At 46.6% G+C, this 57671-nt stretch carries 48 protein-coding genes and 1 pseudogene (1 of these 49 running past the window's edge); 27 read left to right on the top strand and 22 right to left on the bottom strand.

The features are described from left to right. On the bottom strand, positions 1-34 hold the 5' end (the start) of the coding sequence (locus QUB11_RS02805) for a DUF4258 domain-containing protein (protein ID WP_333141779.1). The gene continues 341 nt to the left of window position 1, outside the view; the window shows 34 of its 375 coding nt (coding positions 1-34); the start codon lies at positions 32-34; its stop codon lies off the left edge, out of view. 745 nt (positions 35-779) lie between these two features. On the opposite strand from QUB11_RS02805, the gene QUB11_RS02800 reads away from it, so the two are divergent. The 3 genes from QUB11_RS02800 to QUB11_RS02790 all read left to right on the top strand — a co-directional run bounded on the left by QUB11_RS02800 (position 780) and on the right by QUB11_RS02790 (position 4454). After that, entirely contained in the window at positions 780-2336 is a 1557-nt protein-coding gene (locus QUB11_RS02800; RefSeq protein WP_333389668.1) for a metallophosphoesterase, read from the top strand. A gap of 180 nt (positions 2337-2516) precedes the next feature. Then, a complete protein-coding gene (locus QUB11_RS02795) occupies positions 2517-3245 on the top strand; it encodes a DUF3891 family protein (RefSeq protein WP_333201993.1) in 729 nt (242 codons plus the stop codon). Between the two features lie 246 nt (positions 3246-3491). Then, positions 3492-4454: a YegS/Rv2252/BmrU family lipid kinase gene (locus QUB11_RS02790; RefSeq protein ID WP_333201995.1), complete on the top strand. Its 963-nt coding sequence runs from the start codon at positions 3492-3494 to the stop codon at positions 4452-4454. A 58-nt stretch (positions 4455-4512) separates the two neighbouring features. On the opposite strand, the gene QUB11_RS02785 is transcribed toward QUB11_RS02790, so the two are convergent. After that, positions 4513-4869: a hypothetical protein gene (locus QUB11_RS02785; RefSeq protein WP_190740317.1), complete on the bottom strand. Its 357-nt coding sequence runs from the start codon at positions 4867-4869 to the stop codon at positions 4513-4515. An 830-nt stretch (positions 4870-5699) separates the two neighbouring features. Here QUB11_RS02785 and QUB11_RS02780 point away from each other — a divergent pair. Both QUB11_RS02780 and QUB11_RS02775 read left to right on the top strand, forming a co-directional pair. Further along, a complete protein-coding gene (locus tag QUB11_RS02780; RefSeq protein ID WP_333389666.1) occupies positions 5700-10193 on the top strand; it encodes a WD40 domain-containing protein in 4494 nt (1497 codons plus the stop codon). A 19-nt stretch (positions 10194-10212) separates the two neighbouring features. Next, positions 10213-10452, top strand: coding sequence for a hypothetical protein (locus QUB11_RS02775; RefSeq protein ID WP_333389665.1), 240 nt, complete (start codon positions 10213-10215; stop codon positions 10450-10452). Positions 10453-10713: 261 nt separating this feature from the next. Here the strand turns inward: QUB11_RS02775 and QUB11_RS02770 are convergent, their stop codons facing one another. Further along, positions 10714-12441: an ABC transporter ATP-binding protein gene (locus tag QUB11_RS02770; RefSeq protein ID WP_333389664.1), complete on the bottom strand. Its 1728-nt coding sequence runs from the start codon at positions 12439-12441 to the stop codon at positions 10714-10716. A gap of 221 nt (positions 12442-12662) precedes the next feature. Further along, positions 12663-13145 (bottom strand): FxLYD domain-containing protein, encoded by a 483-nt coding sequence (locus QUB11_RS02765; protein ID WP_333202005.1) that lies wholly within the window; start codon positions 13143-13145, stop codon positions 12663-12665. 284 nt (positions 13146-13429) lie between these two features. On the opposite strand from QUB11_RS02765, the gene QUB11_RS02760 reads away from it, so the two are divergent. Then, positions 13430-14206, top strand: coding sequence for a Uma2 family endonuclease (locus QUB11_RS02760; protein ID WP_333389662.1), 777 nt, complete (start codon positions 13430-13432; stop codon positions 14204-14206). A gap of 139 nt (positions 14207-14345) precedes the next feature. Here QUB11_RS02760 and QUB11_RS02755 read toward each other — a convergent pair whose 3' ends face one another. After that, positions 14346-16073 (bottom strand): NAD(P)/FAD-dependent oxidoreductase, encoded by a 1728-nt coding sequence (locus tag QUB11_RS02755; RefSeq protein WP_333389660.1) that lies wholly within the window; start codon positions 16071-16073, stop codon positions 14346-14348. 93 nt (positions 16074-16166) lie between these two features. Between QUB11_RS02755 and QUB11_RS02750 the strand changes: the two genes are divergently transcribed. After that, positions 16167-17081: a PPC domain-containing protein gene (locus tag QUB11_RS02750; RefSeq protein WP_333389659.1), complete on the top strand. Its 915-nt coding sequence runs from the start codon at positions 16167-16169 to the stop codon at positions 17079-17081. A 79-nt stretch (positions 17082-17160) separates the two neighbouring features. On the opposite strand, the gene QUB11_RS02745 is transcribed toward QUB11_RS02750, so the two are convergent. From QUB11_RS02745 to ribD, 4 genes are all read right to left on the bottom strand, one after another. Next, a complete protein-coding gene (locus QUB11_RS02745) occupies positions 17161-18642 on the bottom strand; it encodes a DNA-processing protein DprA (protein ID WP_333389657.1) in 1482 nt (493 codons plus the stop codon). 4 nt (positions 18643-18646) lie between these two features. Next, positions 18647-20743, bottom strand: a complete 2097-nt coding sequence (locus tag QUB11_RS02740; protein ID WP_333389654.1) for a RecQ family ATP-dependent DNA helicase — start codon at positions 20741-20743, stop codon at positions 18647-18649. Positions 20744-20838: 95 nt separating this feature from the next. Continuing rightward, a complete protein-coding gene (locus QUB11_RS02735) occupies positions 20839-21450 on the bottom strand; it encodes a hypothetical protein (protein ID WP_333389652.1) in 612 nt (203 codons plus the stop codon). A 52-nt stretch (positions 21451-21502) separates the two neighbouring features. Next, the gene (ribD, locus tag QUB11_RS02730) at positions 21503-22678 is read right to left on the bottom strand and encodes a bifunctional diaminohydroxyphosphoribosylaminopyrimidine deaminase/5-amino-6-(5-phosphoribosylamino)uracil reductase RibD (protein WP_333202015.1); all 1176 of its coding nucleotides are present in this window, start codon (positions 22676-22678) and stop codon (positions 21503-21505) included. 11 nt (positions 22679-22689) lie between these two features. On the opposite strand from ribD, the gene QUB11_RS02725 reads away from it, so the two are divergent. The 3 genes from QUB11_RS02725 to QUB11_RS02715 all read left to right on the top strand — a co-directional run bounded on the left by QUB11_RS02725 (position 22690) and on the right by QUB11_RS02715 (position 24417). Next, on the top strand, positions 22690-22848 hold the full coding sequence (locus QUB11_RS02725) for a hypothetical protein (protein WP_333202017.1): 159 nt from the start codon (positions 22690-22692) through the stop codon (positions 22846-22848). Positions 22849-22999: 151 nt separating this feature from the next. Next, a complete protein-coding gene (locus tag QUB11_RS02720; RefSeq protein ID WP_333202018.1) occupies positions 23000-23860 on the top strand; it encodes an FAD-binding domain-containing protein in 861 nt (286 codons plus the stop codon). A gap of 143 nt (positions 23861-24003) precedes the next feature. Further along, positions 24004-24417 carry a hypothetical protein gene (locus QUB11_RS02715; protein WP_333389651.1) on the top strand — a complete coding sequence of 138 codons (414 nt, stop codon included), beginning with the start codon at positions 24004-24006 and terminating at the stop codon, positions 24415-24417. A 119-nt stretch (positions 24418-24536) separates the two neighbouring features. Here the strand turns inward: QUB11_RS02715 and QUB11_RS02710 are convergent, their stop codons facing one another. Then, positions 24537-25076, bottom strand: a complete 540-nt coding sequence (locus QUB11_RS02710) for a cyclic nucleotide-binding domain-containing protein (RefSeq protein ID WP_333141825.1) — start codon at positions 25074-25076, stop codon at positions 24537-24539. Between the two features lie 658 nt (positions 25077-25734). Here QUB11_RS02710 and QUB11_RS02705 point away from each other — a divergent pair. The 9 genes from QUB11_RS02705 (at position 25735) to QUB11_RS02665 (ending at position 38445) form a co-directional block, all read left to right on the top strand. Beyond that, entirely contained in the window at positions 25735-26844 is a 1110-nt protein-coding gene (locus QUB11_RS02705; RefSeq protein ID WP_333202024.1) for a hypothetical protein, read from the top strand. Between the two features lie 326 nt (positions 26845-27170). Beyond that, a complete protein-coding gene (locus QUB11_RS02700) occupies positions 27171-27434 on the top strand; it encodes a hypothetical protein (protein WP_333025420.1) in 264 nt (87 codons plus the stop codon). Continuing rightward, on the top strand, positions 27435-27899 hold the full coding sequence (locus QUB11_RS02695; protein WP_333202026.1) for a type II toxin-antitoxin system VapC family toxin: 465 nt from the start codon (positions 27435-27437) through the stop codon (positions 27897-27899). Between the two features lie 104 nt (positions 27900-28003). Beyond that, positions 28004-28279, top strand: a complete 276-nt coding sequence (locus QUB11_RS02690) for a hypothetical protein (RefSeq protein WP_333202028.1) — start codon at positions 28004-28006, stop codon at positions 28277-28279. Next, entirely contained in the window at positions 28272-28613 is a 342-nt protein-coding gene (locus QUB11_RS02685; protein ID WP_190657517.1) for a type II toxin-antitoxin system PemK/MazF family toxin, read from the top strand. Before QUB11_RS02690 ends, QUB11_RS02685 begins: the two co-directional genes overlap by 8 nt. Before the next feature lie 64 nt (positions 28614-28677). Further along, positions 28678-32001, top strand: a complete 3324-nt coding sequence (locus QUB11_RS02680) for an AAA family ATPase (RefSeq protein ID WP_333202030.1) — start codon at positions 28678-28680, stop codon at positions 31999-32001. Positions 32002-32378: 377 nt separating this feature from the next. Next, the gene (locus QUB11_RS02675) at positions 32379-35687 is read left to right on the top strand and encodes a PAS domain S-box protein (RefSeq protein ID WP_333389649.1); all 3309 of its coding nucleotides are present in this window, start codon (positions 32379-32381) and stop codon (positions 35685-35687) included. Between the two features lie 159 nt (positions 35688-35846). Beyond that, positions 35847-37721 carry an adenylate/guanylate cyclase domain-containing protein gene (locus tag QUB11_RS02670; protein WP_333389647.1) on the top strand — a complete coding sequence of 625 codons (1875 nt, stop codon included), beginning with the start codon at positions 35847-35849 and terminating at the stop codon, positions 37719-37721. Positions 37722-37842: 121 nt separating this feature from the next. After that, positions 37843-38445 (top strand): Uma2 family endonuclease, encoded by a 603-nt coding sequence (locus QUB11_RS02665; protein WP_333202036.1) that lies wholly within the window; start codon positions 37843-37845, stop codon positions 38443-38445. Between the two features lie 9 nt (positions 38446-38454). Here the strand turns inward: QUB11_RS02665 and QUB11_RS02660 are convergent. From QUB11_RS02660 to QUB11_RS02645, 4 genes and pseudogenes are all read right to left on the bottom strand, one after another. Further along, a pseudogene (locus tag QUB11_RS02660) lies at positions 38455-38649 on the bottom strand (YebC/PmpR family DNA-binding transcriptional regulator); the annotation flags it as partial. A gap of 50 nt (positions 38650-38699) precedes the next feature. Beyond that, positions 38700-41054, bottom strand: a complete 2355-nt coding sequence (locus QUB11_RS02655; RefSeq protein ID WP_333389645.1) for a restriction endonuclease — start codon at positions 41052-41054, stop codon at positions 38700-38702. A 47-nt stretch (positions 41055-41101) separates the two neighbouring features. Continuing rightward, positions 41102-41869, bottom strand: a complete 768-nt coding sequence (locus QUB11_RS02650) for a YebC/PmpR family DNA-binding transcriptional regulator (protein WP_333389643.1) — start codon at positions 41867-41869, stop codon at positions 41102-41104. A 148-nt stretch (positions 41870-42017) separates the two neighbouring features. Then, complete coding sequence (locus tag QUB11_RS02645; RefSeq protein WP_333389641.1) at positions 42018-42656, bottom strand: histidine phosphatase family protein; 639 nt, start codon at positions 42654-42656, stop codon at positions 42018-42020. Between the two features lie 339 nt (positions 42657-42995). Here QUB11_RS02645 and QUB11_RS02640 point away from each other — a divergent pair, with 339 nt between their 5' ends. From QUB11_RS02640 to QUB11_RS02630, 3 genes are all read left to right on the top strand, one after another. Further along, the gene (locus QUB11_RS02640) at positions 42996-43214 is read left to right on the top strand and encodes a hypothetical protein (protein ID WP_333389639.1); all 219 of its coding nucleotides are present in this window, start codon (positions 42996-42998) and stop codon (positions 43212-43214) included. 543 nt (positions 43215-43757) lie between these two features. Further along, complete coding sequence (locus QUB11_RS02635) at positions 43758-44012, top strand: hypothetical protein (protein WP_242716968.1); 255 nt, start codon at positions 43758-43760, stop codon at positions 44010-44012. Next, entirely contained in the window at positions 44012-44434 is a 423-nt protein-coding gene (locus QUB11_RS02630; protein WP_333389638.1) for a type II toxin-antitoxin system RelE/ParE family toxin, read from the top strand. The genes QUB11_RS02635 and QUB11_RS02630 overlap by 1 nt, the downstream gene beginning before the upstream one ends. Here the strand turns inward: QUB11_RS02630 and QUB11_RS02625 are convergent. Further along, the gene (locus QUB11_RS02625) at positions 44418-45107 is read right to left on the bottom strand and encodes a class I SAM-dependent methyltransferase (protein ID WP_333389636.1); all 690 of its coding nucleotides are present in this window, start codon (positions 45105-45107) and stop codon (positions 44418-44420) included. The genes QUB11_RS02630 and QUB11_RS02625 overlap by 17 nt on opposite strands. A 333-nt stretch (positions 45108-45440) precedes the next feature. On the opposite strand from QUB11_RS02625, the gene QUB11_RS02620 reads away from it, so the two are divergent. Further along, positions 45441-47306: a polysaccharide biosynthesis/export family protein gene (locus QUB11_RS02620; protein WP_333389634.1), complete on the top strand. Its 1866-nt coding sequence runs from the start codon at positions 45441-45443 to the stop codon at positions 47304-47306. A 201-nt stretch (positions 47307-47507) separates the two neighbouring features. Here the strand turns inward: QUB11_RS02620 and larE are convergent, their stop codons facing one another. The 5 genes from larE to fraC form a co-directional block, all read right to left on the bottom strand. Continuing rightward, positions 47508-48335 (bottom strand): ATP-dependent sacrificial sulfur transferase LarE, encoded by an 828-nt coding sequence (gene larE / locus QUB11_RS02615; protein ID WP_333202050.1) that lies wholly within the window; start codon positions 48333-48335, stop codon positions 47508-47510. 20 nt (positions 48336-48355) lie between these two features. Continuing rightward, on the bottom strand, positions 48356-49135 hold the full coding sequence (locus QUB11_RS02610) for a Uma2 family endonuclease (protein ID WP_333202052.1): 780 nt from the start codon (positions 49133-49135) through the stop codon (positions 48356-48358). A 123-nt stretch (positions 49136-49258) separates the two neighbouring features. After that, positions 49259-50032 (bottom strand): ABC transporter permease, encoded by a 774-nt coding sequence (locus tag QUB11_RS02605; RefSeq protein ID WP_333202054.1) that lies wholly within the window; start codon positions 50030-50032, stop codon positions 49259-49261. Between the two features lie 202 nt (positions 50033-50234). After that, a complete protein-coding gene (locus QUB11_RS02600; RefSeq protein ID WP_333202055.1) occupies positions 50235-51233 on the bottom strand; it encodes a DUF5357 family protein in 999 nt (332 codons plus the stop codon). Between the two features lie 5 nt (positions 51234-51238). Further along, positions 51239-51757, bottom strand: a complete 519-nt coding sequence (fraC, locus tag QUB11_RS02595; RefSeq protein ID WP_333202057.1) for a filament integrity protein FraC — start codon at positions 51755-51757, stop codon at positions 51239-51241. A 225-nt stretch (positions 51758-51982) separates the two neighbouring features. On the opposite strand from fraC, the gene QUB11_RS02590 reads away from it, so the two are divergent. From QUB11_RS02590 to QUB11_RS02575, 4 genes are all read left to right on the top strand, one after another. Further along, complete coding sequence (locus tag QUB11_RS02590; protein WP_333153872.1) at positions 51983-53116, top strand: cob(I)yrinic acid a,c-diamide adenosyltransferase; 1134 nt, start codon at positions 51983-51985, stop codon at positions 53114-53116. Positions 53117-53579: 463 nt separating this feature from the next. Next, positions 53580-55556: a calcium-binding protein gene (locus QUB11_RS02585; protein ID WP_333202060.1), complete on the top strand. Its 1977-nt coding sequence runs from the start codon at positions 53580-53582 to the stop codon at positions 55554-55556. A gap of 407 nt (positions 55557-55963) precedes the next feature. Further along, positions 55964-56095, top strand: a complete 132-nt coding sequence (locus QUB11_RS02580; RefSeq protein ID WP_333202062.1) for a hypothetical protein — start codon at positions 55964-55966, stop codon at positions 56093-56095. Positions 56096-56501: 406 nt separating this feature from the next. Next, a complete protein-coding gene (locus QUB11_RS02575) occupies positions 56502-56675 on the top strand; it encodes a DUF4926 domain-containing protein (protein ID WP_333202064.1) in 174 nt (57 codons plus the stop codon). A 135-nt stretch (positions 56676-56810) separates the two neighbouring features. Here QUB11_RS02575 and QUB11_RS02570 read toward each other — a convergent pair whose 3' ends face one another. Together QUB11_RS02570 and QUB11_RS02565 are read right to left on the bottom strand one after the other, a co-directional pair. Continuing rightward, entirely contained in the window at positions 56811-56999 is a 189-nt protein-coding gene (locus QUB11_RS02570) for a CsbD family protein (protein ID WP_333054441.1), read from the bottom strand. A 346-nt stretch (positions 57000-57345) separates the two neighbouring features. Beyond that, entirely contained in the window at positions 57346-57594 is a 249-nt protein-coding gene (locus tag QUB11_RS02565) for a DUF167 domain-containing protein (RefSeq protein WP_333202066.1), read from the bottom strand. Positions 57595-57671: the final 77 nt, after the last annotated feature.

Here is a 57671-nt window from a genome sequence, read left to right as displayed (position 1 = left end):
TTGACACAACTATCCCGCTGAAAGTAAAATTCACGCTGGATATTTTATGCAAATGGGTGCTAGGCAGGCTACGTCATAAGTATCTGTGAGTCGTTTTTAAGTTGTCTCTTTAAGAATAACGCTCTTTACTGTGATGTGCAAGCTTTATCGCCAAACAATTATGGCTTGTGAAAAAAACGAATAACTAGAAATCGGTACATTACTCGCGATGATGGGATTTGTGGTTTTGACGAATCTCCAAGCTGTCTGCCTAAATACCAACCCGAAATTCTATCTGATGTTGCCCATTTCGGGCAGGGTGTAGGGATCGATCGCACTCTGCGACTCCAAGCGCGATCGTCTCACATATTGCACCATTCTCGCTTAAAAGGCTGGACGACCCGTTCCACAAAGAGTGAGTTTTTTTGTGGGCTGGGCCCCAGAGTCCGCCCATAACAGGCTTATTGAGAATGCGACAAGATGTGAGTTGTAACTGAGATGTTGCACCATTCTCAAGAACAGGCAAGATGCCTGTTCCACAAGAGATGAATTTTATTGTGGAACAGGCATCTTGCCTGTTCCTAAAAAGCTTATTGAGAATGCGACAAAATGTCAGTTGTCAGGCAGTATTCTCCTAAAAACCTGGTTTCTGAGTACCCGCGCCTCGATTTTCAGCTTTTAGAGAGATGTGAAAACTCGCCCGATCGCTACACTATGATTAACTAGGAACTCAGCAATTTGGGAGACTAGGTGAATTGAAATTCGTGTCCGACCCGCGAATAACAGTCAAAATCCGCAAAATGAACGAGCGGGTGCGGTGGCAAGAACAGTCGATCGTCCATCGGGGAATCGACCAAACTCGGATGGTTTTAGAATCTCAAACCACCGACTCTCCAGAGTTTTCGTTTTTAGTCGTAGGCGACAGCGGCACGGGCAATCACCGCGGTTACAATCCCCAGCGGCAGATTGCCGAACAGATGGTCTCCGAGCGCGAAACTTGCCGTTTCGTCCTCCACACGGGCGATGTAGTTTATCTCGTAGGTTCCAGCGAATATTACTTGCAAAACTTTATTCGCCCTTACCGAGAATTTATAGTCGGCGGCGAGCATCCCTCTCGGATTGCCTACGATCGCATGGTGTTTAACTTTCCGTTTTTGCCCGTACCAGGAAACCACGACTATTACGACTTGCCGATAGTCTACGGCCTTCTGTCGGCGACAGCTTTGCCGCTGCGGCGGCTGTTGGGTGCCAAGTTGGATCTCGATGTCGGCTGGCACGGTTCCGATCGCGGAAATACCTACGCCAAAGCCTTTCTCGACTACCTCAAAGCTCACAAAATGCCGGGAGAACTCGATCGCCACCTAGACGCCCACTACACCGCCAGCACCAGCACAGGCCGCTGCATCCGCTACCAACCCGGACACTTTACCCGCTTACCCAACCGCTACTACACCTTCCGCAGCGGCGGCATCGACTTCTTCGCCCTCGACTCCAACACCTTCAACGAACCCTTACCGATCCCGAAAACCAAACAGGGCGACATTCGCCGCCAGAATTTGGAACTCGATCGCCAGAAGTTGGAACAAGAAAAATTGGCAATGCTCGAAATGTGCGATCGGCTCAAGCCGGAGATTCCCGAGGAAGACGAACAGCTAGACGACTTGACCGCCAAATTAGAGCAAGTTGACGAAATGCTGATGGATATTGACAAACAACTGTCCCCCGACAAAACAGCCGCCACCGACGTTGAACAGCTCGAATGGCTGAAAAAAAGGCTGATTAACTCTTGGGGCGATTCCGAGGTGCGGGGGCGGGTAATTTACCTGCACCATCCCCCCTACGTGACCGAGGCGACAAAGTGGAATCAAGCTCAAACTTTGGCGGTTCGGTGGCGATTGCGCGAGGTACTCGACGGGGTGGCCGATGCAGTTGGGGATGTGGCGCGGGGGCGTCCGCTAGTAGATTTGGTGCTGACGGGCCACGCTCACTGTTTGGAATACCTGCGGACTGGGAATACCGGACACGGCGACTCTGGGATTAATTGGATTGTCTGCGGGGGAAGCGGCCACAGTCTCCGCCGCCAGCGCCCGGAAGGGCCGGTGTTGGAGGAAGCATTGAGTCCTGAAGCTTATCGCTTGGCGCGGGAGTCTGGTTCGGAAACAGCCAGCCGGCGGGTAGCGGAGTCTTTGCTATTTGTCGGCCGCAGCGGTCAAGGTTCCCACAAACGCCGTCCTTATTCGTGTTTGCGGATTGATGTTCTCGACGGATGCCCCCCGAAGTTCCGCATCCGACCTATGGTTGTCGAACGATTTGAGGGGAAATGGCAGGAGATCTCGATCGAACCTTTTGTGATTTAACATCAGTCATTCAATTTGATTGTGGGGAGTAGGGGTTGGGCTTCTAGCCGGCCCAAACAGGCTTTCCGGCCTGTTCCACAAAAATTCAATTTGATTGTGGGTTGGGCACGCGAGCCCGCCCAAACAGGCAAGATACCTGTTCCACAAAACCAACTTCACTTAATTCAGGAGAAAAATTCAATGATTGCTAACTTAACCGCCACCGGCTGGGAAATTATTTACCACCGCGCCCACGCTTTGCTCGCCGCCCAACTTGGCGGACAGTGGAAGCGATCGAAATCTCCGCTTCGCTTGTACGAAACCATAGCCGCGATTTCGCATCACGATGATTTGGAGAAAGAGTGGGAAGAAAATATTTTGACTGAAGCGGGCGCGCCCTTTGATTTTACCTTGCAGACGGAAACTTCTCTGCCGAAAATTAAAGCCATGACGGAGAATTCCCTATATCGTGGTAGGTGGGTAGCCATGCTGATTTCTATGCACATGAGTTATCTCAACGAAGGAAAGCGGGGAGAGTCGAAGGAACTCGACGAGTTTTTGGACGAACAACTGGAAAATCAAAAAAAATGGCAAAAAGAGTTGAATATTTCCGAGGAAGATGCTAAGGCAGCTTATGCTTTTTTCCAGTGGTGCGATCGGCTATCATTAATTCTTTGCTGCCGCGAGTTACCCGCCGGAGAACGAGCTTTAGAAATTGCTGTCGGCCCGGACGGCAAGCGCTACGATATTGTACAGCACAGCAACGAACTCGTGACTGTAACTCCTTGGCCTTTTGAAGAAGATAAGTTTACTGTGAACGTCGAAGCGTGCAATTTGAATCAAGTCAAGTTTGACAGCAACGAGGAAATTAAGGAAGCGTTGCACAAAGCTCCCCGCGAAGTCTTAGAGTGGACTTTTGTGAAGTCTTAACTAAACCTTTGAAAAATAGGTGAGGGTTGTTGTCGAAGTTTAGCGGGCATGGCATTTGTGTTAACTTAATGTTAAAACCATGTCTAAATAAGGGTTATAGTTGAGTATTGATCCCCCCTAACCCCCCTTAATAAGGGGGGGACAAGAACACTCAAAGTCAACCCCTACTCCCCTTATCAAGGGGGATTTAGGGGGAGCGAAACTTCGATATAAACGTTACGTATTACCTATTACCTATTACAAACTATGAAACGTTCAGCTTGCCTAATTTTCAATCCCGTCGCCGGCAACAGCGACCCCGACCAAGACTTAGCTAAAATTCAGGAACTTTTAGAGCCTTTTATTGACTTAGACATTCGGCTGACAACCCCAGAATTAGACGCAGATCAAATCGCCCGCGAAGCAGTTGATAGAGGAGTTGAGGAAATTATTGCTTGCGGGGGCGACGGCACATTATCAGCAGTTGCTGGGGCGATTGTCGGCACAAATATTCCTTTAGGAATTATTTCGCGGGGAACGGCTAATGCTTTTGCTAATGCTTTAGATATTCCGAATACAATTGAAACCGCTTGCGCCACTATTTTTGGAGGGTTGACGCGGGTGGTGGATGCGGCGATTTGCAACGGTGAAATGCCGATGGTTTTGTTAGCGGGAGTGGGTTTTGAGGCGGAAACCGTCGAACTAGCCGATCGCGAAATGAAGAATCGCTGGGGAATGCTGGCTTACATTCTGTCAGGAATTAAACAGTTAAACAATTTAGAAAGATTTGAAGCGGAAATCGAAACCGAAGATAAAATTATCAGCCTTACTGCTGTGGCCGTGACAGTGGCGAATGCAGCGCCGGCTACTTCGATTTTAGCTCAAGGCCCGGCGGGGATTGTTTTTGATGACGGCTTGCTGGACGTGACGCTGGTTGCGCCTCAGAATAAAGCAGGGGCGATCGCAGCTTCTTATCACCTTTTGCAAACAGCTTTGAGTGGCAATCCTACCGATCGCGACGACATCGGTTATTTGCGGGCAAAAAAAATAAAAATTACTACCGATCCGCCTCAAAAAGTGGTTTTAGACGGGGAAATCATCGGCATGACTCCGGTTTCTATTGAGTGCGTTCCGGGAGGTTTAACTATTTTTGTACCGCGAATTGAAGAAGAGCCAGTGGTAGAAAAACTTACTGGTTTAGCGGACATCGAAATTACATTGAAACCATGAAGTTAAATTTTTGAGCGACAGAAACAAAAAGAAAGACCGCCCGGGCGGTCTTTCTTTTTTAGGCTTCTAAAATTTGGCGAATGCGGCGCTCCAAACGTTCGAGATCGAGTCCGCCTTCATCGCGGCTGATGCGGCGCACGGTGACGTTAACATTGCTCAAATCTGCCAGCAAATCTTGCAGGATTTCTTGTTGCTGCCGAGCTTGAGTTATTTCGCGCGGTTCCTGCACCAAATCGCGAACAATTGTATCTTCCGCGCGCGAAGCAACGATCGGGTCTGCTTCGCCGTCTACGTGCACGAAAGTGCGCCGACCAGGCCCCCGTTCTTCTTCAATTGGTATTACTGCTGTTACTCGATCGGAGCGTACATATTTGCCAAATCCCAGGTGGACTAAGACAGAAGATTGTATTTTCATAGATAGCAAGTTTTATTTGTTAGTTATCTATATTTTAACTTTGTCAACTCTGAGATGACCACTAAGCTGAGAGCTATTATTACTACAATATATGTCGGTTTTTTCTCGATATTATCGTTGTCAGGTTGCGGAAAAAATGGTAATATTTTTGGTTGATTTTCCGCCGTCTGATTTCGCACTATCTGACAGTCCGGCAGGGGTTTCAACCCCTGCCTCAAAGCTAAAGTCCTCTTAATAGGACTGAAGAATTTATTCAAAATTCTCGGAGTTGTGAATTGAATTTCATCAAGCAATCTTATTATATATCATATCAATTTCGGTTGGATATGATATGTTGCACCATTCGTGTGAAGTAGGGGCGGGTTCGCCCAGAGCCTTTTGGGGTGCAAATAGGTTAAATAAACCCGCCCGACCCCATCGAAAATCCCTTTATTGACTCTTTGTGCAACATCGAGCGTTCGATCGGAATGATTTAACCACAGAGAACGCAGAGAACACAGAGAAAGAGAAGAGAGAGATTAATAATTCTGATGTTAATAGATTTGATATCATTCAATATCTGGGTTGAATCAAATTACTAAATAAAAATACGATTCCACAGTCCTATGCAAGAGGAGTTTCGCTCTCTCGACAGGGGTTTCAACCCCTGGCGGGATGTCGGACTGTGCGAATATCTGTGAAAATCTCGGAATGTCAGTGGGCGACAGTTCGCTGATGGGTTAACATAAAAATAGAGCAGTTTGCGATCGCCCGCAGCGCATTTCAGGGACACAGCCTACCGATTCGAGATTTGAGCATTACTTCCACGGAAAAACAGGAAAGCCTAAATCATGTTAATTAGTCTCGACTTAGTTATCAGTATCCTGACGACAATTCCCTTCGGCACCATCAAAGACAAGTTTCAGCGCAACGAAACTGTCATCAAACTCTTAAAAAAATTTAACCTCGACCCCGATGCTCCGCCGGCAGATTTTAGCGGAGTTTATGTTTATACTTTAGTAGAATACGGCGCTGGCAAACCCAAGCAGATTTTAGAACTGTTTCGCCAAAAAGAGATTGAATCAGCATTTCGCAAAGCCTTCGAGTCCGACAGCCCAGCCATTTTAATTAAAGCAGGCGATGAATATCTGAATGAAAGTGCTTTAGGCAAAGAAATTCGAGATTTAGGCATTGACCCCAGACGGGAATTCATGGCATTTGCCGCCGTGTTTATGGAAGTAGCAAAGCGGACGCGGACGCTGGGAGATGTGATGGTGGGAAATGCGATATCCTCTTTGCAAAAACGCCTATCTATGGTAATGGATCGCATCGAACGCCTTCCCACTATCGAAGGAATTCGCACCGAATTTGCGCGGTTGGAAGCCGAAGATTATCCCGCACTTCCGGCAGCAGCATCAACTAATATTCAAAAGTCTCAAGCTTTTATTTTATCACAACAAGTTCGTGGGTGGTTTGAAACATTAAGTTATAAGTTTGAAACCTATCAAATCTCGGAGGATAACTATTTTGAGTGGATTATCAATGTTCCTGTCAGACGCAATCGGTACGATCGCATTTTAGTGCGCGGAATTGCCGGAGAAGCCGGACTCAGAGACATCTCAGCCCTGCGCGAGTCGGTGGAAAAACAGCGCACCGATGAAGGATGGTTAGTCACAGCCCGCCGCATCAGTAGCGCTGCGCGGGATGAAGTAGAAAAAGATGAAAATAGCGATATAGCTTGCTTTACCTTCGATGAATTGCTCGACCAAGATGCCGATTTTACCGCTTATCTCGATTGGCTAGAAACTGAAATCAAAAACAGGGAAATTGATACCAAATATGTGCCGCTAGCTTGTACAAAAGAAGAAATTGACCCCGATACTCACCGCAAGATAGGCGTGAGTCATTATGGCGAGCGAGATGGCTGGATTGAAGGTTATATTGACCTGTGGTTGGATGACCCAGTAAAAGAACATATTTCAGTTTTAGGAGAATTTGGAACCGGGAAAACTTGGTTTGCGATGCACTATGCTTGGATGGCGCTGCAACGCTACCGAAATGCTCAAAAGCGCGGCTTAGAACGTCCGCGTTTACCGTTAGTAATTCCGCTGCGAGATTACGCCAAAGCAGTTAGTGTCGAGTCGCTATTTTCCGAGTTTTTCTTTCGGAAACACGAGATACCTTTGGCGGGTTATTCGGCTTTTGAACAGCTAAATCGGATGGGCAAGTTTCTGTTGATTTTCGATGGTTTTGATGAAATGGCCGCTAAGTGCGATCGGCAAGAAACCATCAACAACTTCTGGGAACTAGCAAAAGCCGTCGTTCCCGGCGCAAAAGTCATCCTCACTTGCCGTACCGAACACTTTCCTGAAGGCAAGGAAGGACGGGCATTGTTCAATGCAGAACTGCAAGCATCAACAACCATTTTAACCGGCGAAACTCCCCAATTTGAAGTCTTAGAATTAGAGAAATTTAACGACCAACAAATTAGCCAAGCGCTGTCATTTCAAACAGAAGCGGCGACAGTAGAAAAAGTGATGGGAAACCCGCAACTATTGGATTTAGCGCGTCGCCCTGTGATGACAGAGTTAATTTTGGAAGCATTGCCCGATATTGAAGCTGGAAAACCAGTCGATATGTCGCGGATTTATCTGTATGCGGTGCGGCGGAAGATAGAGAGAGATATCAAAGCAGAACGCACCTTTACTTCGTTAGCAGATAAGCTTTACTTTTTGTGCGAACTGTCTTGGGAAATGCTGTCTACCAACCAAATGAGCCTGAATTATCGCGGTTTTCCCGATCGCATTCGCAGCTTGTTTGGTTCCGTCGTCCAAGAGGAAAAAGACTTAGACCACTGGCACTATGACATGATGGGTCAAACGATGCTAATCCGCAATGCAGATGGCGATTATACTCCGGCGCATCGTTCGTTGTTAGAGTTTTTTGTCGCTTATAAATTTGCAGCAGAATTGGGAGTTTTGGCCGCAGATTTTACCGAATTAGTTGCGCCGGAACAGTCTTGTGTCAATCCTGATGCAGAACCTCGATCGTACACTTGGTCTAATTATTGTCGGCTTCAGGCCCAGAAGAGAAATAACAACGAACTTATCGCACCTTTGAAGGGATTTGTTGCTGAAGATTTAGGGCAACTTCGCCAGAGTTTCGGACACGCGCCGCTAACAAAAGCAGTGATGGATTTGTTGTTACCAATGGTAGGGGCGGTGTCCTCGTGCCGGCCCTGCCTCGATGTAGGGGCAGCTACGGAGGAATTATTGGAAATTCTGGAAGCAACGCGGGGAAACACTGAAAGTGAGGTAGGTTATGTGGGAGGGAATGCGGCGACGCTGTTGGTGAAAATCGATCGGACTGCGTTAGAAGCAAAAAACCTTTCTCATGCGGTTATTTTAGGTGCTGATTTTACAAATGCGACGCTGCGCCACGTCAATTTTGCAGAAGCGAATTTGGCTAATTCTGCTTTTACTAAAATCTTCGGCAGTGTTCGATCGGTCATATTTAGTCCTGATGGCAAACTGTTAGCTACAGGTGATACTGATGGCGTAGTTCGCTTGTGGGAACCTAGCAGTGGCAGAGAAATATTGACCTGTAAAGGACATACTAACGTGGTGGAGTCAGTCGCCTTTAGTCCTGACGGTAAGATACTTGCTAGCGGGAGTTATGAAAATACAATCAAGTTATGGGATGTCAAGAATGGTGAATGTTTAAAAGTTTTGGAGGGACATACCGAATCAGTAATGTCAGTCACCTTCAATCCAGATGGAAATATACTCGCTAGCGGGAGTTTTGATGGCAGGGTAAGGTTATGGGATATTCGCACTGGCGAATGCTGCAAAATTTTGCAAGACCATACTAAAGTTGTATTTTCAGTTGCTTTCCATCCTGCTGGTGAGATGCTTGCTAGTGGCAGCGGCGACCAAACAGTGAGGCTATGGAATATCGGTACTGGTGAATGTCTCAAAACTTTGCAAGGTCATACTAAAAACGTATTTTCAGTTGCTTTCGATTCTGCTGGTGAAATACTTGCTAGTGGAAGCGCCGACAAAACAGTGAGGCTGTGGAATGTCGGTACTGGTGAATTTCTCAAAACTTTGGAGGGACATTTGGATCAAGTACGGTCGATCGCCTTTAGTCCTTCCGGGGAAATACTCGCAAGTGGAAGTTTCGATCGCACAGCAAAACTGTGGGATATCAACAGCGGTGAATGCTTGAATACTTTGCAAGGGCATAACGATCGAGTAGGGTCAGTCGCCTTCAGTCCAAACGGTGAAATACTTGTTAGTGGTAGTTACGAGAAAACGCTGAGGCTGTGGGCTATTAACAGCGGTGAATGCTTGAATACGCTGCAAGGGCATAGCAATCAAGTAAGGTCGATCGCCTTCAGTCCAAACGGTGAAATGTTTGCCAGCGGCGATGACGAAAAAACAGTCAAGCTGTGGGATGTCAGCAGCGGTAAGTGCCTCCAAATCTTGCACGGACATCTCGATCGGGTAGACTTGGTTGCTTTCAGTCCAAATGGTAAGCTACTTGCTAGCAGCAGTTATGACGAAACATTGAGGGTATGGGATATTCGCAGTGGTGAATGCCTCCATACTTTGCCAGAATTTGGCAATGAAACACGATCGATCGCCTTCACTCCAAATGGTGAAATACTTGCGAGTGCAGGTTATAAACAAACGGTGAGGTTGTGGGATATCGGTACTGGCGAATGCCTCAAAACGTTGCAGGGGCATAACAATTCTGTACACTCGGCTGCTTTCAGTCCTTTGGGCGAGATATTTGCCACTACAGGTTTTGACGGAACGGTAAGGCTGTGGGATATCCATACTGGTGAATGTCTCCAAATTTTGCAGGCGCATACGGGTGCGGCGCGCGCGATCGCCTTTAGCCAGAACGGTGAAATACTTGCCAGTGGAAGTGTCGATCGAACAATAAGACTATGGGATATCCATACTGGTGAATGTCTCCAAGTCTTGCAGGGGCATACTGATTGGGTACGTTCAGTTGCCTTTAGTTATTCTGGTGAAATAGTTGTTAGTGGAAGTGTCGATCTAACGGTAAGATTATGGGATATCCGTACAGGTGAATGTCTAAAAATCTTACAAGGTCATACGAGTAGAATTAACTCAGTTGCCTTCTGTTCAAATGATAAAATTATTGCTGCTTGCAGTCGGGATGGCACAATTATGATTTGGGAGATTGAGACCGGTGAGTGCCTCAAAATACTCAAAAGTGACAGACCTTATGAAAACATGAATATTGCTGGAGTTACGGGTTTAACGAAAGTTGAAAAATGCACGCTCAAAGCTTTAGGTGCTGTTGACAATTAATCATCGCCAAGGAGAAACTATGCAGTCAGCAATACGGATTACAACCAAAGTTCTTGCAGGAAATAAACTGGAAATTCAAGTGCCGCCTGGATCTGTGGGCGAAGAGGTTGAAGTTTTTGTAATTATACCAGAAAAGCCTCAAGGCGGGCGGCGTAAAGTGTTGGAATTCCTTACAGAAATCCGCAGCCGTCATGTTTCCAGAACTGTTGAAGAAATTGACCGGGAACTAGAAAAAGAAAGAAACTCATGGAACAACTAAACCTACCATGCTGCATCGGAATTGATATTACCCATAATTAGGACACGGCAGTGCCGTGGCCCTACAATTAATCGGGCGAGGGTTACATTTCTCATCGAGGAAAATCGATGATTTTGGGGTAGGGAAACGGCATTGCCGTGTCCTCCGTTACTAGAGTTATCCCAAGCATCGCTTACGCACGGGTGGTCAGAAACCGGGTTTTTTACGAGAATACTTCGTTGAGGCCAGCAGAAACGGCTAAAAACCCGGTTTCTAACGTATCTACTGACTAAATTGCTGAGCGTAGTAGCCAGCATATCGATCGCCCTTTTCGAGCAACTCCTCGTGCGTCCCCGATTCCACAATTCTGCCTTTTTCCAAAACTAAAATGCGATCGGCTCTCCGCACAGTAGCCAAGCGGTGAGCGATAATAAACACCGTGCGATCGCGCATCAATCTTTCCAGCGCTTCCTGCACTAAACCTTCGGATTCCGAATCCAGCGCCGATGTCGCTTCATCCAAAATCAATATTCTCGGATTAAGCAAAACTGCACGGGCGATCGCAATTCTTTGTTTTTGTCCCCCAGATAAATTTACACCTCTTTCTCCCACCCAAGTTTGATAGCCGTCAGGAAACTGACTAATGAATTGATGAGCGTTAGCAATTTCCGCAGCTTTTTGAACATCTTTCAGTTCATAATAAGATTGACCGAAAGCGATATTTTGAGCAATCGTACCCGAAAATAAAATCGTTTCTTGCGGTACAATTCCGATTTGCCTCCGCAGAGTATTTAAGGTGACATCTTGAATATCAATACCGTCAATTAAAATCTGTCCCGCTTGCGGATCGTAAAATCTGGGTAACAAGTTTACTAAAGTAGTTTTACCCGCACCGGATGCACCCACGAGAGCAATCATTTCTCCCGGAAGCACCAACAAACTCATGTTTTGCAGAATGGGTGTCTCTGAGTTATAGGCAAAATTAATGTTGCGATATTCGACTTTGCCTGTAACATGGGGAAGTTCGATCGCCCCAGGCTTTTCGACTACTGTTGGTTGAATTGCTAATAATTCAAAAATGCGATCGCTAGAAGCTTCTCCCTGCTTAAAATCCCCGTAATTAGCAGTGGTAATGGCGATCGGGTCAATTAAAAGTGCCACCCCTGCGATATAACTGATAAATTGAGTACCTGTGAGATTTCCTTGAGAAATTTGCCAACCTCCCAGGAAAAAGAGCAAAATTACGCTCATCGCTTCCAGAAAGCCAACTACAACGAATTGAAGTGCTTTTATTCGTTCTGACAAATACTTAGCGCGCCGGTTTTGTTCTGCTTCTTCTGCAAAGCGGGCAATTTCGTAGTCTTCAGCCACAAATGCTTTGATTAAGCGAATGCCGCTGAATACTTCAGTCAGCAACGCGGATAAATCAGAGATGCGATTTTGACTTTGGCGCGAGTAACTTAGCAGTTTCTCACCAAACCAACCAATTAAAATAGCCATCAGCGGTGCAATAATTAATGCACCCAAGGTTAATTGCCAGTTGAGATAAATCATATATCCCAGGACGGCAATTAGCTGCAAAACACAAGGGATAAACTGATGAAAAAATTTATTTACTACTTCGCCAATGCGGTCAATATCTTCGGTGAGGCGGTAGGATAAGTCTCCGGTTTTGGCGGTTTCAAAGTAGCCGATATTGAGATTTTGAAGATGGGAGTAGACTTTTTTGCGGATTTCCAAAGCAATAGTCAAAGCTGCTTTTGCCATCAGCGTATCTTGACCGTACTGGGCTGTACCGCGAATTAGAAATATAATGGCGCTGAGTGCAGCAATTTGAGCGAACCCTTGTAAATCTCCTTTACCTATAAATTTGGCTGTTTCGCCAACTAGCCACGCTATAATCGGCCAAAATATGGTAAATACTACGGTACAAGCTAATGCTTTACCGATGGTTTGTTTTTGGGGACGGAGGTAGGGTAAGATTTGCCAGTATGTCGATCGAGTTTTCAAGATATTTTGCCCTCGCAAATTCTGTTTTTGGGGATCTCTGCAAGAATATTCAAACTTCGATCCCCCCTAACCCCCCTTAATAAGGGGGGGACAAGATTATTTATTATTCAAAGTCCCCCTTCTTAAGGGGGATTTAGGGGGATCTCTGGGTCACTCATTGCGTAAGTCATAGAGATATCTGAGCCAGAATATGATAACAGCGATCGGACAAATCTCAACAATCATTCTTGAGCGTCTGCATGAGTAGCTACTACCTTAGCCCCCGCGACAACTGCACCCCGAAAGGTGGCTGACTGTCCGGGTGCAAGAGTAACTGGTTGAGCGAAGATAAATCCGTTGTCAATTAAATTGCCTGACTCGTCCAAAACTTCATAATTGACTTTGACATTTTTGATTGTTTTGCAGCCTTGATTAAGCACTTGACCGCTAAAAAAGTTGCCGTCATAATTTGCCGCCGCAATTGACACTTTTGCAGCGATGTTGGAACCGGGAATGCAAGTTTTGGCAGTTCCCGATGCTGGCTGTTTATCGCACAATTTGCCCAAGTCTACTGTTTTGCCGTCGGGGGTTTTCATGTAGCAAAACGGCTCATCAACTGGTAAATTTTGAGCCAGTGTATTTGTAGCGTCTGCAAGCCAAGGACGAGCAGATATCGGCGATATTAGCAAACTCGATAAAGCTACGGTTAAATGTAAAATTTTCATATTTATTCAGGATTTTTTCAAGTTAATTTTACTAAATAGTTTACCTAAAATTTCCGCTTACATATCTATATATAAATAGGTTTCAGTTAATGTTATAAAAATGAGATTGCGTAGCTTGGGCACGAGTGAACTAACCCTCCGTTTCACTGCACCCAACTTTTTCGCGGCAAGGATGTGTTGGGTTTCGTTCCTCAACCCAACCTACAAATCTAAAAAGCTCACTGTCAACTGTCAACTATTTAAATTATGCTATCATAAGACATCACAATTTAGAAAATAAAGTCATGGTCGTTACTCAAAATAACCCAGGACAAAAAACGTTAGAACTGATCGTAACTTGGGAGAAGTTGCCCGACGACTTCCAATTAGAAGAAAAACCAGTGGAGAATACAGGTCAACCGCTAATTGCTGGAGCACTGCGAGAAATCTTAGAACTGAGAGGATCGATCGGGCCACGAATGCTGATAGCCAGCAACTTTGGCATTTGCGCTACAGTCAACGGCGAGTTAGTCATCAAAGCACCAGATTGGGTTTATGTACCGTCGGTACTGCCTGCCGAATCGAGAAGAGACCGCAAAAGTTATACCCCAAACTTGGAAGGAGAAATTCCCACCATTGTCATGGAATTCTTGTCAGAAACAGACGGCGGCGAATATTCTGTCAAACGTACTTTTCCTCCTGGAAAGTGGTTTTTTTACGAACAAATTCTGCAAGTACCAACTTACGTCATTTTTGACCCAGAAACAGGCTTGCTGGAAGTATATCGCTTGGAAAATGGCAAATACGAATTAGAATTTCCCGACGCGGAAGGTCGTCACTGGATGGCAGATATTGGTTTGTATTTAGGAACGTGGCGGGGGGAGAAAGAACAGCGTTCAGGCTATTGGTTGCGCTGGTGGGATGAAGCAGGAAATCTGCTTTTATGGGGTGTAGAACAGTTAGCAGGAGAACGTGAACGGGCCGAACGCGAACGTGAACGGGCCGATCGCGAACGTGAACGGGCCGAACGACTGGCTGAATATTTGCGCGATCGGGGAATTAACCCGGACGAGATTATTTGATAAGTTGTACGCCATAAGCTGTTGGGCATCTAAATTGTATTTTTGGGCGGGCTAGAAGCCCAACCCCTACTCCCCACAAGAATTAGATGCACGGGCTAGGAGCAACGGCAAACAAGCATTAAATACGCACCTTACGAGATTATCTAATACTCGGCTTTCTATTCCCAAGATTCCGCGCTCCCGGAATTTTCCGGCTGGGACTGCGATTGTTCAAACTACTCGCAGTTCGAGCATTCAAAGCATTAGCAGAAGGTATCAAACCCAAGTCTTGCAAAATTTCAAAAGCCGCCCTTTGTCCAGTTTCACAACCGCCTTCCATGTAACCTTGATTTTCCAGCGAAGTGTGTTCCCCGGCAAAATATAAATTGCCAACTCGTTCGCCTTCAACGCCGTACATTTGCGTCCACTGTCCGACTAAATAGCAGGAATAAGAACCTTTAGAAAAGCGTTCTCCCGGCCAATATGCTCGCACAGCTTTGCCCGATCGCAAATTTCTCACTCCGGGAAAAACTCTTTCAAATTGGTTTAAAAATCTTTGTGCTTGGTCTTCTGGAGTTCCCGCACCGATCGCCAAACCCTGCTTTCCTCCTGTAAAATTAGTAACTAAACCGTTAGGAGTAGGGGCGAAAGGCGTAGCTTCCCAGGTACTCTGGAATCCTAAATCGCTATAAACAGAAGCAGTCGAGCGATAAAGTTCCCGCCAAATTCGGCTGCGGTAGCCAGTAATTAACTTAGAATTAGTACCGTAACCCAATTGCTCGATCGCCCTACGCTTCGGTTGGGGCAAAGGTACGTTAATTTTAACGTCTCGCAGAGTGCTAAATGGCAAAGTTAACAAAACTCGCTCGTAAGTGCGATCGAAGGCGCTTTGTCCCGATCGCAAATTTACGCGATAGCGGCCATCCGGCAAAAGAGTAATCGCTTCCAAAACCGTCCCCGCCTCGATCGAACCAGATAATTGACCGGCTAAACTGTTGATAATTTGACTGTTGCCGCCGTCAATTTGATAACGCTCATCGCTGTTGCCGTACAATTCAAAACTGCCAGATTCAGCACCGATTAAAAAAAGCAGATTTAACGCCGACTGTTCTTCAGGATCTCGACCGTATTCTCCCGTATAAGCAATGCGGAGTAACTGCCGGACAATAGTGCTAGTATCAGCTTGGTCTACATATTCAGCGATCGAAAGATTGTCCAATCTTTCCGCTGCTTCCGTAAAATCAAGATAGCTAATTTCATCGCCAACCGCCTGCAAATCTGCACTAATTTTACTAGCTAGGGGCGCAAAATCGGCGATTAATTGCTCAAGAGAAAAGCGCCGTCCTTCAAAGAAAAAAGTATCCTTCACCAGTCCACTCTGCACTTGGGCTAAGTCGATCGCCCGCAAACCCAATTCCGTCGCCAGCGAGATTAAATTAGTATGACCGGTGTCAATAAATTCTCCCCCCAAATCCGCCGGAATTAGCGTTCCAGCCACCTTGGGAATAGTGCGTATCCGCCCCCCCACGCGGTTAGTTGCCTCGATTATATCGGCGCGCACACCCGCTTGGCGCAAGCGATAAGCCGCCGTCAAACCCGCAATTCCCGCACCCACAACCAAAATCGGCGATCGTCCGCCCTGTTGAGCAAAAGCTCCCCCTCCATCCCTGGTAAAAGTCGCAGCAGCGGCAGCCCCCGCAGCAGCTAAACCCCCGTGCAGCAACTGGCGACGAGATATGGCAGAATTAGGAATGCGATTCCCTACGGGATAGCTTCGCTTCACGGTCAGCATCCCCAGCAGTTCATCAGCCGGAATGCCCGTTTCCCTTGATTTCTGGGCAATACTCGCAGCGCGGCGCAGCATAGCCATCAGTGCAGATTTAGCCATAATTAAGACATCCTCACAAAACAAAACTTTGATGTAAACTGGATTCTCGATCGTGCACTTTCCAGACTAAAGTCCAGAGAGATTTTTTTAATAATGCTAACCCTCAGAACACTGTTCGACAGCAAATTTTATCTCGAAAACAACCCAGATGTCGCCGTAGCAGTTGCCAGAGGCACGGTATCGAGTCCCTTCGATCACTACCGAAAAATTGGCAAATTTGAAAATCGCGACCCAAATGCCCTGTTCGACGCCAGCTATTATTTAGACACCAATACAGATGTAGCGGTATCAGCCAAACTCAACGGCTTTTCAGGGGCCGATCACTTTATCAGATTCGGTCAATTTGAACTACGCAACCCCAACCCATTCTTCGATGTTAATTTTTATCTAACAAGCAACCCAGACGTGCTGACTGCAGTCCAAACAAATCAATTTACCCCATTTGAACACTACTTCAAAGCCGGTCAATTAGAAAACCGCAAAGCCAGCATTTTCTTCGATCCCAGCTTTTATCTAGAAAAATATCCGCTGGTAGCAGCAGCAGTCAATAGCGGCGCAGTTAAAAGTGCGATCGACCATTACATTCAATTCGGTCAACAAGAAGGACTGTTGAGCACTCTCCCCGCTCCCGCCGACAATTTGAACGCAGCAAAAAGCCTGGGCATTCTGACTGAAATTCAAACTGCGAGCGATTTTGTGGGATCTGCTGAACCCGCCGACATTTACAGTTTTATCCTCAATAGTCCCAGCCTTTTCAGTGTAACTGTTGACGGCTTGAGTGCAGATGTTGATGTAGAATTAATTCAGGATCTCAACGGCAACGGCGCAGTTGGATTAGACGATATTATTGCTTCGTCTAACAATTTAGGCACGGCTTCAGAAACAATTGTCAGCAATGGGGCTTTACCTGCGGGGACTTATTTTGTCCGCGTTTCTCAATTTCAAGGCGATACAAATTATGACTTGAGATTGCTTTCCGCTCCCTCAGTAATACCGCCCCAAATTTAAGAAGTCAATCGATTTTAAACTTTAAATTTTAGATGGGAAAATTGCAGAATTCACCCACGGAAGTCTGAGACACCGTGGGTTATGCACCTTCCTCCAGCAAAGATAATAAAGCTGCTTTTTGATTGGCTACATAAGCCACGGGATTCTTAGTTTTTATCGCCTTACCTTCTGCCACTGCTCTTTTTAACCATAGCCGCATTTGCCCTATTTGAACATCCAGAAGTTCCGCAAGAGATTTATCATCTAACGGTTGCTCTAAATTACTGAGAATCAAGGGTAAAACTGCTTCGTAAATATCTTTTGGAGGAAATTGGACTGTTGGTGTTTTCTCCTGTACGCGCGGCGAAGCTATCCCGTAGGGAATCGCATCTTCCGAAGTTCCATTAGATGCAACATCTATTTCTTCCGAGGCTGGCACTGCCACTTCTGTTTTTGTAGATACAATGGTCGATTCCGAGTTTAACGGCACTGGATCTGCTGCAATTTCTGATGTTAATGAGCCTGTTATTTCCACTTCTGTAACTGGGGCTGCAATTTCTAACAGCGCACTTTGCTCTTGTGGATTTCTCCCCGTTTCTCTTGCAGTTTCGATTGCTCCAAATTCTGATGCTTTAGCCTCCAAAATTTCCCTTAATTTTCCCCTTATTGAACTCCCAGGTATAAATGGAAATGGCAAAGGTTGTGCTCCCCGTTTCAGCAGTTGGCGATTGCCTTCTGGTACGGCATCATCTAGCACAAAAACCGGGACATCTTTGATCTTTTCTAACGCTTCTATTGCACCCGCCCAAGTACCGCCAGTACCGACGGAACAACTGATGACAAGGGCGCGATCGGCTAAGGCATAAATATATTTGTTTCGCCCCATCGCATTCCCAACATTAAAACGAGCATTGGGATCGCAAGCAGATACTAAAGTTAGTCTGCCTTCTTTAATGCCAGCGCGATATTTTCCAGCAACAGCAGAAGCGGCCAAACTGTCAGCCAGTACGCCAACAGCCGTTCCTCCCGCCTCTAGCGCGCTTAACATTGCCGCCGTATCTACCCCGCGCGCGCCGCCTGAAATTACCTGCATTTCTTGTTCGGCGCAAATCTGTGCAACTCTCTGAGTGCGATCGAGTCCTTCTGCATCAATATCCCGAGAACCAACAATAGCCAATCCTCCCTGACCTAGCAATTTTATGTTGCCAATTCCATAGAGAATTGCTGGTGCTAAATGTTTCAAGATTTGCTTGAGACGCTTAGGATATTCAGAGTCGCTTCTTCCCAATATCCACAGCCCTTGATTCGTCCATTTTTCTACAGCTAAACTCAGCATTACCCCTCGTTCTAATAACGCCGAAACTCTGCCAAAATCAATCCTACTTGCCGGAATGGATTGTAACACGTTTAAACAAGTTGGACTTAGCAAATCCGCAGGGCGCATCTGATTTTCGCGCAGCAAGCTAGCCAAAGAATTATATTCGCTAAGCGTTAAGGGCTGCGGTTCTGTTTGCCGATTTTGCCCGAAGCTAGCGCACAAGAGTAAAATTGCTTGAGTATCTGGTGGTAGTACATGATTCATATATCTAATCGGCGAGAGAGTTGAGGGATAATGCTAGCGGAAAAACTGACCCGCTACCACGTTGACGTAAAAGTGCCGCAATGACTGTAAAAGTCCACCGGGAATCTACCATATCGTCAACTAAGAAAACTGTTCCTTTTATTCCTTCCCAAGTGTCTATCGCAAATGCACCATCCAAATTATGAGCTTGCTGATAACTATTATTCATCTCTTTTTGAGGTCGTGTTGGGTTAATTTTCCGAATGACTGGCTTAAAAGGCAAATTTAATCGATCAGCCAGCTTTTGAGCAAAATTTGGTACTAACTCGGGACGATTTAAAGAAGGTACGCAAGTCACCCAAGTGGGAAATGGTTGAGGTTGCCAGCGCTGAATCATTTCAAAAGCCCCCTCAACCAGTACATCATTAAAATTATTATCCCGATACTTACCCAGTTTAACTAATTCTCCCCAACCTGCGTCGCCCCACAAAGACAGCGCCCTTCCGCCTTCCGCTCTTAAATTAGGTTGAATATTTCCCGAATAACGGTAAATTAGAAATGCTTTTGAAGGCCATTGTTTGCGGGGTTCGATAATTATATCGCACCGCCGTAGGTACTGAATTGCTTGATTTACAATTTCCATAGAAGGGGTTTCTGGCAGTAAAGATTCACCTAAACATACAGCACATTTGCCACACTTAGTTGGATTGGGATCATCTAATTCTTTTGCAATAAAAGCCATGAGGCATTGTTTTTTTTCGCCCATGTATTCTCGCATTTTGTCTTGTTCTTGGCGACGAATTTGCGTCAGACGTTCAATTTTATCACTGTCTGGCTGATAGTTAACAGGGGTAGCATACCACTTGGAATTTTGCTTGCTCACCGGGGCTGGTGATTCCAGGGATAGCAGTTTTAAAACTTTCTCAATTTTACCTTGAGAAAAATTTAGTTCTTGCTCTAACTGGGGAACAGATAAGCCATTATCGGCTTGGTTAAGCGCCATTAAAACTTCCTGCGTATGGGCTTGTGGAGGAAAAGCTGTTCTGATAAAATAGTTTGTAATTTCGTCATCTTCATCGCCGCTTAAAAGGATACCATATGCTTGTTCTACGGCTCTACCCGCTCGCCCTACTTGTTGATAATAATGAACTGCGGAACCGGGACGCTGGTAATGAATGACAAATCCTAAATCGGGTTTGTCAAAACCCATTCCTAAAGCTACAGTTGCAACTAACGCTTTAATTTCGTTGTTGAGAAGTTGGTTTTCTAAGGCTTCTTTTTCTACATTTTCTAGCTTTGCGTGGTAGGCTTTAGCATCAATTCCTTGAATGGTTAACCAGTCCGTGACCTGTTCGGAATCTCTGACAGTTAGGGTGTAAATAATGCCGCTTCCGGGTAAGTTGGGCAACTGTTCTGCTAACCATGCCATTCTTGCTGCTGAACTGCCCAGAGCGATATTTTGAAGTTGCAAGCTTTCTCTAATTAAGTTTCCTCTGATGACGCGGAGATTTGAACTTAATTGCTCGACGATATCGTTAACAACTCGGTTGTTAGCTGTAGCGGTTGTGGCTAAAACAGGTATGTTTTGAGGAAGAGCTTGCAAAATTCGGACAATCCGGCGATAATCTGGTCGAAAATCATGTCCCCAGTCGGAAATGCAGTGGGCTTCATCGACGACAAATAACCCAATTCTCTGAGATATTGGTAGCAGAATGGTGTTTGTAAAGTCTTGATTGGCGAGTCTTTCGGGGGAAATTAGGAGAATATCTATTTCTCCTGCTAGCAACTGAGTTTTTACGAGTTGCCATTCCTCTGTATTGGAGGAGTTAATTGTTGCTGCTTTAATACCAATTCGCTCGGCTGCCGCAATTTGGTTTCGCATAAGAGCGAGTAGAGGTGAAATCAGGAGTGTGGGGCCGGCTCCTCTATCTCGCAGCAGCCGAGTTGCTAAAAAATAGACTAAGCTTTTACCCCAACCAGTGCGCTGTACCACGAGCAGTTTCGAGCGCTCTTCGATTAAAGAGGCGATCGCTTCCCACTGGCCGTCTCGAAAGTCAGCTTGTGTGTTGTTGAGAGCTATCTGGAGAAGCGCTCGCGCCCTATTTCTTAATTCTACTGTCATATTGTTAACCTGTTAGTGAAAGTTCCTCATCTTGTAATTTAGTTTTAAAAATAACAGGACTAATTACTAAGATGATATCACCAACTACCCAAGTCTTAATTCGTACTTGCTGGCTCGCTGGGAGAAGGCAAAGATTGAACAGGTGCCGGAGGCCAATTAGAGCGACTTCTGCTTAGAGTAGTAGACACCAAAGCATAGCCCAAAACAGCAGGAAGGACGATCGCACTCAGAAACACGATCGCCACAGCCCAATTCATCGCAGTCGAGATTGGGCCGTAATGAGTGCGGTAAGGGTCAAACAGTGGTAAATTAGGCATCGGCGCGTCCCGCAGCGCGATCGGACGTTTGAACCGCACCCGCCTGTCGTCTAGCTTTTCGAGCAAAATCCAGCCAACTTCCGCCTCTTCCCGGCATAGCTTCTGAAAAATCGCAGGATTGCGGAACAAATCGTTGCTAGCCCGCACAATCTTGTACTCCCAAACCGTCAAATCAACAGAATTGGGAGCGGGTTTGGGATTGCCATTGGCTCGCGCATTTTCAGGCGTATTAAAATTATCCTCTTGAGATTCGTACCGAGTCAAAACTTCCTCCTCCTCATCGCATTTTTGCCCCGCATCCAATTGCTCGTAGCTCACCAAAAGACCCACAACCGCAGCCTCCAAGCCGAGACTGCCAAGCATCAAACTCCAAATCAGAATTTCAACCATAAAAGGAGTTAAAAGTTAAAAATCAAAAACTCAAAAGACTCGCTTTTAACTTTCAATCTTTAATTTTTAAATAGCCCTCTACCACACAATCTGCACCCACCGCGCGCCAAGAAACCCGCTCTAAAGTCAAAGCCTGAGTCATTGCCGAAAAGCCCAAATCTCCCACAGGAGTTGGAGCTCCTTGGCCACCGACAATTTTAGGAGCAATAAAAGCCATAATTTTTTGAACTGCACCCTCAGCAATTGCCTGAGCGGCCAAAGTGCCGCCGCACTCCCAGAGTACAGAAAGAAAAGATCGATCGTACAAATAAGCCATAACATTAGTCGGTGTCAGAGGCGAGAGTTCCACAACTTCCACCCCTTTGGCGATCAAAAATTCCTGAAATTCCGGGTTAACCCCAGGCTCAGTCAGCACCAAAGTAGCCGCCACAGAGGTTTCCCACAACCAAGCCGACTTCGGCAAATCCAGAGTGCGACTCATCACCACCCGCAGGGGATTATTCCTATCAGGCTTGTGACTCGTCAGTAGGGGATTGTCCAGACGCACCGTATTTCCCCCAACAATCACAGCATCGCATCCGACGCGCACCCGGTGAACCTCGCTGCGAGCCTCCTCGCCTGTCACCCAAGCGCTGTGGCCGCTACTGGTAGCAATTTTACCGTCCAAAGTCATTGCATATTTCAAAATTCCAAAAGGCCGGCGGTGCAAAATCCGGTGCACAAAAGCCTCGTTGAGTTTTTGGCAAGCCTCCCCTTCCACTCCCGCCACCACTTCAATGCCAGCCTCTCGCAACCGGGCCAGCCCAGTTCCAGCTACCAAAGGATTCGGATCGACCATGCCAGCCACTACTTTTGCCACCTTGGCCTTAACTAAAGCTTCAGAACAGGGGGGAGTCCTGCCGTAGTGGTTGCAGGGTTCCAGGTTCACGTAGACGGTCGCTCCTTCGGCAAGTTCCCCCGCTTCCCGGAGCGCAAAAACTTCGGCGTGAGGTTGACCGGCACCGGGATGAAACCCTTCGCCGACAATCTTGCCGTCTCGGACAATTACAGAACCGACAAGGGGGTTGGGTGCGGTTTTGCCCAAAGCACGGCGAGCCAATTCTATGCAGCGGCGCATCATGGCTCGATCGAACTCTTGAACTTCGCTGTTTTCCAGTTGTTTTGTACCTTGCTGCTGTCGGTTAGCTAAGCTGGCGATCGCTTTAGCGTGCGCCGGAAAAGTTTCCATGAGATTTTGCTATGATATCTATCCCTGAGTGTACTGACTTTGATGCTAATTTTGGCTACGAACCGACGATCGATTGCTGCTGGGGCAAACTGTACGTTACCACTGAGATATTGCACCATTCTCAATTAGCCTTTATGAACAGGCTTTTCGGCCTGTTCCACAAAAGATAAATTTTCTTGTGGAACAGGCCGAAAAGCCTGTTGCTAACAATGGTGCAAGATGTGAGTTACCAGGAGTGAAGGGCTATTTAGGCCGATCGACCCGCAGGCTCGATCGAATAGCTTTAACATGAGGAAAGAATAGCAGGCGCTTGAAAAAACAATGAGTCAGGACATGAAGCGGGAATTTGCCAACCGCGACGAATTAATTGCCTACGTGCGTGAACAGTTCCCCGAAGCCGCCGCCCGCGACAGCAGCGTACCCCCAACCCCAGGCGGGCGGAAAGCAGCCGAGACAGCCCTGCAACAAGTCGATCCCGGCCAGTACGCCTCAACCCGCAATTTCCTCAACGGTGCGGTAACGCGCTTGTCGCCCTATTTGCGCTACGGCGTTTTGAGTCTTGCCGAAGTCCGGGATGCCGTACTGGAGAAGGTGCGTCATCCAGAAGAAGCCGTAAAACTCGTCAACGAGTTGGGTTGGCGGGATTATTGGCAGCGACTGTATGCCGAATTGGGCAACGGGATTTGGCAAGACCGGGAACCCTACAAAACTGGTTACACTGCCTCATATTACAGCGAAACTCTGCCGCAGGATGTCGTCGAGGGCTCGACTGGTTTGGTTTGCATCGACAGTTTCAGCCGCGAGTTACGAGAAACTGGTTATTTGCACAATCACCAGCGGATGTGGACTGCCGCTTATCTGGTACACTGGCGCCGTGTGCGGTGGCAAGCCGGAGCTCGCTGGTTTTTGCAACATTTGCTAGATGGAGATCCGGCGAGCAATAATCTTTCTTGGCAGTGGGTAGCAAGCACTTTTAGTCACAAACCTTATTTTTTTAATCGGGAAAATTTGGAGCGTTACACTAAAGCGGTTTATTGTCGCGATTGTCCTCTGTATGGGCAATGCGATTTTGAGGGAACTTACGAATATTTGGAAGGGCAGTTGTTTCCTCATGGAGAAAAGGTCGATCGTAGTGGCGGTTCTAAAAGTTGGGATCGCCCTAAAAAAGGTCGCAGAAATTAAAATGTCATTAGTCATTAGTCATTAGTCATTAGTCAGTAGTCATTAGTCATTAGTCATTAGTTATCAACAGTTAACAGTTAACAGTCAACAGTTAACAGTCAACAGTCAACAGTCAACAGTCAACAGTTAACAATTACTAATTTATGAACAATCCGATTATTTGGCTGCACGGTGACTGCTTGAGTCCTGAAGGCCCGGCTTTTCAAGCGCACCCAGAGGCACCGGCAATCTGGGTTTGGGATGATGCGCTGATTGATGAATGGCAGTTGAGTCTCAAACGAATGGTGTTTATTTACGAATGTTTGCTGGAGTTGCCGGTAGTTATTCGGCGGGGCGATGTGGCTGCAGAAGTTATCGCTTTTGCGATCGAATCCGGCGCGAATCAAGTGGTAACTACCGAAAGTCCCAGTCCTCGGTTTCAGGATATTTGCGGGAAAATTAAGCGATCGCACCCAGTAGAAGTTTTGCCACCGGAAGCCTTTGTCCGCTACGATGGTTACATTGATTTGAAGCGTTTTTCTCGCTATTGGCGCGTCGCTGAAAAATATGTTTTCTAATTGGGAATTGGGAATTGGTAATTGGAAATAGGTGTTCTTTTCTCTTCTTCCTTTTTCCTGAAATCCGTTACATCCGTTACATCCGTCGAGCGAATCCGTTGCCGAACTTCCTTCTTCCTTCAACTCCCCTTCAAACGCTCCAACAGCCATTGAAATCTCGATGCCGCCAAATCTGGATTTTCGACATTTTGCGGGATGCCGTCCTCGCCGTCGGGATCTTCATATATTAAACCATCACTATCATCGCCGAAGCGTTTGACTGTACCCCGCAGTCTCGACGACAGAAATTTGGTAATCGCCCGATAAAACCGCAGGGAAAAAAGCACGTCTTGCTCGAGTTTTTCAGTTAACAGCCGCCTCGGAATTGACAGGATGAGGCACTCTTCAATTGCCGTGACGCTAGCAGAAGGAAGCCTCCCGTCTACAAAAGACATTTCGCCTAACACTTCCCCGGAAATAATTTTTCCAATTTCTTTGTCGCCTAAAGATGATACAGCAACGCTCAAAGTTCCCTCCAGAACTATATAGAGGGCGTCTAAGGGCTTACCTTCGGTGATCAGGGTTGTGCCGGGGAGGACTTGGGTGCGGGTGCCGTTGGCGAGCATCCAATCGATGTCGCGATCGCTCAATTCGCCTAATATGACTAGAACTTTGCTCATAAAGTCAGGTTGAGATGAGAGAATTTGTATTTTTTTACTTGTTTAGTTGCGTGCTGTTGTGAGATGGTCAGACCCTGAGCGAAAGCGAAGGCTAAACTTTACAAATAGAACAGTAAATTTTACACAATTTTCATAATATTCAGTAATTTTGACACGATCGAGCCACAAATCTTTCTCGGATCGGTGGTATTATTCTACATTACTTGTCAGGGACTGTGTAGCAGCCGATCGCGTTGTATTAACTGCACTTGCTGTGGACGGCGGGGCTGCCAAAACAGTTTTGAAAGCTTGTTGTCTCTTGGTTTCGAGCTGGTGCGCGCTCAAAAACAGGATTTTTTCGGCGTGGCTGCGAGTGCAGCGCCCCCAAGTACAGTATTCTAGAATGCAAGCGAGACGCGCGCCCGACCCCTCAATTAAACAGGATTAAGGATGAAATCATCCCTAGGATTGATTTTTTGCCGATCGATCGGTAAATTTAAATTAGCCTCTAAACCTGCCGTCAGTTCTTAAATCTAATCAGCTTGAGAGTTGACTCTTCAACGGTTGAGTGCCAATGTAGGAACAACACAACTCATATTTGTGTCTTTTTTTCCCAAAGCTCTCGACGTTCTCCCTCAAACACTTACACTTTTAACACACCCTTCATTGAGGAGTTGCTATGAATAGTCTATTTTCCAAGTCTACTTTTGCGTTAATAAATCTTGCAGCTTTAGCTGTTTGTTTCAGTACCATGTCAGCGAAAGCTGAAACTGGCAACTTGCCCGATGTCGCTACAACTGCAACAATCGCAGCTCAAAATATTGACCAAATTTCTGAGCCAGCGGCAACTTCAGCAGTTAAACCCGACGCAGAAACAACGGCTAGTAATAAAAAAATTGATTCAATCAGTTGGAGCGAACTAACAGAAGCGGCAGAGCCAGTCGCCTCTGAACCGGCCGCCAACTTGCAAGTATCTATGGCTGCACCCGAAAAATCGGCAGCAGCAACATCTGAAATTGCTGAGACAGAAACAGCGCAAAATACATCCATTGCTGCTGAGACTGAAAATTCGGAAGAAACCGCTAAAATTGCTGATAATGGTGTGAAAGTGCAGTCAACAGTCGAGACTGTCAAAAAGAGCGATCGACCTACCTCAATTGTTGCCGAGAGCAATAATTCTGAACCGACTGCAACCAAAGAAGAAAAAGAAGTCAAAACCGCACAAGAATTGTTGAGCAATCCTGTCAGCACTTCCGCCTCAGCTTTGACAAACCAACCGAAAGTTGCTGAAAAACCGGCAACTGTCTCGGAACCAACTGAAAAAGTAGCTCAAGGAACTCAAATCCGACCAGGCCGAGCTACCCGTTCTGGGCCCAGCTACATCGGCATTGGCGGCAATCTAGGTTTTGGCGGAGATTCAGCTTTAGGCGACGGTTCTTTTGCGATTATTAGCAAAATCGGTTTGACGAACAATTTGTCGGTGAGACCGACTGTTTTGTTCCGCGACAACTTAGCTTTTCTAGTTCCCGTTACCTTCGATTTTGTATCTCAAAATACCGTCGAAGTCACCGAGGATTTTGTGATTACTGCTGCTCCTTATGCAGGTGCTGGCGTGATAATTTCTACCGGGGATGACGGTACTTTGGGCTTCCTGATTTCGGGGGGTGTAGATGTGCCGCTGACGAGAAATTTTACAGCAACAGCGGGACTGAATGTTGGTTTTGTAGACGGAGCTGAAGTGGGATTGTTGGTCGGTGTCGGCTATACGTTCCCGAATATTGCCCGGTAGTGTTGCTGTTTGAGCAAACGCACGACAAATAAATATGTGGGGGGTTGGCTGTAGGAATACAGTCAACCCTTTTTGATGATGGAAAATCTGCCTATCTATGCGATGATGTAGGGTGCGCCATAAGCACAGACCGGTAATGTAGGGTTGGAAATCTTCGTAGAAACCTGGTTTCTTTACTCGTCCTGGACGCACAAGCCCGATCAATGAATGATAATAGGTCGTTTCAGCCATCAATCTAAGTCCAGAAAGCCGGAATATTCGTGACAGTGTGCAAGTCTGATAGTTGTATAATAGACAGACTAGCCAAGTGTAAAAAGTAGAATCCTATGCCGCAGGGAATCTTCAACAAAATCCTCAATCAGCTTGACACTCTGGAACTGCTAGAACTACAGCAACTAGAGCGCGCTATAGGGATATATCTGGCCCAGAAAGAACAAACTGCTCAACGGACAAAATTGCACCAAGCGCTGTTAACTTCTGGTTTAGTCAAAAAAATCAAGCATTCTTCTGGGAGTCAGCAAACAGAACGGCGACTAATTCAGGTACAGGGCAAGCCTGTGTCTGAGACAATTATTGAGGAACGCCGCTAGATGACAATTTATTTTGTAGATAGCAGTGCGCTGGTCAAACGCTACATTAATGAAATAGGTTCGGCATGGGTTTTGAGTTTGTGCGATCCTGCACTTAACAACGATATATTGATTGCTGCTATTACAAGTGTTGAAATTGTTGCTGCAATTACCAGAAGGTCGCGCGGCAGAAGTATCAATGCGACAGATGCTACAGCAGCGTGCAATCAGTTCAGGAGTGACCTACAATCTGAGTATCAGGTTGTAGAATTCACGGAAAGCATTATTAACTCTGCAATGGCATTAGCTGAAACCTACGGATTGCGAGGCTATGATGCTGTGCAGCTAGCAACAGGCTGTGGCATAAATAACCTTTGCACAGCTAACAGTTTGCCTGCGATGACTTTTGTATCTGCTGACGGGGAGCTGAATGCAGCAGCAACAAGTGAGGGTTTGATAGTTGAAAATCCCAACAATTACCCGTAAGGTCGCAAACCCGTACAGTAAAAACAGCACAAATCTCGTTTGTAGCCGAGTATCGGGATGCTCCCGGATCGATCGTACTTTCTCACCAACCACCCGAAAAAACCGTGACCAAAACAGAAATCTTAGCTGCACTCAAAAATCTGACAGCAGAAGAACGCCTAGAAATCATCGAAACAGCTTCGCGGATGATGCGCGAAGAAATAGAAGAAAAAGCCCAGCGCAAAGCTGAGAGAAAGCGGAGACTCAGAGCCGCAGCAGAAGCAGCAGTCCAAGATTATATGCCGGGAGGTGCTTTACATGATTTGTGGTCTGCTGACAGCGAACCCTATTTTGAATCCGAGGAAGAATACCTGAACGCAGGGATAAAAACTAATGCGTAGAGGCGAAATCTGGCTGGTTGCGCTTGAACCTACTGTGGGCGCCGAAATCGGCAAAACCCGTCCGGTAGTAATTGTCAGCGATGAAACGGTGGGAATTTTGCTGCTTGAAGTTATTGTTCCCATCACTGACTGGAAAGAGCGATACACCGAGAGAAATTGGATGGTTCGACTAGAACCGAGTGGCGAAAATGGCTTGGCGAAACTCTCCGCCGCCGATACTTTTCAAGTCCGTTCCGTCTCGCAACAAAGATTTGTCCGACAACTCGGAACCCTGTCCGAGACAATTATGGAAGAAATTGCAGAAGCACTGACAATTGTTCTGGATCTAGATTGAATAACTAGGCAACAGCGTACAAATAGTGTTATTTATAGATAGATTGTATGGCGCGATGGCCTAAATGATTCCTATACAACTTACACTCAAAAATTTTCTCAGCTATCGCGAAGCTGCTTTAGACTTTCGCGGCCTGCACACTGCTTGCATTTGCGGGCCTAACGGTGCTGGCAAATCCTCCCTCTTAGAAGCCATATCCTGGGCACTTTGGGGCTGTTGCCGCAGCGATACAGAAGACGATATCATCCATATCGGCGAAACTGATGTGCGCGTTGATTTCACTTTCTCCACCGGCGGCCAAATCTACCGGGTGATTCGCAACCGCCGACGCGGACAATCGGGAAGTTTGGAATTTCAAGTAGCAACAAACCCCCCCTTCCCCCCCCTTGGTAAGGGGGGGCCACAAGAAGTGAATTCTTCCCTTGGTAAGGGGGGGCCACAAGAAGTGAATTCTTCCCTTGGTAAGGGGGGGCCACAAGAAGTGAATTCTTCTCTTGGTAAGGGGGGGCCACAAGAAGTGAATTCTTCCCTTGGTAAAGCGAACACAGAAGAAGTGAATTCTTCTCCCCCCCTTAGTAAGGGGGGGTCGGGGGGGGTGAATTTTCGCACGCTCACAGACAAAGGTCTGAGAACAACTCAGCAAAAAATCCTCGAACACATTAAACTAGATTACGATACTTTCATCAACTCGGCGTATTTGCGACAGGGGCGAGCTGATGAATTTATGCTCAAAAAGCCGATCGAACGCAAACAAGTTTTAGCCAACCTGCTCAAGCTCGACTCCTACGATACTTTATCCGAACAAGCCAAAGATACCTCCAAACAATTTAAAGCTCAAGTCGAAGTGCTCAAACAGAGTTTGCTAACCGTACAAGAGCAACTGCAACAAAAAGAAGCTCTCGCCTCAGAACAAACTCAATTGCAGCAAGCAACCGATTTGCTTCAGCAGCAGCAGCAAGCCGACACAACCGAGTTGCAGCAACTGCAACTCCTGCACCACAACCGCCAAACTTGGCAAAAACTCCTCGCCGGCCACCAGCAACAGCACTACAATATCACTCAAGAATGCCGCCGCTTGCAGCAAGAACTCAGCGCCGCCAAACAGCAGCAAAATGAGCTGCAAGCCCTCCTAGTCCAAGAAAATGAAATAACAGCAGGAATCGCGTATTTCCACAGCTTGCAAGCAACAGAAGAAACTCTGGCTGGTAAATTCAAGGTTAACCAACAAGCCCAAAGTCAGCGCCAACAATTGCAAGAACAGCAGCGGCAAGAACTGAGCTTTTTGCAAAGCAAAATTCAGCAGTTGCAAGCTCAATTAGAGGTTTTAGAACAAGATGAAAAAGATGTTCTGGAGATTCTCAAACAGCAGCCGGAGGTTGACAAAGGACTCGCACAGTTGCAAGCAGTTCGATCGCGCCTCAACGAACTAGAGCAACTGCAACTGCAAGTTTCGCCACTGTTACAACAGCAGCAGCAAAAGCAACAAAAGCTCGATCGCGCCCGCGCCGGTTTAACCGCCCGCTTAGAGGAAATCAACCGACAGGTGCAAGTTCAGCAGCAGCAGCGACAGCCGCAGTTACAGCAGGAAATCTCGGCCATCGCCAATCAAATTTTGCAGTTGGAAAACAAGCGAGTTTATCAGCAGCGAGTCCGCGAAAAAGGTCAAGAAAGGCACGACTTTCTAGGAAACCTGCAAGCCAAAAGCCGCGACTATCAAACCAGACTCGCCGAGATCGACCAAAAACTGCAACTGCTGCGGAAACATGAAGGAGAAAAAACCGCAGGTGAAGGTAAAGCCTCGAATTTTGCGGAAAACGAGCCATCGAATTCGCCTTTAATGGTGCGGGATACAAATTTTGGCAATTGTCCTTTGTGCGATCGACCTTTAGACGAACACTACTGGAATTTAGTAGTCACAAAACACCACACCCAACAGCAGGAAATCTGGAACCAACTGTGGGTTGTCCGCGAACAGTTAGCCGTCTCCGAGCGCGAAATTCAAGTTCTCAGACATGAATACCGCGAACTAGAAGAGGAATTAGCGCCCTACCAAGAATTGCGGGAACGCCGCAGCCATTTACAAGCACAATTAGATAGCCTGAGTCAAGATGAAAACCGACTGCAAAGTATGCGTCAAGACGCGGCAGAAATAGAGCGGTTGCTACGCACCGGCGAGTATGCAGCGGAGGATTTGGGCGAACTCCAGCAAATCGAACAGCAACTGCAACAGCTCAATTACAGCGATCGCAGCCACTCCCTCGCCCGCAGCGATGAAAAGCGCTTGCGGTGGGCGGAAATTAAGCAAGCTCAAATCAAAGACGCTCAGCAGAAACTTAATAAAATTAATGCCCGTCGCCCGGATTTGCAAACTCAATTAGCCACCGTACAGCAACAGTTAGAACAGCAAAAAAACAGCTCGGAAATACAGCAGCAAATTCTATCTTTAGATAGATACATTGCGGAAATTGGCTATAATTTGGAACAGCACGAACACGTGCGGAGCGAAATGCGCCGATCGCAGTTTTGGATCGCCCGCGCCGAAAAATTGCGATCGGCAACTGTGCAGTACCCGCAAGTGCAGCAGCGGGTTAATGAAATAGCAAATTCCATCGCTGTGCGCGATCGAGATTTGCAAGCTGTCAGCGCTCAAACTTCAGCGATGAACCAGCAATTGCAAGAACATCCCGATCCCACAGCCCGCATAAGTGCGATCGAACAGCAAATCAGTCGCCGCCGCCAGCAGTTAGACCAACATTTGGGAAGTCTCGGACGCCTCCAGCAGCAGCAGCAAAATCTGGAAAATCTGCAAGTTCAGCTAGTAGCTCAAAAAGAGCAAATGCAAGTTGCAAAACGCCAGCAGCGAGTTTATCAAGAGTTGGGTCAAGCCTTTGGTAAAAACGGCATTCAAGCTTTAATGATTGAAAATGTTTTGCCTCAACTCGAAGCTGAAACTAATCAGATATTGTCGAGATTGAGCGCGAATCAATTGCACGTTCAATTTATTACTCAGCGGGCTGCTGCTTCTAAAAAAGCAACTAAATTGATTGACACTTTAGACATTTTAATTGCTGATGCTCGCGGTACTCGCGCCTACGAAACTTATTCGGGAGGTGAAGCTTTTCGGATTAATTTTGCGATTCGGCTGGCGCTGGCGAGACTGCTGTCTCAGCGGGCGGGTACGGCTTTGCAAATGTTGATTATTGATGAGGGATTCGGGACTCAGGATGCTGAAGGGTGCGATCGGCTGATTGCTGCAATTAATGCGATCGCCTCCGACTTCGCCTGCATCCTCACCGTTACCCATATGCCCCACCTGAAAGAAGCTTTTCAAGCCAGGATTGAAGTAAGCAAAACTGCTCAGGGTTCTTGCATCAGCTTGTCTATTTAAAAGGGTTGACGAACCGGATGGAAGGAGGAGAAGAAAAAAAGTTTAACACATCAGTATTTTCACCTTCTATTTTCTTTGGGAATTCGGTATTTTTACCTTCTGTTTTCTGGATAAGTGCCTAATGCCTTCGGTGATACTAATTTCCCAAAAGAAGGCAACTGTAGACCCATCATCTAAACCATGATGGAATCAGTCATTGCCAATCCAAAATCTAACATCTAAAATGGTATTAGTCGTCTCCCTCGCCGACTTTTTTGGGCTGCTGACTTTGTTAAAAAAGCTAAATTAAAAATAAGATTATAGAATAAGAATAGCTTAAGGTGTGTATAGTTTTTTATTCTTCTGTCCGCTCCGCAGGAGCGTGAATATTGCCACCGATGACAACAGACTCTTTCAACCTGACTCTCCTAGAACGGGCGATCGCAGCGTCGAGCAACAGCATTCTCATAGCGGATGCTCGCAAGCCTGACATACCTATAATCTACTGCAATCCTGCTTTTGAGAAACTGACCGGTTACAGTACCCAAGAAGTTATTGGACGCAACTGCCGATTTTTGCAGGGCCCCGATACCGATCAGGCCGAATTAAATAAACTCCGCCGCAGCTTGCAAGCAGGAACGGAAATTCTGGTAGTTCTCAAAAATTATCGCAAAGACAAAACTCCTTTTTGGAACGAATTAATGGTTTCCCCCATCCTAGATAATGAGGGAAAATTAACTCATTTTATCGGAGTTCAGAACGATATTAGCAAAAGAGTAGCAGCCGAAACAGCCAGGGAAGAAAGCGAAGAAAGATTGCGGGCGATCGCCACTGTGACTCCCGTTCCGATGTCAATTACGCGCCTAGAAGATAGCGTAATTTTGTATGCAAATCCCGCCCTCGGAGAAAGTTTAGGTTTGAGTTACGAACAACTTATCGGACGAAAAAAAAATGAACTTTATGCCAATATCAATGACCGCAGTCAATTGATAGAATTAGTCAAACAAAACGGCTTGGCCGACCGCGAAGAAATCTGCCTCAAGAAAGCAAATGGCAGTTTTTTTTGGGTAAAAATGTCGATGCGAGCGATTAATTTTAATGGCGAAGCCGCAATTTTATCGGCATTTTACGATATTACCGATCGCGTAGAAGCAGAAACAGCACTACGGCAAAGCGAAGCGAGGTTTCAAAAACTAGCCGCCAACGTTCCGGGAATGATTTATCAATTTCAGTTAGCAGCAGACGGCACTATGTCATTCCCCTACGTCAGTTCCGGCTGCCGCGAACTCTGGGAATTAGAACCAGATGTACTCCAAAACTCAGCTATTCCCGCGATCGAAATGATTCATCCAGACGATGCGCCCAGCTTCCAGGAGTCTGTTGCTATCTCAGCTAAAACTTTAGAGCCTTGGCGGTGGGAAGGCAGATTTGTTTTTCCTGGCGATCGGATTAAGTGGATTAGCGGGGCTTCCCGACCAGAACCGGGCGAAAAAGATAACATTATTTGGGATGGCGTATTGATTGACATTAGCGATCGCAAACTAGCAGAATCAGCACTGCGGCAAAGCGAAGCCAGATTCCAAAAAATGGCCGCCAACGTGCCGGGAATGATTTATCAATACTTGCGGCATCCCGACGGTTCCGATCAATTCACTTATGTCAGTTCCGGTTGTTGGGAACTCTACGAATTAGAACCCGAAAAAGTTGAACAAAACTCCGATTTAATTTGGGCAACGGTGCATCCAGAAGACCTAAAACCTCTGTTAGAATCAATCGCAATTTCCGGCGGAACTCTCAAACCTTGGAAATATGAAGGGCGGATCGTAACTCGATCGGGAAAACTGAAATGGATTCGCGGCATTGCCCGCCCCGAACTGCAGCCTGGGGGCGATATACTGTGGGAGGGAGTGACAATCGACATCAGCGATCGCAAGCTAGCAGAAATCGCCCTCAGCGAGTCAAAAATCGCCCTGCAACAAGCCAATCTAGAACTAGAAAAGCGAGTCCGAGAACGCACGGAAGCCTTGGAAACATCTAAAAAAATGCTATGGTTGGTAATCAACAACATCCCTCAGTTAATCGCCTGGAAAGATCGAGATTTAGTTTACTTGGGAGGCAACAAAAACTTTGCCAAAGTCGCAGGTTTCAATCACCCCAGTGAAATCGCCGGTCTCACCGACTTCGATATGCCCTGGAAGCCAGAAGAAACAGAATTTTTTCGAGCCGCCGACCGCCGCATCATGGCAACCAACACCCCAGAATATCACATCATAGAATCCAAAATGCAAGCCGACGGCACGCAGTGCTGTCTGGATACAAATAAAATACCTTTACACGACAATTCCGGCAATGTTGTCGGCATTTTGTCTACTTTTGAAGACATCACCGATAGGCTTTCCCTAGCAGCTCAAGTCCGGGCCAGCGAGGAACTATTTCGCACAATTTTTGAAGATGCACCCATCGCTATCTACTTAGCTAATTTAGATGATAACAAGTTAGTGAGAGTCAATAAAACTTACTGCGAAATGCTGGGATATACTGCAGCAGAATTGCTCGGCAAAACATTTATTGAACTTGGGCATCCCGAAGATTCTCCAAAAAATCTCCAAGTTGCTGATTCTCTGAAGCGGGGAGAAATTACTCACTATCAAATCGAACTCCGCCAGATTGCCGCTACAGGTAAAATTGTTTGGGTAAACGTGACAGCTACTTTGATTCGAGACGGCGAAGGAAAACCTATTTACAACTTAGGGATGATTGAAAATATAACGAACCGCAAAATTTCCGCCGCCGCACTCCAAGCTTCCGAATCTCAATTAAGAAAACAAGCCGCCCAATTGCAAGAAGCTTACGAACAGCTACAAAACGCTCAAATCCAATTAGTTCAATCCGAAAAGATGTCGAGTCTCGGTCAGATGGTGGCTGGGATTGCCCACGAAATCAACAATCCGGCAACTTTTATTAACGGCAATATTTCTCATACTTACAACTATTTTCACGATTTAATTGAACTGTTAACTCTCTACCAGGAATGCTACCCGTCCCCTGGGCCTCAGATTGCTGAAAAAATTAAGGAGTTAGAGTTGGATTTTCTGAAGGAAGATTTGCCAAAAATGCTAAATTCCATGAGAGTAGGAGTAGAAAGAATCAGTAATATTGTGTTGTCGCTGCGGAACTTTTCGCGACTGGATGAATCAGAAATGAAGTTGGTAGACGTTCATGAAGGGATTGACAGTACACTGTTAATTTTGCAGCACAGATTGCATCAGGCAAGTATAAAAAGCGGGATTGAAATTATTAAAGAATACGGAAAAATATCGAAAATACACTGTTGTGCGGGTCAGTTAAACCAGGTATTTCTCAATATTATCAGCAACGCGATCGACGCTCTAGAAAACCAACCGCAACCTCGGACGATCGTGATTCGCACCCTCATGAAAAAAGCTGGGTTGAAAAGCCACAGTAAAAACCAGCTCAGTAATTGCGATCGCATTGTAATTTGCATCGCCGACAGTGGCCCGGGAATGAGCGAAGAGGTTCGCAAGCGGCTATTTGACCCGTTCTTCACCACCAAGCCCGTAGGCTCTGGAACTGGCTTAGGATTATCCATCAGCCATCAAATTGTGGTAGAAAAACATAAGGGAAGCCTGCGGTGCATCTCAGCGCCCGGACAGGGAGCGGAATTCTGGATTGAAATCCCCTGCTGAGCGATCGTCCATTAATCTAAAAGTTTAAATATCTAACTTTTAATTCCAAATTGCCGTCGGTACTTGAGTTATCAGGGTTTGGAATTAACCGCACTCAGAGGCCGGAACAAATCGCACTCAGCGGTGTGCTAATCTGCTGCCCTTATTCGCTAGGCAAATATGCTGAAAAAACTACCTTTATCCTGGTCTCGCTACATTCCAGCCGGGTTGACGCTGGCTTTGGGTGTCGGGCTGTCGGCCCTGGCATTCGCCTTGGTTTGGGACTGGGAAGACAAGCGCCGCGATTACGAAATGCACCGCCGCATTGACGATATTTCGATCGGCATCGAACGCCAGCTCAACTCCGACTTAGATACTGTTCTCGCCCTCAGCGACTACATGAAAGCCTTCAGCGCCGTCGAGCGTTCCTCTTTTGCCCGGTTTGTCGCCCGTCCCCTATCCGTCCACCCCAGCCTGCAACTCCTGGCTTGGGCCCCCCGCGTCCCCCAGGACGAGCGGCGCAACTACGAAACCAAAGCTAGAACCGAAACAGATCCCAGCTTTGAGATTACAGAGCGCGGCCCGCGAGGAGAACTCCGCAAGGCCCTCCAGCGTTCCGAATACTTCCCGGCTTTCTACGTCGAACCACCCACCGGAAACGAGACAGTATTAGGCTTTGACCTCGCCTCCCACCCAGAAATCCGCGCCGCCCTCGATCGAGGACGCGATACAGGAGAAATGATTGTCACCAACTACATCGGCTTAACTCAGGGCAATTCCCCGGAACTAGGTCTTTTGGCAATAGTTCCGATTTACGAAAACAGCAGTAAACCGACTACCCTGGAATCCCGTCGCCAACTGCTACAAGGATTTGTTCTGGGCGTATTTCGAGGCAAAGATATTTTCCAAACCTCTTTAAAAGGACGCAATACCGACTACCTCAATATTTATCTCGTTAGCGAGGCTCCAGACAAGCAACAAGCACCCTCGCTATTACCCCAAACGGCCAACCCGGTTCTCAAAAATCTCCCTGCTGAGAGGCAAATTCAGCAATTTGCGGTGCAGTTCCAATCCGCGAGCCAACAAGTGCTTCCAGCATCAGCCGCTGCTGACCGATCCCTCATGCAAAACTGCCCGATTCTTGACAATCCAGGCCCGAACTATACAGCTTGCAGAAGGCGGCTGAAAATTAGCGGCCGCCAGTGGTCTATGTACGTGTCGGCAACGCCGGAAATTCGCAGGCTTCGCAAGCACTGGCGCTCTTGGGGAACTCTGACGATGGGGATGCTGTGGACTCTGATTCCGGTGACATATATGCTGACATCTTTGAGTCGCACCGCCCAAATTGAAAAGCTAGCCGGAGAAAGAATTCGCCAAGCCGAACAGTTGCAGGCTGCTTACCTACAGTTGGAACTCGAACAAGCTAAATCCGAGCAACTGCTGCTAAACGTTTTGCCCGCAGCGATCGCCCTACGTTTGAAGGACAATGAACACAATATCGCCGAAAGTTTTGCGGAAGTAACTGTGATGTTTGCCGACATTGTGGGGTTTACAGAGCTTTCGTCGAGAATTTCAGCGACGGCGGTAGTGGAAGTGCTCAACGATATTTTTTCGGCTTTTGACCACTTGGCCGATCGCCACGGTTTGGAGAAAATTAAGACTATTGGTGATGCTTACATGGTTGTCGGCGGTTTGCCTACGCCCCGAGACGATCACGCCGAGGCGGTGGCGAACATGGCGATCGATATGCTGCACGAAATTAGGCTGCTGAGTTTAGAACATTCGGAACCTTTCAGCATTCGGATCGGGATTAGCAGTGGGCCTGTCGTTGCCGGCGTTATCGGCTTAAAAAAGTTTATTTACGACCTCTGGGGCGACACAGTAAATATTGCTTCGCGCATGGAATCCCACGGGATTACCGGCTGCATTCAAGTCACCGCCGAAACCTACGAGATATTAAAAGATAAATATACTTTTCAGAAGCGCGGCGCCATTCAAGTTAAGGGCAAGGGATACATGGTTACTTATTTACTGACTGGGAAAAAAGATTATTAATCCAGCCCAAAAACGGATACAAGCCTCCGATTCCCCGATCGACTAAGACTTTCGATCGCCAAGCTAAGATATGATAAGCTCAAGGTATTCTATCACCCCTGCACCAAAAAAAGGAAAAACCATGACGACGCTGCTAATCCAAACCGAAAGCGTCCCACTGACGGTCAATTTCCCTGCGATCCAATCGATGACTGTTGAACAGTTCTATGAATTCTGTATAGTTAATCGCGATTTGAGAATTGAGCGTACTGCCAGTGGGGAAGTCATTATCATGTCACCAGCTTTTTCAGATACAGGGAACCGCAACTTCAAGATTGCCCTACAATTGGGGAACTGGGCAGAAGAAGATGGCACAGGTGAAACGTTTGACTCCAGTGCAGGCTTTACCTTGCCAAATGGAGCAACCCGATCCCCCGATGCCTCATGGATTAAACTAGAGCGCTGGAATGCCTTAACTGAAGAACAAAAAGCCTCATTCGCACCGATTTGTCCAGACTTTGTGATTGAATTGCGGTCTGCTAGTGACACTCTCAAGGGATTGCAAAACAAGATGCAAGAATATATTGAAAACGGTGTATCACTCGGCTTTTTGCTCGATCGCAAAAACAGAAAAGTCTACATCTACCGTCCCGATTGCGAACCTGAAATCTTGGATAATCCTGAAACAGTCAGCGCCGATCCAGAGTTACCGGGATTTGTCTTGCGGATGGCAAAAATCTGGTGATTTAGATTGTTAAACCATGACCGAAGACATCAATTCATCGCTCATTTCAAAATTCGCCGTCACACTTTGCACGTCGTCCAAATCTTCCAGTGCATCCATTAACTTAAGGAGCGATCGAGCTTTTTCAGGAGTATCTATTTCCACTGTATTGCTGGGAATCCAGCGAGTTTCCGACTGCAAAACTGCCAAGTTTTTGTGTTTCAAATGACACTCCCCGCTCTTTCAGAGACTGGGATTCTTGGTTCATAGATACCTTATTTTTTAGCTCGAATCACTAAATCAATTAACTGTTCTCTTCCCCAGAGTTGTACCCCATTCGCTTGAGCCAGTTTATGAGCATTGGATGTAAACATACTGTTTGTAATAACGATCGCATCTTGCGCCCCGTAATACTTAACCGCACTAACCACTTCTTGCACGGCGGAATTTCCCACTTTTCCTTGATAGCGTTTTGCCTGGACAACGGTTTTCTTGCGGGCTTTAGAGAGAATCAAGTCCGCACCAAAATCCCCCGTTTTGGGTGTCATTTCGACCGCATAACCGAGATTGCGGAAACAGCAGGCTAAAAATTCCTCAAACTCTTCTCCCGTCATGCGATCGACCTGATCGATTAAATACCCAATCTCTGGGACTTCTAACCGCGTAGAACCTGCTAAAATCTGCTTGAATTTTTTCAGCAGAATTGCACTCAATTTAGCAGAAGGAGAATGAGAAGAGCGAGAGGGAGTTTGTGATTCAGTATCGATTAAATCAGCAATCTTTGGCACGTCTAATAGTGTAGCAACTTTTAAGATTTTTTTGAAGTTTTGCAGCATACTTGAACTCAATTTATTAGTAGAAGAATCCGAAGATAAAGAGGGAGTTTGTGATGCAGCTTGGACTTCAGTTTGTGCTTCAGTGGGTTCCGATACCGCATCCTCGATCGAAGTTTGCTGGGCTTGCTTTTGGGCTTGCTTTCTTTTGCTCAAAACAGCCCGTTGAATTGTCAGCAAAATTTTTCCCTCTTGTTGATTAATTTCACCGTCAGCCTCGACGATCTCAGTGCATCGCTTTAAAAGTGGTTCGGCAAAGTCGAGTTCAAGTTGTTCGAGTAAAATATCCAACTTGGGAAGTAATTTAGACTTATTTGTCACAGCTTCAATCTCAGCTAAAGTCCTGGGATTTAAATTCGCCGCTCGTAATTCCGGTAATAACTCATCCCATCGGGTGAATTTTTTGCTCGCATAGACGACATACACCAAAATCCAATCCATCACCGTTTCTTGTGCGATCGCTGTCTCTAAATATTGCTCACTTTCCGCTTGCAATACCTCTTGTAAATCTTCGAGCTTGGTTTCGATTTCCGAGGAATCGAGATCGGCTTCATAAAACCGACAAGCACCGTATCCCAGCGCGTAAATCATTGCCGCACTGGCGCTAGCATTAATTACCGCACCCGCCAACGGAATATTGCTGACAAGCGTAACTCCAGCTTCGATCGCTAAATTGCTACCCAAGGATAAACCGAAAATAGCGACAACTTCTTTTTGGCGATCGCTCGATTGCAAATCCTTTCCATAGGTGGCAGCTATTTGATAAACCAACTCGGCGGATAACACCGTCATTGCCGCTAAATCCATGCCAGCCAATGCCAAAGCTGCGCCCGGAACTAAACTGCTAACCAAGCCACTTCCTGCCGCTAGCAAGGCTTTTTCCACCATTAAGCGATGTGCGATTTCTTGAGGTTTCTCGTGAGGATATTGGCGCTGCAACTCTCGAACTTGCGCCTCGGCAGTCACGACATCAACTTTATTGATCGCATTAACTAACCAGTCGATTTTGAAATTTTCAGTCAGTTTTTTCAGGATAGGACTCTGCGAAATAAAAACTAGAGATGAACCAAAAAAATTGGGAACTTGCATTGCTGCACTTCCCGCACTCGCCACTGCATTCCCCACCGCACTCGCGGTATTAACAAAAATCGCACTTCCAGCACTAACGGCGGCATTCCCCACCGCACTCGCCGTATCAACAATCGCACTTCCAGCAGTGCCGGCTGCATTCCCCACCGCACTCGCCGTATTAACGATCGCACTTCCGGCATTGCCTACCGCACTGGCGGTATTAACAACAATCGCATCTCCAGCACTGCCTACCGCATTCCCTACCGCACTCGCAGTATTAACGATCGCACTTCCGGCATTCCCTACCGCACTGGCGGTATTAACAACAATCGCATCTCCAGCACTGCCTGCTGCATTCCCTACCGCACTGGCGGTATTAACAATCGCACTTCCGGCATTCCCTACCGCATTCCCTACCGCACTCGCCGTTGCAGAGACGGCTCCGAAAACGGAACCGAACCAATTAGATTTATCCCCTGGTTCAGCCTGCACCTCCGATTTGGATCGATCCTTGGTTTCTGATACTTCGGTTGCTGAGAGAACTTCTGGTGAGTGGGTGCTGTCTATTTTGCTTTCGTTGTTATCTAGCATGGCTTTACTGTGGGTTGAGATTTTCACTGCAGCTTTTTCAGCAATGCGTTGGATTGACACTCCCCACTCGCGTACAGATAGGGATTCGTTTCCTGGTAATAGTGTAGCACGATCGTCCCGCTGGCGAGTTTTCATCTTTTGCAGTGCCAGCAGGACGATCCAGATCCCTCATATTTAAAGCATTAAACCATACTCAAAGACATCAATTCATCGGTCATTTCAAAATTAGCTGTCACACTTTGCACGTCGTCCAAATCTTCCAGTGCATCCATTAACTTAAGGAGCGATCGAGCTTTTTCAGGAGTATCTATTTCCACTGTATTGCTCGGAATCCAGCGATTTTCCGACTGCAAAACAGCAAATTTTTTTTGTTTCAAAACATCAGCCAGTTGTTCCAAATTAGCCACGCTTGTAAAAACCTCTGCACCTTCAGTATCCTCATCAATTAATATCAAATCATAAGATTCCGCAGCCGCCTCTAGCGACGCTTCAAACAATTGTTCCTCATCAATCGGGCCGCGTACCGTACAAACTCCTTTGTTGTCAAACATCCAGCCCACACAACCAGTTTCGCCCAGGTTGCCGCCATTTTTAGTAAAAGCTTCTCGCAAGTCAGCCGCTGTGCGGTTGCGATTGTCTGTCAGCGCTTCAATCAGAATAGCAACCCCGCCAACGCCGTAACCTTCGTAGCGAATAGCTTCTAATTCCGAACTCCCCCCCGCCAAGCCGGCACCTTTGGCGATCGCCCTTTCTATGTTTTCATTAGGAATATCCGCCGCCTTGGCTTTTTCAATAGCCGTCCGCAGTTGAAAATTGCCAGCGGGATCGGGAACTCCGCTGCGGGCCGCGACAATAATTTCGCGAGATATTCTAGCAAAAACCTTGCCTTTAACGGCATCAACTCTAGCTTTTTGGCGTTTAATATTCGCCCACTTACTGTGTCCAGCCATACCGATTTAAGATTTTCGATTTAAAATGTGCGATCGAGATTAAACAATAACACCCAGATTCGGACTAATCAGATTAACGTAGGGTGCTCTTCTGCCGCGCACCTTACACACATAGCATAAAATGCGATTTTTCGCACGAATCTCAACTTTAATTAAACCGGATCACGGTTTCAGAGTCAGTCAGGTGAGAAGTATCGCCATTAAGTGCGATCGACCATTCTCCCTCGCCCCGCACCACTTTCACCAAACAGCACAAAGAAGCGTTAATTTCCGTTTCCGCACAGCCCGCCAGCCCGATCGCAGTTCCTAAAACCGACGCACCGTGACCTACTAATAACATATCTTCGGGAAACTCAGCCGCGAGGCGTTTAGCAGTTTCCCCCGCCCTTTTGAGACAAGCTTCCCCTGTTTCGGGATAATTAGCAATACCGCCTTTGTAGGAAGCATCAATCCTGGGAAAACGCCTGCACAAAGCTTCGACGGACTCAGTTTCCGGCATTTCTGTCATCCATTCAGGATTCAGCCATTCACACAGTCCCCACTCTAGTTTAATTGACAAATCGAGAGCTTCTGCCGCGTGATTTGCTGTTTGGACAGTTCGCAGAAAAGGGGAAGCAAAAATATGAGAAATTCCTTCACTTTTGAGGCGATTGGCTAGTTGTTTGGCTTGAACGTGACCGTCTTCGGAAAGGTGAGGATCGTAGCGGCGTTCGGCGGTAAGAAACCAATCGGGGTTAACGAAGTCGATGCGGTTTCCGTGTCGTGCGATCCAGACTGTTTGTGGCATGAGTTGGTTTTAGTTTGGCTTCTAGGTGTAATATTATATCAAAGATGCTGATTTGGGATCTTTCTGAAATTCGAGTGGGATGAAAACAAGTTAATCCGTAGGGTGCGGATCTGCGACATCTTAGATATAACTTGCATATTTTTGAGGGCGACGCACCTTACTGACGAGAAGATTATGTGTACCACATCTACATGGAATATGCTGTATATCAAATATCTTGAAGTTTATGAATAAGAATAAAACAGGGATGAACGATGAACTGCGATCGGAATATGATTTGAGGAAGTTACGTGTAAGAAGGGTAGGCTCTGGACGAAAGACCTTTGGGGGAGCATCTCAATGAAAGCAGCAAAGCTCGAAATTGGAATTAGGAGTCAGGAGTCAGGAGCCAGGATAAAAGAGTCAGAAGGAAGAAGAAAGAAGTGTTGTTGCAAATATGAGATACTCCCGATCTTTGGTGGTCTAAATATTCGTTTAGAACCGGATGTTGCAGAGATGTTTCCAGATTCTGAAGCAGTGAATGAAGTTCTGCGGTTTTTGATGAGAATTACTAAATAAAACGTAGTGTCTGAGAAATAAGCTCGTCCCTCTATCCGTGCGGCTTTTTTTTCAAGCATCCACTCTAACATGGATTTTAAAAATATCAAAAATATGCGGAAACTGTGCGTTATAGTTCCACAACTATTTGACACTGCGCTAAAATTACATCAGTCACTCTGTATTGTCCAATGGCTCAATCTATAAAGCAACTTCACGCCCAAATTCAAGCCATGAAAGCACGATTCGGTTAAGGCGATCGTGCTTTTATGGCTGAATCAATCCAACGGTAATCTCAGCGACTTTGAACAATCGCAGAAATTGCCGAGGAAACGGAGGGATATCAGTGGGGCGAAATTGACACAGCAAATGAGTTTCAACCCCTCAGCGAAGAAGAAACGATCGCCTTGAGTCTCGCAGCCTTGCAAGATTACCAGACAAACAAGACGGGCCGAAGAGCACGATCGGGTTCAGGAATGGGCAGATAGTCTAGGGAGCGATCGTTTTGGCTACCTATGCCAAAATAAAGTTAGAAAATAAAGTTAACCATTCATCATAACTTTTATGACTCTTACACTCACCTTACCCCCCCAAATCGAAGCACTGCTGCGCCAACGGGCGGAAAGTACAGGACAAGATATAACCAGCGTTACCCTAGCTGTTATCGCGTTCGGACTTAGCTTTGATGAAAGCGATTTCTTCGAGGCATTAGAAGGGATTCAACGCGGACTTGATGACTTCGATCGGGGTCAGTTTTCTACTCTGGAAGAGTTTGTCGATAGACAAAACCAGAAATACGGACTTTCTTTGGAAGCATAATGTATCGCATTGACTTTTCCAGTACAGCTCAATCTGAAGCTGATGCAGCGTTTCTGAACTTTTCCCAATTCACGACTCCCGAACGCGCTCAAGCATGGTATCAGGGCCTGATTAAAGCGATTTCCTCAGTCCAAGAAATGCCGCGTCGTTGTGTTTTAGCCCGTGAAAACGCATTTTTCAGCCAAGAGATTCGCCAGCTTCTGTATGGAAGTGGTAAAACCACCTATCGCATACTCTTCACTATTTTTGACGATCAATCTATACCAACGGTGAGGATTATCCACATTCGCATGCAGTCCAGCGTGCGATTGGCGAACCCCAAGATGAGGCATGACCTTATGCTTAGCTTATCTAATTTTTTTGAAATAAGCGATCGCAAATTGCCATGCCCTCCGCAGCCGCGAATTACATTCGCCCCCTAACTCGCAGCATCTTATTCCCGCCTTTTTGAAACTCATAAGGAGCCTCTTGAATTTCTACACTAAAACTTCTCTTTTTTAATTCGGTGATAATCGGATTTAAGTGATCTGATTCCTCCCCGCTAAAACTTTGCAACAAAGGGAATACCCGGACTTCCTTCGCAACCCGACACATTTCTGTAATTGCTGACCGATGAAATTCTTCCGAAAGCAGGTGAGAATAAGCAAATAAGAAATGGCTGCACAAAGCTAAATCGAATTGACCGTTCTCGAAAGGCAAAACTGGCAACTCAGCATTAATGTAGCGGCCTTGTTGCAAGCCTGATGGAAAATCTTCTAAAAATTCCTGCATCGCCTTCATTCGCACTTCGCCTAGCTGGTAGGGCGATTCAAAATTATTCCACAGGTAGCCGTCTACATTGGCTTTAACACCGTCAATCACAGTTTGATATGTTTCTTGGATGCGATCGCCAATTTCCACCGCAGTAAACTGATAAACTGGATCGCAAGAAATTACCTTGTTACCTTGGCGAGTCATTTCCGCATTGAAACTCGCCGGGCCGCCCGCACAATCAAGAATTGCTAGCTTGAGGTCACTTGAGGTCAAGCTAAACATTCCTATGTATTCATCCAAGCAGCGCCCCCAGGGAATTACTTTATCCAATTTTAGTGACACTTGTCTTTGTCCTGCAGATAGAATTATCTAATATTTTACCTCAAATCAGGGTGGTTTTTTCCTATCTCCTTTCTGTGGCGGGTTGATTTGTATGCGGACTTATGTATGAATAATTTTGCTCAAACGAGATATTAATCCTGACAACAGTTGGCGGGCTTTACACTTTCTTTACAAACAAGGCACAAAATAGTTAAGTACGATCGCACAATTTTTATGCTTGCACCTGTGGATTTTGCAGCAAAGCGAGGCTACACTGGACAGCAGGGAAAATAAACTAAAATCAACTAGCTAAATGGCTCTTGTTCATTGGCAGGCTGCAACCAGGGAAGAAAGATGAAACATACCATTCAAACCGCTACAAGTCTGAGTTTGTCAGCACTCCTGGTGCTATTGAGTTCGCTGCCCAGTAGAGCTCAGTTGCCGGCCGTCAGAACTCCAGCAGGAACTCCTAACCCAAACAGGCCGAGAGTACCGCCGCCGCCACCTGCGGGATCGAGTTTGCCGGCGAGCGGCAATTCGGGTTCGCTGACACAAGAAGCAGCTTATACTTTAGGGTCGGGCGATCGCATTGCTTTAGAGATATTCGGCGTCCCTGAATTCAGCAGAGAATATCAAGTGTTAGTTGACGGGACGCTCAATTTGCCAATCATTCGCAGCGTCTCAATTCAAGGGTTGACGCTGCAACAAGCTGCTAACGTAATTACCCAGCGATACGAACCCTTCATCAATGTTCCCGTTGTTACCGTGACTCTGATGGTCGCTCGCCCCCTAAATATAGGTCTTGCAGGTGAAGTTACTCGCCCGGGTTCCTACAAGATTAATCCCACTAGAGATGGAGGAGGAGTAAAATTCCCGACTTTGATGGAAATGCTGCAACTTGCACAAGGGGTGACATCAGCAGGAGATATGCGAAATGTCCAAATTCGCCGTCCCCGCAGAGGCGGGCCAGAGCAAGTTACTAATGTTGATTTGCAGGATTTTTTAGACACGGGAAATTTGCGTCAAGATGTCACGATTCGAGATGGAGATACAATTTTTGTACCGACAGCAAGGGCCCTTAATACTCAAGAAGTTCGTCAAAGAGCCAGTGCTAATTTTTCCGCTGATATTACTAAACCAATTGGTGTGGTAATTGTCGGGGAAGTAAACCGGCCGGGGCCTTATACTGTATTTGCTTCGGATGTGCGATCGAGCAACCAACAAACAGAGTTGAGTTTTGTATCTATCGACCAACAGCAAGGAGCAGTTGTGGGCTTACCAACGATAACTAGAGCATTGAAAATTGCTGGTGGTATCACTACAGAAGCTGACATTCGCCGCGTGCAAATCCGCCGCCGAGTCAGAGGTGGCAATGAACAAACTATCATGGTAAATCTGTGGGATTTGCTGCAAAAAGGCGACGCCACTCAAGATATTTTGCTGCAAGAAGGAGATAGCGTAATTATCCCGACGGCAGCTACTGTAGACTTAGCTGAAGTTTCTCAAGTGGCAAATAGCAGTTTTTCTCCGAACGCCATTAGCATCAATATTGTAGGAGAAGTAATTAGGCCTGGGGCTTTGGAGGTGCGGCCTAGTACATCCCTGCACCAAGCTTTGCTGACCGCAGGCAGTTTCAATCAATTGCGGGCTAAAAAAGACAAGGTAGAACTATTGCGATTGAACCCCAACGGTACTGTTTCTCGCCGCACGATCGAGGTGGATTTTGCTCAAGGCTTGAATCCTAATAATAACCCAACTCTCCGCAACAATGATGTGATTCTGGTAGCGCGATCGGGCTATGCTAGGGTAGCAGACAATATCAACAGTTTCTTGCAGCCAATAACAGGAGTAGCAACTGGGGTTAACACTGTTGGTGGCCTTTTTACGGGGTTTCAAGCAACTATCAACGCTTTTGAAAACTTATTTTTGGGAGGGGATTTCCAGCGGCGAAATCAGCTCAGACAGCTTCGCGAACAACGTCAAGACAGACAAGAGCAACGTCAAGACAGACTGCTAGACAGAGAGCTACAACGTGAAGACAGACAGCGGCAAGCTGAAGACAGATTGCTGCAACTTGAAGACAGACGCTTGCAACTCGAAGACAGACAGCGGCAAATAGATATTGAGAATCAGCAGCTTCTGATTCAGCAGCAGCAACTTCAGCAGCAAAATCAGCAGCAGCAAATGCAGCCACAGCAAATTCAGCCAACTACTCCTTGATAAGACTCGGGCGTTGAAAGTTAGCCACCCTCTTTATGAATCGGCGGTTGAAACCGCTGCAAAGAGTCAAACTTTCGTCCGAGCAAAGGGGGACTAAGAAATAAAGGGGGTATTAAAACCGGATTTGCTTTACATGGCACATCCCAAATCTAAGGCAAACATCCTAGGCGTTTCATACCGTAAATCAGCAACGCCAATTAATCAACCTTTCCTTCCCAACAACTGCGGTTGCAAAACCTGATTTAATTTGCCGCTGCGAAACCCCTCCAAATCCAAAGTCGCGTACACAAAACCAAAATCCTGAAACACTGCCACCAATGCAGGCAAATCCGTATTTAGCACAAACTCCTGAATCTCCTCTGCGGGTAACTCAATGCGCGCCGTATCTCCGTCCGATCGCACTCGCAAATTTTTCAGTCCCAACTGCCGCAAATACCGTTCGGCGCGCCCCACTCTTTGCAACTTTCCAACGGTGATTTCTTCGCCGTAAGGAAAGCGCGAACTCAAACAAGGTTGAGCCGGTTTGTCCCACCAAGGCAAATCCAATTCTTTTGCCAACTGCCGCACTTCAAATTTAGTCATGCCTACTTCTGCTAAGGGCGATCGCGCGCCGCGTTCCTTCGCAGCCTGAATCCCCGGACGGTAATCCTTTAAATCGTCACCATTAACCCCATCCACCACATAAGGATAACCCTTTGCTAGTGCTAGGGGTTTCAAAGTATCATGGAGTTCGCTTTTGCAGAAATAGCAGCGGTTAACTGGGTTAGAAGTATAATTGGGATTTGCCATTTCCTGAGTTTCTACTTCCTGGTGGGCAATGCCAATTTCGGCTGCTTGAATCCGTGCATCTTCTAAATCTTCTGGCAGTAAAGACGGGGAAACTGCCGTCACTGCCAAAGCGCGATCGCCCAACACATCAAAAGCGATTTTGGCTACCAAAGTGCTGTCAATTCCGCCGGAGTAGGCAATCAAAGCCCGTTCCATTTGTGCGAAAATATTTTTTAATTCTTCGAGTTTTTCTACTAACATGATTTCAACTTTTATTACTGCTATTCTGGATCGATACCGAGGGCTGCCAATCGACCCAAAAGCTCTTGATTTCGCTGTCTTTCCTGTTCCAGCAGCGTCTCGGCTAACTCTTTGTCTTGCTGTTGGCGATCGACCCGCTGGCGTTCATTTTCTGCCCGTTCTTCGGGCCACAAAAGCAACTCGCCCGCCGTATTCCACCAGCGCAGCCAATATCCCGTTCTCCCTTCGCGAGTTCCCTGCCAAACTCCCAAAAATAGATTTAATCCAGGTATTAAATAACGGCTGTTTTCATCAGGATTTTGATTGTCATAACGCTCTGATTCAAGCGCATAAACTTCTATTCTGCCTGTATGCGGTCGAAAAATGACATAGCGAGGAACTTTGATTACTTGTTCGTAAAAAAACCACTTACCGATTTCTTCTGTGTGTTCCACAGAGTATTCATCGCCGTAAGTAGCTGATAAAAATTCCATCACTACAAAAGGGACTGTTCCTTCGGTATGAGGCGTGTAACTGCGGCGGGGATAGTTGTGAGGCCTCTTTTGAACCGGCTGCACGTACATCCAGTCTGGGGCTTTGCAAATAGTGCGATCGTCCACAGCAGCACACAAAGCAAAATTAGAAACTATTAGTGCGTCTTGCATTAGTTCCGGGCAATCCACTACAGACTGGCGCAAACCGTTAGCTAGCAAGGGATGGTCTATATCGTCTACAGGGTCGTCTGGTAGGATGAAATCATCGGGTAGCAGAGGCCAAGTAATCTTGAGCTGCGATATCGGTTTGTGAATTATAGTAGTCATAAGTCACCTCATTTTACCAATAAAAATTTTAGTTTTAGTCGAGATTTCTGAGCGATCGCCTCCTTTATATTTTAGCGTGATAATTTGATATACTCACACTTTTGAAAGTAGCGAAGGCGCGTTTTAAAATTCCCTACGGGAAAATATGGCGATCGCAATTGACAACAGCAGCACCACATACAGCAAACCGTAGCCAGCATCTGTAATCAAACCTGCCAAGTAAGGAACTTGTCCGTAAACAGCATCATTTCTCAAATTGAATCTGGCTAAATCCGGCAAAACCAGATAAAGTCCCATCATCAATTGTTCAAGACCAGGATTTTTAGTTAACTTGCCCAAAGCCACTAAATCCCGCGTAGAATGTCCCATCAAATAAACGCCAAATGTCAGTAAAGTTGCCAACAGCGAACTGCTGAACACCCCAAATAAAATCCCTACACCAGCCATCAGACATAGCTCAAACCAGATAAACAGCGAAGCGATTAAAATGCTTTCCAAAGGGAAAGGAATGCGGCTCAAACTCAGAATAGCCAGATAGATAACAGTCATTGCTGCTACAAGCACCGCCAGCACCGCCGACAGTCCTAAGTGCTTGCCCACAATTAACTCAGCCCGACTTATCGGCTTAGCAACTAACAGATAAACAGTCCGCTTTTCAATTTCTTTGTTCACCAGTCCGGTAGCCACAAAGACTGTGGCAATTAGACCGAGAATGCTCATAGCAGCTAAACCGACATCTAAGATAATTTTATTTTCGGTTGTCGCCGCCAATTCCGGTATCAACCGTACCGAGGCGCCCATCAACAGAGCAAAAATAATAATTAAGTAAAGGATGCGATCGCGAATTACTTCCCAAAATACATTGGTCGCGACTGTCAAGATTCTTCTCAAATTCATCTAGTTATTAACCCACTGGAAACTTTTGCCATACTTTTAGTGTAAGGAAGAGGGAAGAAGGAAGAAGGAAGAAAAAAGAGGGAAGAAGGAAGAAAAAAGAGGGAAGAAGGAAGAGGGAAGAAAGAGGATTTTTTCCATCTCAGACTCTCAGACTCTCCCACTCTCCCGCTATACCGATCGCAATTAGTTAACAGAGACAGACTCAAACTTGACTGTCCCCCGCCGTTCCATCTTTTTTCTGTCCGGGTTGAGAGCGTTTGATGGCATCGCAGGTTACAGTCGCCCTATTGGCCACTTCGAACACCTCGCAAGATTTGGTAAACGAATATATTTCCGGTCTAAAAACCACTCCCAGCCAAGTTGCCTGCATCTCTAACTGATAGCGGGACGCTCCTTGGACGATCGAAGTTTTGACATCCCACCTCCCATCTTCTGCGACTACCCCAGTTGTTTTTAAGGCTTGATTCCGCAGAAAAAATCGCTCGTTGTCAATATCTATTAACATTTGCTCTACTTGCGCCCACGGTTTGGTGCGGGCTTCATTTTGCAGGTATCGCTCCATTTCATTGAGGATGACAACTCCTCGGGAGCGATTAATAGTTGGCCGTTGAAATGTCACCACATAATCGCTTTGCCTTAAATCCTGGGATAAAACGCTCGGATACTGTTGTATCCAACCTTGAATTAAAAAGTGAAAAGCAAACCAACAGGAAAACAGCAGGTGAACTAGAGTAATCATCAAAAACTGAGGGCGCACCAACGACCTGATACCTTCCCGTTTTGACTCGCTATTCCAAATCTCTATTATAGCAAGAACGACTACTGCTATAATTGGGCCGGATATCCATGCTATTTCCTTTCTATCCGACGGCAATCTTACCAGCAACCACAACCCAATTAAAATGCTTGTCACCCACGGACTCAGACTTACTCCTTTAATCACAAAAGGTTGCTGACTTGTCAGTAAACCCATTGAAAGTGTAAAAAATAACCAGCTCATATCAAAAAGCAGAGTTCTCGTCCGCCAGTCAGTGACTGCCGCCACTGTCAGCAAAGCTAAAAAGATGCTGAGTAGTAAAGGAGTCTTCCAGTGAACAACTTTAGGCGGAATCATCGCCTTTTGGATTTTTTTATTGGTTTCCCAAAGGTTGTTCGTCAGCTTAGTGAGTTGCTGAGTGACATCTAAAAATTGCTTCATCATAAATTTCAATAGACGCTTTGCAAAAACAACACGGTTAAAATAACGACATTGCTAACAGTGTGGGCGATTAAAATTCCCCCAAACTGGGTAGTTACTTGAAAAGTTCTTTTGGGAGGACGGCGGGTGAGGGTGGGCGGGCCTAAAAACTGAGGTTGGGAAGCTTTTTTATTGCCGACAACCATGTTTTCTATGAATTCTAAGCCCTGCCATTTAGCTAGAAAAGTTACTGCTAATACGGAGAGTGCTATCATAGTTATTGGAGCGTAAACATTATCCCCACGTCCTAATAAAATATAACCGATAAGCTGTTCCCGCAATTCTTTGCTAAGAACGCTTTCAATGCCGAAGAAAACTAACCAGCCTACGCAAGTGCAAGATAGATTGAGGATGGCTGTATATTCAATGCTGGTTTTGGGGCCGAGTTTAAGTAATTTTTGCAAAAACCACGATTCGATCGCGATCGCCAAAAACATAATTAAAATTTGCACCAAAACAGTCCGAAATGGGAAAACACTCGCAATCATAAGCCTTTAGGTATATCAGTCCGTGTTAAATTTTAATTGTACAGCACAAACGGAATAATCTTAACCGAAGGTTTGAGCACCTGATTGCGTTAGATCGCTGCTTAAAAGATTGGGGGTTAGGACTTATCGTATAATCTGTTGAGATCCGCCAACAGAATGGAAAAATTAAACATTCAAGGCGCGCGATCGAATACCCACCCCGATAGACTCAAACAACTGCTGATTATGGTAAGGAATGGCATTGGTATTCGGACAGCCTCATCCCGTTCGGAACGCGCCGCAGGTCAGATTCACGTCTACGACGGCGCTGGTAAAGGCAAGTCTCAGGCAGCTTTGGGAGTAGTGTTGCGCTCGATCGGGCTGGGTATCAATTCAGACTCGCCCACGCGAGTCTTGTTGCTGCGCTTTCTCAAAGGCCCCGGCCGCTCCTACGACGAAGACGGGGCAATAGAAGCCTTGCAACGGGCATTTCCGCACTTGATCGACCAAGTGCGTACCGGCCGTGCCGAATATTTTGGGGCCGAAGCAATCACCCGCTTCGATCGCGCCGAAGCTCAGCGAGGCTGGGATATCGCCAAAGGAGCGATCGCAAGCTCGCTCTATTCCGTCGTGGTACTAGACGAACTAAACCCCGTATTGGACTTGGGTTTGCTGCCTGTTGACGAAGTAGTCCAAACCCTCAAAAACAAACCAGAATATTTAGAAGTCATCGCCACAGGCCGAGCGGCCCCCGAAGCTTTGCTGGAGATTGCCGACTTACACTCAGAAATGAAGCCCCACTATCACCCTGCTGCGGCAGATCATCATATTTCCGGTATCGAAATATACACGGGAGCGGGGAAAGGCAAGTCTACGAGCGCTTTGGGCAAAGCTTTGCAGGCAATAGGTAGGGGTATCAGTCAAGACCAATCTCACCGGGTGTTAATCGTGCAATGGCTCAAAGGTGGCACCGGTTATACAGAAGATGCGGCGATCGCAGCTTTGCGGCAAAGCTACCCGCAGCTAGTAGACCACCAGCGGTGCGGCCGAGATGCTATAGTTTGGCGGGGGCAACAGCAAGAGCTAGACTGCATAGAAGCAGAACGCGGCTGGGAAATCGCCAAATGTGCGATCGCCAGTGGCTGGTACAAAACGATTATTCTCGACGAACTCAATCCCACAGTAGACTTAGAACTGCTGCCGGTAGAGCCGATCGTCGAAGCCCTGCTACGCAAGCCGCGGGATACAGAAATTATTATCACCGGGCGCTGCCACAAACCCCACGCTTACTTTGACTTGGCAAGCGTACACTCCGAGGTATACTGTCACAAACACTACGGCGATCGGGGCGTAGAACTAAAGCGGGGCGTAGACTTTTAAAGCCCGGAGCGGTACTCGGTTCAATCCGGGTCAGAATTATTAAATGATGGCCCTGCCTGGAAAACCGGAAATTGCCACAAAGCCTTGTTAGCAAGTAACCAATCTCCCAATTTCCCTGGTCTTCCCGATCACCCAGATCTGCCTTTTTTAATCTTTAATTTCCTCCCCCGGACGCGATCCCCGACCGCCAACCCAGAACGGAACATTAAGAATATGAGCCGCGTCTTATGGAGCGTGAGCACCTGAGACAGTGCACCAGGATTATTAAAGGGTGAAGACATTGAATATAAAAGCTTACAAGCAAAACAACCGCGAGGGAGAAAGTCTAGACAGGGTTAACGCCAGTAGGCTAGACTTGCGGCTGGCAAACAGGTTAAACTACAGCGGAATCCAAACATTCGGTGTTCTAGGCAGTGTCTGTAGTCGCACCAGCGATGACCAACAAGTAGAGGAGTGAAGCTTTATGACAACGTTAAATGACGATTCTAATCAACTAGATTTAAACCTTCCGGGACTGAGCCCGGATACAATCTTCGCCGCAGGCGGGGCGGATTTCGTTAGAACTTCCACCCTGGGCGGCAGCTTAATATTTGGCCAAGCCGATAACGATACTCTGATTTCAGTTGGCCCGAACGATACACTGTACGGCGGCGAGGACGAAGACTCAATCAGATCCCAGCGGACTCCGGCTTTGCTGTTTGGCGACACAGGCAATGACACCATAGTCGCTGAAGCCCGCGCTAGCCTGTACGGCGGTGGGGGAGAAGATTTCGTCCAAGGTACTGTCGAAGCTAACCTCATGTTTGGTAATGAGGGCGCAGATACGATGCTGGGAGGGGCCCAGAGAGCAGATTCCCTCTACGGCGGTAAGGACAATGACTCGATCGGCTTCTTCATCGCAGGGGGTGGCAACAACCTCGGTCTTCCCCTAACCGGAGGCTTCGCTGGCAATGAAGGCAGCAACTACTTGCGGGGAGATTTGGGCGACGACTTAGTTGTAGGTATCAATGTAAGAGACAGTCTCTTTGGCGGTAAAGGCAACGATACCCTAAGAGGTGTCGCCAGCAACAGCTACCTGTCGGGCGATCTGGACGACGACATCTTATTCATTACCAACCGTACCCAGACAAGCCCGTTTGCTCAGGGCAGCGTCATTACGATCGGCATTGAGAGAACCACCTTGATTGGCGGTGGCGGCAACGATTCTCTCACCGGCGGTATCGGCGAGTTTGAGGCCGGCAGAAACTTCTTAGACGGCGGCGACGGCAACGACACGATCAGGGTTTTCGCAACTTCTGATACCGCGCTGGGAGGTGCAGGCGACGACTTAATCCGGTCGGAGACGGCACTGAATCTAACTTTGAGCGGAGGCGCCCAGAGTTCATTTGGAGGCTTCGCGGGTCGCAACTCGCTCGACGGCGGAGTAGGCAATGACACGATCGTTGCAGCTTTTGCGACTGATACAATGATCGGTGGTGAAGGCAACGACAGCCTGAGCGGTACCTTTACTAACGCAGCCGGTGGAGATGGCAACGATACTATCAATGCTACCGCTGCCATTTTTGCTGGTACTGGTACTGCTTTGATTACTCTCGAAGGCGGACTGGGAGGCGATCTGTTAATTGGCTACACCAATCCTACTGGCAGCAGCTTCACTGTCACCAACCTCATGAACGGTGGCGTGGGAAGTGACACCATCTTCTTTGGCAGCGAGCGCGATCGCCTGATTGGCAACTTGGAGGGTAACGACTTCATCTCCTACGCTAGCGGCGTCAGCTTTGCCGGTCTTACAGCGCCAAACTTGATTACCGATACCTTAGGCAGCAACTTCATTACTGGTGGCAACGGCACTGATGTGATCACTACTGGTAGCGGGGATGACATCCTGTTCGGCGACTCATCCAACGCTACCGACGCCGCTGGAGGAGCCGGGGACGATACCTTAAATTCCGGTGCCGGAAACGACACGCTCCTGGGCGGGTTTGGTAACGACTATTTGATCGGCGGCGAGGGTAACGACTCTCTCGGCGGCGGGCCTGGTGCTGACACCCTGATTGGTGGCTCAGGCAATGACAGCTTCTACTACAACAACTTCGGCGAGGGCGCCGTGGGTACTAACGTAGACCAAATCGGCGATTTTACGAGCGAAGACCAGTTTATCTTCCAAATCAATGGCTCCAACGGCTTCCCGAACTTGAGGGGAGTGAAAAATACGAATCAACTTTCTTCGCAGGCGTTCTTGGCGCTTGAGAGTGGGCAGTACAACGGCAGTTTTGGTCCAGCCGGGGCGGGTGCGTCAGATTCGTTCGTCTTTTATGAAAATGAAACCGGACGACTAGGATTTGACTCTAACGGTTTTGGTACTGCTGACGGAGTAGTTACCCTGGCAATTCTGAATGGCAGACCGGGCGTGACGGCTGCTGACATTACCCTGATTTAATTTGGGTAAAAGTGGGTGGGATCGATTCTGAAACATCGCCCTACCAACTCTCAAAACTAATTGTGCTTTGTTTCGAGCTGGGGATATCCATCCCTGGCTTTTTTGTGGGCATTGGGAATTGGGCCGAAAAGTAGAATCTGTAGGGGCGGGTTCACCCATAAATTTTGCCACCCATCAATAATCTTGATAAACCCGCCCCCACCCAACGAATAACCCCGATCGACCATAGTCGCCCAACCGTTAAATTTAATTAATGGGGAATTGGGCCTTTATAGCATGGGGAATTGAGCCGAAAATTAGAATCTGTAGGGGCGGGTTCACCCATGAATTTTGCCACCCATCAATAATCTTGATAAACCCGCCCCCCAACTCAAAGACGATACCAGTCAAAAAGGAAGGTAAAAACAATGAAAACAATTAAAGACCTAGATATTGTTGCTTTAACTGAAGATTTAGAAGCCACCCATTTTGAAACAAAACAAATCATTAAATTATCAGAGATATGGGTTGAAGACCCCATCCTTTTAGGACGGCTTTAATTTCTTAAATCCATTCTTAAACATCAGGAAATTCCTAGTATTTGTGGTATACTACAATAGTCAAGGTTAAACTCCTTCGCCATCGTGAAACAGGGACTCAGACACACTTTTAGGCGTTAACCGGGGGACAAAGAGCGGCGAAAACTCTATAAACAGCTAGAGGCTTAATACAGTCTCACAACCAGAAAAATAAACAATTTACTTTTGTTAGGTAGGGTAGGGCATACCCAAACTCGCTTGTCAATATCCTAGTACGCTTTTGGAGATAGGCCCTAGGCGGGTGACTGCGAATCAGACTCGTTAATTGGTAGGATTTCTACGGTTAAAAGGTTTGAGTATTGCCGTAAGGACGCAACACTTAAAGGTCAGTCGCTGAATTAAGAATCCCCATCCTTTAGGTTGGGGAGTGTCAAATAAAGGACAAGTAGGAACGGTCGTGATGGAATTTGATGGCAGTGCTTTTGAGGTAGAATTTTCTCATCAAGATGGCACAACTTATGCAATCGAAACAATTCCAGCCACAAAATTAATGCTTTTACACTATGAGTTAGTAGAATCTGTAGGGGCAGTTACCCGATGAATTTTGCCACCAATAATCTTTATAAACCCGCCCCTACATATTGGTACAAATGATTTAGGCTAATTATAAAAAAAATCCCGCAAACATATCGTTTGCGGGATTTTGTAGGCAGGAAACTTGTAGGGAATACTGTTACTAAGCTCGGTCTACAATCTCTTTTGCTTTATCTTTGAGGTCTTCTTTCAGGTGAATTGCTGATGCTTCATCCTGCTTGGCTTGACCTTCTAATTTATCTTTCTGATTGCCTGTAACTTCGCTAACAGCTTCTTGGATTTTGCCTTCAATATTCTTCGCTGTTGCTTCGACTCTATTTTCAATGTTCATAATTTTTTATTCTAACTCTACAACTACTAATATATGATTTTAAAGTTGAGTTTGTATCTCTCTTTAGATAGACTTGCTGTTAACTTTATAGATATCCGGTAGGGAGACGGCACCGTGCCCTTCTTCGTGTCAACTTAAGCTCAAACCAAGTTACAGATTGCTGTTTGACTATTAAGGCCAGATCCCCCCTAACCCCCCTTCTTAAGGGGGGGACAGGAAGCCTCTTTAAGTCAACCCCTACTCCCCAACAATCAGGGGGATTTAGGGGGATCTAGACTCGACTATTAGCGAGATTTCTCAAGGGTTTTAGTCTTAAGTTGACACGACGAAAGGCACTGCCGTGTCCCTAGGGAGAAATATAAGTTGCAGGTTCGATCGCAACTTCGACAAGTTTATTTTTCGAGGAAAGACCTGATTTAATGCCGATAGCAGATTTCGGCACTTTAAACTTTTTGGCCAACAGCATGATTAATTCTTGGTTTGCTTTACCCTCCACAGGCGGCGATTTGAGATGTATTGTGAGGCTGCCGTCGGGTTGTTCTGCGATGCTTTGCTGTTTGGAATTCGGTTTAACTTTGACTGTGAAAATTTTCATGTGACTAATAACTAATAACTAATGACTAATGACTAATAAGGAATGAGAATTAAATAACTTCCACTCTTGAAAGTGGG

Source organism: Microcoleus sp. B6-A1, assembly GCF_036705085.1.
GTDB lineage: Bacteria > Cyanobacteriota > Cyanobacteriia > Cyanobacteriales > Microcoleaceae > Microcoleus.
This window is presented reverse-complemented; position numbering and strand designations above follow the sequence as displayed.

Excerpts from the sequence above, each read along its gene's own strand:
- QUB11_RS02800 (WP_333389668.1), top strand. The coding sequence starts at position 780 with ATGAACGAGCGGGTGCGGTGGCAAGAACAGTCGATCGTCCATCGGGGA.
- QUB11_RS02795 (WP_333201993.1), top strand. The coding sequence starts at position 2,517 with ATGATTGCTAACTTAACCGCCACCGGCTGGGAAATTATTTACCACCGC.
- QUB11_RS02790 (WP_333201995.1), top strand. The coding sequence starts at position 3,492 with ATGAAACGTTCAGCTTGCCTAATTTTCAATCCCGTCGCCGGCAACAGC.
- QUB11_RS02785 (WP_190740317.1), bottom strand. The coding sequence starts at position 4,869 with ATGAAAATACAATCTTCTGTCTTAGTCCACCTGGGATTTGGCAAATAT.
- QUB11_RS02780 (WP_333389666.1), top strand. The coding sequence starts at position 5,700 with ATGTTAATTAGTCTCGACTTAGTTATCAGTATCCTGACGACAATTCCC.
- QUB11_RS02775 (WP_333389665.1), top strand. The coding sequence starts at position 10,213 with ATGCAGTCAGCAATACGGATTACAACCAAAGTTCTTGCAGGAAATAAA.
- QUB11_RS02765 (WP_333202005.1), bottom strand. The coding sequence starts at position 13,145 with ATGAAAATTTTACATTTAACCGTAGCTTTATCGAGTTTGCTAATATCG.
- QUB11_RS02760 (WP_333389662.1), top strand. The coding sequence starts at position 13,430 with ATGGTCGTTACTCAAAATAACCCAGGACAAAAAACGTTAGAACTGATC.
- QUB11_RS02755 (WP_333389660.1), bottom strand. The coding sequence starts at position 16,073 with ATGGCTAAATCTGCACTGATGGCTATGCTGCGCCGCGCTGCGAGTATT.
- QUB11_RS02750 (WP_333389659.1), top strand. The coding sequence starts at position 16,167 with ATGCTAACCCTCAGAACACTGTTCGACAGCAAATTTTATCTCGAAAAC.
- QUB11_RS02745 (WP_333389657.1), bottom strand. The coding sequence starts at position 18,642 with ATGAATCATGTACTACCACCAGATACTCAAGCAATTTTACTCTTGTGC.
- QUB11_RS02740 (WP_333389654.1), bottom strand. The coding sequence starts at position 20,743 with ATGACAGTAGAATTAAGAAATAGGGCGCGAGCGCTTCTCCAGATAGCT.
- QUB11_RS02735 (WP_333389652.1), bottom strand. The coding sequence starts at position 21,450 with ATGGTTGAAATTCTGATTTGGAGTTTGATGCTTGGCAGTCTCGGCTTG.
- ribD (WP_333202015.1), bottom strand. The coding sequence starts at position 22,678 with ATGGAAACTTTTCCGGCGCACGCTAAAGCGATCGCCAGCTTAGCTAAC.
- QUB11_RS02725 (WP_333202017.1), top strand. The coding sequence starts at position 22,690 with ATGATATCTATCCCTGAGTGTACTGACTTTGATGCTAATTTTGGCTAC.
- QUB11_RS02720 (WP_333202018.1), top strand. The coding sequence starts at position 23,000 with ATGAGTCAGGACATGAAGCGGGAATTTGCCAACCGCGACGAATTAATT.
- QUB11_RS02715 (WP_333389651.1), top strand. The coding sequence starts at position 24,004 with ATGAACAATCCGATTATTTGGCTGCACGGTGACTGCTTGAGTCCTGAA.
- QUB11_RS02710 (WP_333141825.1), bottom strand. The coding sequence starts at position 25,076 with ATGAGCAAAGTTCTAGTCATATTAGGCGAATTGAGCGATCGCGACATC.
- QUB11_RS02705 (WP_333202024.1), top strand. The coding sequence starts at position 25,735 with ATGAATAGTCTATTTTCCAAGTCTACTTTTGCGTTAATAAATCTTGCA.
- QUB11_RS02700 (WP_333025420.1), top strand. The coding sequence starts at position 27,171 with ATGCCGCAGGGAATCTTCAACAAAATCCTCAATCAGCTTGACACTCTG.
- QUB11_RS02695 (WP_333202026.1), top strand. The coding sequence starts at position 27,435 with ATGACAATTTATTTTGTAGATAGCAGTGCGCTGGTCAAACGCTACATT.
- QUB11_RS02685 (WP_190657517.1), top strand. The coding sequence starts at position 28,272 with ATGCGTAGAGGCGAAATCTGGCTGGTTGCGCTTGAACCTACTGTGGGC.
- QUB11_RS02680 (WP_333202030.1), top strand. The coding sequence starts at position 28,678 with ATGATTCCTATACAACTTACACTCAAAAATTTTCTCAGCTATCGCGAA.
- QUB11_RS02675 (WP_333389649.1), top strand. The coding sequence starts at position 32,379 with ATGACAACAGACTCTTTCAACCTGACTCTCCTAGAACGGGCGATCGCA.
- QUB11_RS02670 (WP_333389647.1), top strand. The coding sequence starts at position 35,847 with ATGCTGAAAAAACTACCTTTATCCTGGTCTCGCTACATTCCAGCCGGG.
- QUB11_RS02665 (WP_333202036.1), top strand. The coding sequence starts at position 37,843 with ATGACGACGCTGCTAATCCAAACCGAAAGCGTCCCACTGACGGTCAAT.
- QUB11_RS02655 (WP_333389645.1), bottom strand. The coding sequence starts at position 41,054 with ATGAAAACTCGCCAGCGGGACGATCGTGCTACACTATTACCAGGAAAC.
- QUB11_RS02650 (WP_333389643.1), bottom strand. The coding sequence starts at position 41,869 with ATGGCTGGACACAGTAAGTGGGCGAATATTAAACGCCAAAAAGCTAGA.
- QUB11_RS02645 (WP_333389641.1), bottom strand. The coding sequence starts at position 42,656 with ATGCCACAAACAGTCTGGATCGCACGACACGGAAACCGCATCGACTTC.
- QUB11_RS02640 (WP_333389639.1), top strand. The coding sequence starts at position 42,996 with ATGAAAGCAGCAAAGCTCGAAATTGGAATTAGGAGTCAGGAGTCAGGA.
- QUB11_RS02635 (WP_242716968.1), top strand. The coding sequence starts at position 43,758 with ATGACTCTTACACTCACCTTACCCCCCCAAATCGAAGCACTGCTGCGC.
- QUB11_RS02630 (WP_333389638.1), top strand. The coding sequence starts at position 44,012 with ATGTATCGCATTGACTTTTCCAGTACAGCTCAATCTGAAGCTGATGCA.
- QUB11_RS02620 (WP_333389634.1), top strand. The coding sequence starts at position 45,441 with ATGAAACATACCATTCAAACCGCTACAAGTCTGAGTTTGTCAGCACTC.
- larE (WP_333202050.1), bottom strand. The coding sequence starts at position 48,335 with ATGTTAGTAGAAAAACTCGAAGAATTAAAAAATATTTTCGCACAAATG.
- QUB11_RS02610 (WP_333202052.1), bottom strand. The coding sequence starts at position 49,135 with ATGACTACTATAATTCACAAACCGATATCGCAGCTCAAGATTACTTGG.
- QUB11_RS02605 (WP_333202054.1), bottom strand. The coding sequence starts at position 50,032 with ATGAATTTGAGAAGAATCTTGACAGTCGCGACCAATGTATTTTGGGAA.
- QUB11_RS02600 (WP_333202055.1), bottom strand. The coding sequence starts at position 51,233 with ATGATGAAGCAATTTTTAGATGTCACTCAGCAACTCACTAAGCTGACG.
- fraC (WP_333202057.1), bottom strand. The coding sequence starts at position 51,757 with ATGATTGCGAGTGTTTTCCCATTTCGGACTGTTTTGGTGCAAATTTTA.
- QUB11_RS02590 (WP_333153872.1), top strand. The coding sequence starts at position 51,983 with ATGGTAAGGAATGGCATTGGTATTCGGACAGCCTCATCCCGTTCGGAA.
- QUB11_RS02585 (WP_333202060.1), top strand. The coding sequence starts at position 53,580 with ATGACAACGTTAAATGACGATTCTAATCAACTAGATTTAAACCTTCCG.
- QUB11_RS02580 (WP_333202062.1), top strand. The coding sequence starts at position 55,964 with ATGAAAACAATTAAAGACCTAGATATTGTTGCTTTAACTGAAGATTTA.
- QUB11_RS02570 (WP_333054441.1), bottom strand. The coding sequence starts at position 56,999 with ATGAACATTGAAAATAGAGTCGAAGCAACAGCGAAGAATATTGAAGGC.
- QUB11_RS02565 (WP_333202066.1), bottom strand. The coding sequence starts at position 57,594 with ATGAAAATTTTCACAGTCAAAGTTAAACCGAATTCCAAACAGCAAAGC.